Below are 57,671 nucleotides of genomic sequence, written 5' to 3' on the forward strand. Positions count from 1 at the left end.
GGCGCCAGAGATCTTGGCGGTTGCTGCCCAACCGCCAACTCCGGCAAGGAGGAAGAAACTCAACGTGAAGCCCGCTAAAACGTGCGGCCCGATCCGCAGCGGATTAATCGATTTTTCCGTGGTCATGCCCCTGCCCCTTATGCTGTCTCGATCATGACGATCAAGTGTCGGCCGTCGAGAGTGATGCTCGTCTCGTAGAAGCCGTCGCGATTGAAGTCTGCCTCGATTACGGTCTGTTCATAAGCGTCGAATTTTTCGTGCTTATAGCGAATGGCGACGTCATCATCGTCGATCCGGTCATTGTAAAGACCTTCAAACTCGTCTTCCAATTCGTCGAACACCTTCTCGAACAGGTCGTATTTTTTCATACGGACTTTATCCCCGACGCGAAAATCAAGGATCTCGAATGAGACCTGAGTGTTTGGCACTGTCGGTCCGCATTGAAATTCAAAGGTGTCATCGCCGGCCCCGCCGAAAAGCGCCACCCCAAAATCCCCACCCATTGTGAAATGGTCATTTCCTGAACCGCCAACGAATGTCTCGAAACCCGCAAACGTGTCTTCGCCGATTTCTGAGCTGTTGGCAGTCTGCTCGACCAGGTTGATATCGAGGCCCAGGAGAGCGCTCGAATAGTCGAGCGTATCAGATCCCTCACCACCATCGTAGTGATCGTCATCTCCGTCGGCGGCTGCAATCACCAGGTCATTGCCGTCCCCCGCATGGACGATATCCGCTCCCGACCCGTCGCGAATGGTGTCGTCACCTGTCCCTCCATCGAGATGGTCTTCGCCAGCCCGACCGTTTATGTCGTCATCGCCGGCTCCACCTGAAAGGGTGTTTCCGCCGGCATCGCCAGTGAGAACGTCATCTCCTGAACCGCCCGTGACAGACTCAATCGAGACAGCCGTGTCCTCCCCGATCTCTCCGCCGCGCGCATAGCCTTGAAACAGATCGACCTCAACGCCTGCAGTCGTCGCCGAAAGGTCCAGAAGGTCCGATCCCTCGCCGCCATCATGCGTGTCGCTCGCCTGGTCGAGCGCCGCGACGATCCGGTCGTTGCCGGCGCCGCCCTCGTGGCGGTCGCTGCCCTCTCCATCGATCAAGGTATCGTTGCCGTCTCCACCATTGACGATGTCGTTGCCCGCCCCACCTGAAAGGGTGTTTCCAGCGGCATCGCCAGTGAGAACGTCATCTCCCGAACCGCCTGTGACAGACTCAATCGAGACAGCCATGTCCTCCCCGATCTCGGCACCGTGTGCAAAGCCTTGAAACAGATCAACCTCAACGCCTGCAGTCGTCGCCGAAAGGTCCAGAAGGTCCGATCCCTCGCCGCCATCATGCGTGTCGCTCGCCTGGTCGAGCGCCGCGATGATCCGGTCGTTGCCGGCGCCGCCCTCGTGGCGGTCGCTGCCGTCCCCGTCAATCAAGGTATCGTTGCCCGCCCCACCTGAAAGGGTGTTTCCACCGGCATCGCCCGTGAGAACGTCATCTCCCGAACCGCCTGTGACAGACTCAATGGAGATAACGGTGTCCTCCCCGATCTCTCCGCCGCGCGCATAGCCTTGAAACAGATTGACTTCAACGCCTGCAGCCGTCGCCGAAAGGTCCAGAAGGTCCCATCCCTCGCCGCCATCATGGGTGTCGCTCGCCCGGTCGAGCGCTACGATGATCCGGTCGTTGCCGGCGCCGCCCTCGTGGCGGTCGCTGCCCTCTCCATCGATCAAGGTATCGTTGCCCGCCCCGCCATTGACGATGTCGTTGCCCGATCCTCCGTCAAGTATATCGTCTCCGGCGTCGCCAGCAATTATATCGTCGCCTTCCCCGCCGAAGATGATGTCATCTCCGCTGCCGCCAGAAACGAAGTCGTCGCCATCATCCCCGAAAAGGATATCGTCACCCGCTTCGCCGTAAATCCGATCATTGCCAGCGCCCCCCGAAACACGGTCATTGCCAGCGCCAGCCATAACGATGTCATTGCCATTTCCGGCGAAGATCGTGTCATCGCCGTCGCCCGCGATCACATGATCGTTTCCGTCACCCCCGTGAATGACATCGTCGCCGCCGCGTGCGTCGATATTGTCGTCGCCGTCGCGCCCGTCAATATCATCAGCGCACTGTGTTCCGAGTAGCGCGTCGTCACCCTGGGTACCAACGATCGTGCTGCGAACCACGGAGAAATGCGCGGTCTGCCGCACCATCAATTCACCGTCGAATATCCAGTAGGTCAGGGTTACCGGCCCGAGCATCTGAGGCTCGGCAAGATAGGTCCAGTCCCCACCGGTCCGCGTCAGCGTTCCCGATGACGTCGTCATGCCTATGACCGCCAATGGGTCCCCATCCGGATCGGCCGCCCCGTGAAGGAGCGAGTTGAGTCCTATCAGCATGGCCATGCAGCCGGTCACATCCATGAGGTAAACCGGCCCGCGCACCGTCGGTGCCCGATTTGTCGAACGACTGTCTGAATCGTCATTATCCTGGCCGTCACCGGTTCCGTCATTGCCATTTCCGTTACCGCCGTCGCCACTGTTATCCTGATCGCCGCCTGGCGCTGCGCCAGTTGGGGCGGGAGCATGAAACTCAATCTCGGGCCAGACAGCCTCCTCTTGCGGCCACCAGGGGCCTCCGCTGGGGGCCGGTTGCGGTGATGCGACCTGGCTCCCTCCGAAAGACGCCGGCGCCGGATCGAATGAGAGCAGACCATTGTCGTTGGCCGCCCGCCGAAGCGGCGCGACAAATTCCCCTGGACGGGGCCGAGAAAGAAATCTCTGCCAAACAGAGTGCTCTCGCCCAGGTCGATCAAGCTGGCCCTGGGGGAACGGGAGATTTCCACCTCGGCCACTGCGTTGTCTACACTTTCAACGCTGTTGGTTTGGACCGGATCCACCTCTTCGGCAGCCAGAAGCAGAGACTCGGCGTCAGACTCCGAGCCCTCACCTTCTGCATCTTCGGACGGTCGCTTCGCCTCTTCTTCCTCGACAAGCGGTTTGCCTGTCACGAATGCCCGGAGGTAGATCAGGAAGGCCAGAAGCGCGACACCGATGGCGTAAGGCGTGTTGGTGCGGTGGTCCATGCTTTTGAAGATGAACCGCTGGCCCGGATCTTCCGCCTTGTTGTTTTCCTTGGTTGCTTTTGCCTGGATAATCATGCCGACACCCGCGCCGTCATTTTCGGCCGCCCTTTTGCTTCCTGCGGAACATTGTCGTCGGCTGCAACGCGCGGCATCTGCGGCGCCGGATTCCCGAGAATGTCCTCCTTTCGACCGAACGCAGCAAGCTTGCCGTTCTGGATCACGGCCACCATATCAACTGCGGCAAGCGCACTCGGCCGGTGGGCCACGACCACGACAATTCCACCGCGTTCCCGAACCGAGGTAATGGCCGCTGTCAGTGCCGCCTCGCCCTCGCCGTCTAGATTGGAGTTCGGCTCGTCGAGAATCACGATGAACGGATCCTTGTACAGAGCACGTGCCAGGCCCAGACGCTGGCGCTGACCGCCCGAAAGCGACAGGCCAAGAGGGCCAAGCTCGGTGCGATAGCCATCAGGCAGTGACACGATCAACTGGTGAACGCCGGCAGCCCGTGCGGCCAGCACAATCGCTCGGGCATCGGGTTGCGCCTCGAGACGGGACACGTTCTCCTCGATGGTCCCGTCGAGAAGGGCAACCTCCTGAGGCAGGTAACCGATAAAGGCCCCCAGGCGTTGATCGGTCCACTGGGTCAGTTCGGCGTCATCCAGACGCACACTGCCGCGCAAGGTGGGCCAGATCCCGGTCAATGCACGAACCAGGGTCGTCTTGCCGCCGCCGCTTGGACCGATGACGCCGACGGCCTGGCCGGCCTTCAGTTCGAAGCTGACGTCGGAGAGCAATATTCTCCCGGTACCCGGGGCAGCGACGGTGACATTCTGCACTTTCAGCGATTGGGTCGGAGCAGGCAGCTCCATTGGTGGCTGCACCTGCGCCAGCGTGACGACCGTCTCCTTGAGGCGCTCATAGGCGGAACGGGCGGAAACCACGTTCTTCCAGTTGCCAATGGCAAGGTCGATCGGAGCGAGTGCACGCGCAGAGGCGACCGAAGCCGCAATGATCGCGCCGGCCGAAAGTTCCCCCTTGATTGTCAGAAACGCGCCGAGCCCAAGCACCGCGGATTGCAACAACATGCGAAGGACGCGTGAAAGGGCGCCAAACGTGCCGCTGATGTCGTTGGTCCGCGTCTGAAGGTCCAGATGTTCTTCGTTTGCACGACGGAACCGCTCGACTGCGCGATCGACAAAACCCATTGCCTTGAGGATATCGGCATTGCGGGTGTTGGAATCGGCGATGGCGTTGCGCGAAACCACGGCGGAATGGGTGGCGCCGGTCAGTCGCCGCGTCATCAATTCGGTGACGATCGTAATAATCGTCAGCACGACGGCGCCACCGAGCGTCAGAGCTCCAAGAAGCGGATGCAGGATGAAGACGAAGCCCAGGAAAAGCGGCATCCATGGCAGGTCGAACAGCGCCATCGGCCCCTGGCTGCCGAGAAAGTTTCGCACGTTATCGACGTCACGACCCCGTTCCAGCGATTCCGCCGTAGAGAACCCGAATCTCGGCATGTCGATGGCGACCTGGTGTGCGAGCGGTGCTACCCGGCGGTCGAGCCGGGCGCCGACGCGCACCAGGATCTGCGAACGCAGGATGTCGAAGAGACCCTGAAAAGCATAGAGGCCGATCGCCAGGGCCGAGATTAACACCAGGGTTGGGACACTGCCGCTGGTAAGCGCCCGGTCATAAACCTGCAACATGTAGAAGGCGCCGGTCAGCGCCAGGATGTTGATAAGCCCGGAAATCCCGAACAGAAAAATGCAGATCGAGCGGAAACCACGGGTCAGTTGCTCCGCGCTTTTTTGTTTGGCAGCCTTGGCCGGATCTTTCGAACGCATGACACCTTACCTAACCTGAATGGAAGAAGATGGGACCCGGCCGATCCGGGTCCCGCGGTTCGCTGATCTGACTAGAGATTGAAGTCGCTCGTCACGAGGTCGTGAGACCCCTTGATGCTGATCTTGAAGTCGGCTTGCGCGTCTCCGATCGTGTTGCCCTGGACCACGGTATAATCCTCGCCATCGCGGCTCTCATAGGTGACCAGGAGTTCACCCAAAGATCCGGAGAATGCACCGGAAACCAGCGAGAAGCTTTGATTGCCCGCCGTGGTTCCGTTGGCATCGATGCCACCGAGATCCAGCCGGTCCCCGGGCTGGAAGCCCAGGATCGTGTCGCCGTTGGCATCTGCGGCGGACAGGAACCGGAAGGTGTCGTTCCCGGTGCCTCCATCCATGACGTTGACCGCACTGCTGGCCGTGATGGTGTCGTTGCCCGAGCCGGTGACGATGTTCTCCACACCCCAGATCGTGTCGTTGCCCGACATCGAGCTCGAAACCGAGCCGCGCCCCATGAAGCCGGTTCCCAGATCGGCGGTGATATTGGCGGAGATGGCCGACATGTCGAGCGTGTCGATGCCGTTTCCGCCATCCATTGCGTCACCATAGTAGGTGTCGTTGCCGTCATTGGCTTCCGCCACGATCAGGTCATCGCCGCCTTCACCGAAGACGGTGTCGTTGCCGGCGCCGCCCGTGATGAAGTCGTTGCCGGCACCGCCGAAGATCCGGTCGTTTCCGCCATCGCCATAGAGCATGTCGGCGCCTTTGCCGCCCAGGACATTGTCATCGCCGCCTCCGGCGAAGACGATATCCCTGCCGCCGAGAGCCATGATGGTCTCGCCGTCGCCGGTACCCGTCATCACGTCAACGAGTTCGGTTCCAACAATACCCGATGTGCCAGGGGCTGGCTGTCCGGTGCCCACATCATCATCGTCATCGGTATCGGAAGTGTCCTCATCATCATCGTCGGAGTCATCCATGTCCTCGTCATTGTCAGCATCGTCATCCGAATCGTCATCGGAATCTTCATCCGTGTCGTCATCGACCCCGACATTGTCGTCGTCATCGTCGTCATCATCATCGTCGGTCGGCTCGCTCCCCGTGTCCGGCGCAAGGGCATCCGGCATGAAGACGTTCTCCGGCAGGTCTGTGAGACCCGTGTTGCGGGCAATCAACTTGGCGAAGGATATCTCCACGTTCTCGAAGAGCGAGTCGTCGAAGACTTCCAGGTAGTAATGGCTGTCGCCGTGCTGCAGCCGGTCAAGCTGCTCGAGGAAGATGTAACCGAAGGTGGAACCGAGCTGTCCATGCATCGGCTTCTCGGCAAGACCGCCGATCCACAGATCCATGGTCTCGAAGCCATCCGGATAGGCCGCCATCAACTTGGCCATCGTCTGCGCGTCGATGTTGTTGCGGGCCTGGAAGTCTGCCCAGCCGGTATAGGGACGCAGGCTTTCCTTGCCGGTGCTGGCAAAGAGCTCCGCGCGTATCTGGTTGAACGGTGCCACGCCCATGTCCCTGCCGCGGAAGATGTTGAGGGCAGCAAGATCAAGCGGCCGGCCAACGAGCTGATTGCGCAAGGCGTTGACCATGTCGACGTCGATCGCCTGGTGCCGCTCGCCGATAGCGCCGGCCAGCAGGCCGTCGATACCGAGATTGGTAAGCTGACCGGGCTGCAGGAAGGCCTGGACCAGCGAAAGCTGCTGGGTGTTGCCGTCCGCATCGACGTAGCTGACGTGCTCGTTCAGCATCGAGTGGCCGAAGCGGTAGGCCGCCTGGGCAAACTCGATCGAGATCGAGGCGTCGACCGAAGGATCATAGCCCTCGAAACCGTGCTCGTCGTCCGGCCCGTCATCATCGTCGCCAAGGCCGCCGGCCATGGCTTCCGCGAATTCGGTGAAGACGACGCGCTGGTACTCGACGATGTTGAGCTCGCGGGCCGCGTTGAAATATTCGGCCTCGGTCCAGCTGCCGCCGGTCCTCTCCCTGAGCGTATCAACCCAGAAGTTGTGGTTGCGAGCCCAAATCGTGTGGATCGTGGTCAGCATCACATTCTCATTCACGCGCCCGTCGCCGGCAACGAAGTAGTGACCGATGGCGTCGAGGTCGAGCTGCGGCTCGCTCTCGTCGGGAAGCGTGACAAAGGCCGGGATGAAGTCGATCAGCAACGGGTGCCCGGTACCGTCATAGTCGGAGATGTCGGCGGAAGTCAGTTCCTGCCCGCCTGTCATGATCCGGTAGTTTTCACGGACGTGATCAAGCGTCGGCAGCAAGCCGCGGCCGCTTGAGTCAAGGTCACCTTCGAGCAGGTAAGCGGTCTGCACCGCGCTTCCGTCCGAGCCCTCGACCCACTTGCGCAACAGGTCGGTGACCGCGTCGTGTGATCCGTAGGTCTGGTTCTGATCGGCGAAGGGCGAGACTTCATTGCGGTATTCCGCCGGCGTTTCGTCACCGTTGTTGGCAATGCCGTCCGGATCGACACCGGTGCCGTCGACGTAGTTCGAGCGGCCGGCACTGATCGGGAACGTCGCCGAACCGATTGGCATCGAGCCCGGAGTGCCCTTGGCCACGAAGTCGAGGCCATGGTCGAAGTACTGACCGAAGAACGTCAGCAGCGCCGAGCCGCCGAACTGGTTCGGAATGTCCTCTTCCACCCCGTCGCCGTCATTGTCCTGATTGGAGACGAGATCGGAAATTTCGCGCGGGGTGAGCGCCGTCTGGCGCACCCCATTGGCGCCGTCAGTGTAGTCGGCGCCGGTGAGGCGGATGAAGTTCTCGTACGCGGCACCCCATCCCGGATTGGCTTCGTTGTTGCCGTAGCCCGAGGAAGCGCGCGGGGTGTCGTTGACGAGTTCGCGCAGTTCCGCGAGGTCCTCGCCCGAAAGAACAAGTGTTCCGGAGTCGAAGGTTTCGTCGTCATCGAGTTCAGCCGATCCAGGCACGATGGCCGGGGCGCCGCCTGCCGGCGTGGCGAAGCTGACCGAGTCATCACCAAAGGTGATGGTAGTCATCCCGTTCTCGATGTTTGTCAGAAAATCCGTCGTTCCTTCCGGCAGCACAATCACGTCCTGCGGGCGCAATCCGCCGAGTATGGTGTCATTTCCACCATTCGAGCGGAAGACAATGCGGTGCTCAGACAACAGACCCGAGATATCGACGGTATCGTCACCGGAGCCGCCATTGATTGTAATGGTGCTGGTCGAAAGGCTGGTGCCGGCGAAAGTACCGTTGGTGGTGAAGCTATCGCCGCCGCCGTGACCGTCGATCACGATTTCCTCGATATTGTTGAGTTCGGTGATGACCGATGCATTGTCGGTGCCGTTGCGCGTGATAACGATCTCGGTGTTCGCATTGATCTGGCTGGCCAGGTTTCCAGCAATCGAAAGCCACGCTGTGCGGGAATGTACAGTATACTGCTCGGCAGTTCCGTCGCCCGCAATATGGACCGTATCCGTCGTCCCCACAATGTTTCCAGCAGCGGTGTCGCCGTTTATGACGTCGCGTCCGTCGCCGACGCGCCAGAGGATGGTGTCACTCCCGGCATTGCCGTTGAGCGTATCGTTGCCGGCGCCTCCCACAAGAATGTCGTTGCCGGTGCCGCCGTTGGCAGTATCGGAGCCAGCCCATCCAAGGACGATCTGCGACCCGCCTGCGCCATTGGCACCGTTAAGGTTGATATTGCCGGCCCCATTTCCTTGAATGATCGAGAAATTGGCCCCGGCGAAACGAAGCGTCTCGACACTGCTAAGCGTGTCAACGCCTTCGGCTCCGGTGAGATCGGTTACGACGATGTTTGCACCGGACTGGGCGAAGTTGAAGTTACCGACCCCGCCGGCAAAAACTGCCACGTCCGTGCCTCCGCCGCCGTTGAGCGAGATCGTTGCCCACGCCGCCGTTCAACACGTCATTGCCACCATCGCCTGACAGGATGTCGTCGCCGGCGTTGCCGTTAAGAGTGTCATTGCCGCCGAAAATAATGAATGGGCTGACGCCATCAGCTATGTCGTCGCCTGCAGTCCCGTCAAAAGTGTTGTTGAATAACGGAACGCCATCCCAGTTCGCTCCGGTCGGACCGGTGGGAGCGGAGAACAGTGTTTCGACAGTTCCGCCACCGTCTGTGAAGATGACCGCCACCCTGAGCTGAAGGCCAAGTTGAGCCCCTGCCGCAGTCAAGGCTAAATCCTGCGGCGTGAAGGACGGATCCGTTGCACCGGCAATATTTGTCCAATCTGTGCCGTTGGCAGACTGCTGCCACTGGTAAGAGAACGCGCCAAGCCCGTCAGGATCAAGGATCGAGGCAAGATTGGTGACGGAGAGAAGTTGCCCCTCCGTGGGGGTCAAGTCGCTGACACCAGGGGCGCCGGTCGCAGGTGCGTTGACATTTACTTCAACGTCCGAGAACCGAAGCCGCTCGATGTTCGTCAACCGGTCGATGCCGTCCGAAATGCGGTTCTGGCCGCGTTCATCGACCACGCCAGCCGTCTGGGTCACATGGTTGACCGTGACGCTGCCGTCAGGGTTGTTCGTGATCTCGTAATTGGCCATCACGTCCCAGAACACGGCGGTGTCAATGCTGCCATCGTCGCTGCCGACGATTTCACGCACGATCGAGAGTTCGCCCGGATTGAGACCGCGGGCGAGCATGATCTTGTCGAGCGTCCTGCCGCCGAATTGCGCGACCGCATTCGGTGCCACCTCGCCATTTGCATAATCGCTCTCGAGATAGACCTGATGGGTCATGCCGTCGGCCGTATAGACATCTCCGTCATGTTCGATACGGATGCGCACGTTGAGCCAGCGGTCACCGTCGATGACGTCGTTGCCGCCCCTGCCCTCGATCGTGTCGTTGCCGCCGCCGCCAAGCAACATATTGCCGCTATCAAAGGCGATCTGGGCTTCGAGGTCGCCGGCGCCGGGAGCTGCGATCATGTTGCCGAGGAAGTCGCGCATGCCTTCGATGCGGTCGACGCCGGCTTGGGTCAGTTCATGCTTGACCATCGTGTTCTCGGCCCCGGCAAGCGCCGGGTTGCCTTCGGCGTTGTCGGCACCGATGCGGTCGTCGCCGCGAAGCGTGTCGTCGTGCTTCCAGCCCGAGAGCGCCTCGACGGCGTCAAACCGGTCGCGCAGAATATCCTCCTGGTCCGTGGTGAAAATCGGAACCTTGAGATCGTCATTGGCACCCAGATTGTGGAATTTGTGGATGGCCCAGTCGAAGCCCCACATGCCCTCGTTGCGCATCACGCTCTCGCCCTGGACCATGATGTCGTCGCCGGATTCCGCGTCGAAATCATGTTCATTGGCGCCTGCGAACATGACGTCGTGGCCAAGGATTGTGGAGTTGAAGAACAGCTCCGAGTTGTCGCCAGCGGTTGTGTCGAAGCCGTTTCCGGCCTCGATCCAGTCGTCCCCCTCGTTGCCGAGCAGGAAGTCGCCGCCCTCGCCCCCGAGGATAAAGTCATTGCCGGTGCCGCCGAAGGCCTCCTTGCCGTCGGGACCGGTAATGATGAAGTCCTGGCCCTCGTTGCCGAAGATCAACGCCAGGCCGGCCCCCCCGTGGATGACGTCATTGCCGCCTTCCCCGTGCAGCATGTCGGCTTCGCCGATGTCTGTGCCGTTGTTGGTGATGATGTCGTCGCCGTCGCCGCCATGGATCTTGTCCACGCCGTAGCCGGCTTCGATCGTGTCGTCGCCAGCGCCGCCCCACACAGAGTCGTCACCGCCGCCCGACACGATGTGATCGTTGCCGCTCGTGCCCTGGATCAGGACGTGATCGTTGGTGTTGACGCGGATATATTCGGCAATGCCATCATTGTTGGCATCAACGCGCTCGATCATTGGTGAAAGCGCCTGCAGGAACGCATCCTCCTGCATCGGATCCGCATGGCCGAACTTCACCTGCTCGTTGTGGTCGACGTAGAGAACGTGGTCCGGCACCGAGAAGATGTCGCCTGGAACCGCATAGCCACGCTCGCCAAGATCGGTGTTGTTGAGCACCATCTTCGCCAGCGAGTTGTTTTCCAGTTCATTGAGCAGGTTCATGCCCTGGACGCGCGACAGGTAGTAGAAACGGTCGCCGTTCTGCAGGTTCTCGAGCTGGAGTTCGAAGACGAAGGAGAAGGTAGAGCCCAGCATGCCGCCGAACGCCATTTTCTTCTCGGCCAGGCCGCCGACCCAGAGGTCGATGAGCTCGACTCCACCGAGTTCGCCCCCGGCCCATGCGCCGGTGGCATTGAGGAACTCGACACGGTCGGTGGGCGCGCCTTCGCCGCCGAAGACGATCTTCATGGCAGCCGCGCGCTTGCCTTCAATCGTGGTTTCAGCCTCGATCGTGGCATGCGTGCCGTAGGCGGCGATGAAGTTCACGATCGACGCCGGGTTCTTCATGTTGAGCGCGAAGTCGGTCCAGCTGGTGTAGGCCGCGAGCTGCGTATCGCCATTGGCGATGTCCTGGAATTGCCGGCGCGCTTCATTCAGCGGCGGAATGCCGGTATCGCGACCGCGGGCGAGGTTGATCGCGGCAAGGTCGAGCGGGATGCCGAGCAACTGATTGCGCAACACATTGGTGACGAATTCATCGATCTCGTTGCCGACCTGATTGGTCATGCCGCGGATGATTGCCCCAGCCGCCTCGTCGTGGTTGACGGTGACAGTGCCGCTCCCGTCGACTTCGCCGAAGGCAAGCGGATTGAGGAAGGCCTCGAACAGGTCGAGGTCGTCGCGCGTGCCGTCATGATTAATGCGATCAACGGTTTCGGTGAGCATCGAGTGGCCGAAACGGTACACAACATGGGCGAATTCAGAGAAAATCGCCGGATTGATGTCGCTCGACGGGTTGAACACGAAAGCGTCGACGTCAGGCTGTACCTTGCGGGCAAACTCTTCAAAGACCAGGTGCTGGTATTCCATTTCCGTAACGAAGCGACCGGACTGGAACAGGCGCTCACCGTCCCAGATCAAGGCGGCAATCTCCGCCTCCGTGGTCGGGAAGCTTGCGACATCGACAGCCAGCCACTCGTTCAGGAATGCCAGGTCGCCGGTCTCGAGCGCGAGTTCCTTGACCTGGTCAACAACTCGGTTGTGCTCGGAATGGAAGATGTGATGGACAGCGCTGAGTCCGATGTTCTCGTTGCCGCGGCCGTCGCCGGTGACGTAATGGGCGTCGAGAAGCTCGTCGTCATATTGAGTCTGCTGGCCACGCGAATTGAACAGGCCGGTCTGGCCGCCGTCGGCATTGGCGTAGCCTACGTCGTCGTCGGAATCAGCCTGCGCCACCCCGTTGACAACGACGGGCACGGCCGCGTGGGCGATGTCGTCGAGGAAGGCATGGCCGGTGCGCACTGCATTCAACGTGCTGATCGGGGCGTTGGGATCGCCTTCGAGGAAGACGTCAGCGTCCGCGCCGGTGCCGCCGAACATGTTGTCGGCGCCGAGCGAGACGACCAGCTGCGGAAATCCGTTCGCGCCGCGTACAAATTCACCGTAGTCGTCGACGACGAAAAGCGGAATGTTGGTGACGTCCGCGTCGGTGAGTTCGATGCCGAGCATCGTCCGCGCCTGGGTCTTCACCTCGGCCCAGGTAGCCAGGCCGCCGCGCGCGCCTTCCAGGAGATGGCCGGTGGAGACCGGCTGGTCGTTGACCATCACATATTCGCGCATGAACAACTGCTTGGAGGCCGTGGAGCCGTAGGTCTGGTTCTGGTCGACCCAGGGCGTCGTCAGGTTCGGCGCATCGGTGCTGGTGCGGCTGAGCACCATGAAATTGGAATTCGGCGTGTCCGGATTGTAAAGAGGATCGTCAGCGGCCAGCGGAATGTACACCGTGCCGTTGCCGGACTTGGCCACGAGGTCGAGTCCGTGGTCGAAGAACTGGCCGAACAGGGTGAACCAGGAATTGTACGGCGCCGAAAGGCCTTCGTCCGGCGCCAGGTTCGGAATGACGACGGACTCGCCCTGCATTTCGATCGAGTGGGTTTCAAGAAGCGTGTCAAGCGTGGTCTGTGCGGTGGCCAGGTTCGTTTCGGCAATCTGCGCCTCGGCGAGCGTCGCCTGCGCTTCGGCAAGCGCGGCAGAAGTCGCGACTGCGTCACCGGCAGCAATAACAGCGGCCACGGCGGAATCCGAGGCGGTCTGCTGGAGTGCCTCTGACGCGTTCACGGCTTCCTGATAGTCGAATTCGGCGGCGTCATAAGCAGCCAATGCGGCAGCGATTTCCGCAACCTGATCACCATTCGGCGTCGCGTCGGTCAGAAGGGTAAAATATGTCGTCGCCGCCGTATTGCGTGCGGTTTCGGCGCTGGCGGCAGCGGTCACGCTGGCGTCGTAGGCGGCCTGATCGGCTGCGGCCTGTGCGGCGGCTGCGGCCGCGGCGGACTGGGCAGCCGCATCGGCCGCGGCTGCGTCATCCACGATCGCCTGCAGGGCCGCAATCGGACCCGGATCAACATTGGCGGCGGCTTCTTCTGCCGCGTCGAAGGCCATTTTGGCTGCGACGATCGCATTGAGCGCGTCGTTGAGTTCGGCGCCGGAATAACCTGAATAGACCAGGGCCGCGTAAATCGCAGCCGGGTTGGACAGTGTCTGGTCGACGATCAGATTGGAGATGGTCCGCGGATCGGCATCGACGACGGTTCCGCCGCCAAGCCCCATCGACGCGGGTGAAGGCTGCCCCATTTCGCCGTAATTGCCGTCGGTGAACACGACCTCGCCGGGCGAACCTGCACCGAAGGTGATGGAATCGTCGCTTTCATTGCGCCAGACCGGCGTGGTCAGGCGCAGGAACTCTTCATCGGCCGCTCCCCACTGTTCGCGATCGGCAACCAGGTTGTTGTAGCTGCCGTCGACAGTGCGCAGCCCGTAGGGTGCAAGTGGATCACTGATGGCGAGAACGGCGCCCGGCGTGCCCGCGGGAACGACATTGCCCTCCGCATTGACGTAAATCTCGGTTAACTCTGTGCCGGCGGAATGTGCTTCCGCAATCTTGATCTGCTTTAGAATGAATTCCAGGTCGTGTTTGACAAGATTTACCATGACTCTCCCCTTCGCGCAGAGCGCGTCTAACCGTCGCGGCTTTTGGCCACTTGTGGATTTTCTGATCTTTTCGGTTGAACAAAGCCCCCCAGGGAGATGCCCTGCTTCCCCATTTTTTAGGTCAATAGTATCCGATTAGATTTCGGGGTGTACTCCACTTGGTCGGATGAATTTATGGCTAATGGGCTCATTCGATACCAGACCTTTGACTAGGTATCTCACTAGAGGTTGGTCCGGAATGCTACAGACCAACGCTCAGAGAAAAATGTTAACAGAAACATTATACTAGTTGTTTGGGGACTAGTTGGAGAAGCGCGTGGACAGAAACAGCGATCTTTGGGGCGGGTCGATTTGGCACAGCATGCTGAGCGACTGGACGCTGCCTCATCGCTTTGCACTTATCGGCGGCCTGATCACACTTGCGGTTACCGTGCTTGCCGGCATGGTCATCAGTTCCTCGCTGGCTCGAAACCGGATCGAGGCGGAGGCAACATCAACCGCCTTGTTGCTCGACAGCGTTCTTGGCCCGATTGTTCAGGGACTCGTCCTCAACGGCGCAAGCGGCGATGAAACGGAAACGCTCGACAGGTTGCTCAAGAGCGATCAGTTCAGACTGCGGTTTCCGCATGTCGAGATCTGGCTGCATGACGGCCGCATCATCTATTCAACAAGTCCCGGGCTGATCGGCAAATCCTTCCAGCCGCCAGACGGACTGGTCGCTGCCCGTGCCGGGAAGGTGTCCGCACGATACACCGATCTCTCGGCCGACGAACATGTCCTGAGAAGCTTCACCAAGGCCTTCCTTGAAGTTTACGTCCCGATCCGTGGTCACCTCTCCGAGGAGGTGATTGCAATCGCCGAGATTCACGAGATTACCGAGCCGCTCGAACGCGAACTTGAAACATTGCGCATGCACAGCTGGGTTGCAGTCGGTGGCGCCAGTCTCCTGATCATGCTTGCACTCGGGGTGGTGAGCTGGGCAAGCCGGCAGATTGATACCCAGCGTGCGGCCCTGCAGGCTCAGCTCCGTGAAACCAGCCGCATCTCCGACCAGAACAGGCTGTTGCGGGAGCGCGCCCGGCGCGCGACAATCCTCATTTCGGAAATGAACGAGAGCAAACTGCGCGACCTCGGCGCCGAACTTCACGACGGGCCGGCGCAGCTGATCGGCCTTGCTGCGCTGCGCGTGGAACATGTCCGCCGCGCCCGCTCGCAAGTTGCCAGGGATGTGCATCTTACAGAGATCGAAACCCTCTTGGCAGATGCAAACCTGAAGGTGCGCAATCTTTCCAAGGGGCTGGTTCTGCCACCGATCGAAGGCCTGCCCTTGTGCGAGGTCGTCTCGCGGGCCGTCCGGGCGCATGAACAAAGGACACGAACCACGGTGGAAGCTCACTGCTTGGACGACGGACCAAAGGTTCACAGCGCGGTCAATATATGTGTCTACCGGTTCATTCAGGAAGGCCTGAACAACGCGTTTCGGCACGCTGGCGGAATTGGACAGCGGGTGACCTGTGAGTGGCACGAGGCGATGTTGTTCGTGGCAGTCAGCGACTGTGGAGCTTCGGCGTCCGCTCGACCCGAGCAGACCGAGGGAGGACTCGGTCTCGCTTGGATCCGGGCACGGGTTGAAAGTCTCGGCGGCACTATGGATGTGCAGAGCAGACATGACGGGACCACCGTCAGCATTACCCTTTCAACCCTGGAGATGAGATAGTGCAATCCCGGATCACCGTTCTGATTGTTGACGACCACCCGATGTTTCGCAACGGAGTGGTTCAGTCTTTGAGACTTGATCGGAACATCGAGGTCGTCGGCGAGTGTTCTGACGGAAACGAAGCCATAGGCCTTGCAGCCTCGCTGCGACCGGACATCATTCTTCTCGATATCTCCATGCCCGGAAACGGCATCGATGCGGCAGCCAGGATTGCCGAACTGGATCATGCCCCCAAGGTCATCATGCTGACCGTCTCCGAGCAGGACGACGACGTCATACGGGCGCTCGATGCCGGCGCTGTGGGCTATGTGCTGAAAGGCGTGTCCGCCAGCGAGCTGATTTCCGTGCTGCGCTGTGTGGCGGCCGGAGATTCCTTTGTCTCGCCGAACCTGACGCTCCGAATCCTCAACCACGCCCGTAAAACCTCCGAACCCAGCCTTGCTTCATTGCTCTCGGACCGGGAATTGCGCATCGCCAAACTCATTGGCAAGGGCCTCAGCAACCGCGAAATCGCGGATCAGCTCACCGTCAAGGAAAAGACCATCACCTTCCACATGACCAACATCATGAAGAAGCTCAATGTGCGCAACCGGGTCGAGACTGCGCTGTTGGTGAGAAAGGCTATGGACCGCGCCGGGTGAATGAATGGGGTGAACGGATCACCGGGGCCCTCCCGGCAAGACGATCCGGACGCGACAACACCCACGCACCAGCGTCCCTCACCCGGCCTGTCTCTCACCGGGACCATTGGCGCGGATTTGCGCCATCAGCATGGGTCCGAGCGAGAATTCGCCGCGTCCGGCGCGTCGGGTCAGATCCCGCAGATAGCCGCCGGCGGAATTGATATGGCCGCCGCGTTCGAGAATACAGGCCATCACCGTGGCCGCGTTTTCAGGCCCGAGAATTGCGCAGGCCTCCTCATAGGCCGAGGGCGAGACGCCCAGCATCGAGCGCACCACCACAGCGGCCCCCATCAGGTCGCGCCAGCTCGAAACAGCCCCGCCAGGCCCGTAATCGGCGATATCCGGGCACGCCGACAAAACCATGCCGAGCGGAAATGGCTTGAAACCGCCACCCGACGCCCGCTCGCCGGATTTCTGGGCGCGGGGAACCATCCTGACCGGATCCGCCGCCTCCCCTCGGCTCCCCCTGCCCTTCCTCCGGCCGTTCGGATTTGACCTCGATGCCATCAGGCACCCCATCCGATCGATCAGGAGCATTTCGATTTTCGCCCTGTTCTGTTTCCAAGAGCAGTTCAGATTCAGGAATGGAGTCGGTGTTTGAATTCTGTATATGGCGCTCAGTTTGAGCGGGACTGCCGCTCGATTTTCGAGCATTGATCTGTATTTCCAACTGATTGAGGATGTTTTCGCGCAGGAACTCCATTTCCTTGACCGTCGCCGATACGGTTTCCGCTGTCGGGCTGCGCGGGTGGCTCTCGACAATCGATCTGTAATGCTCCTGCACCGCCAGCCAGTCGCCCTCCGCCCCCTCGTCAAGCGCGGTTTCAATCAGCTTGATCACATCACGCCGGCAGATCGTCAGGCGTTCCTTGAGCCGGCGCAGATGCAGGCGTTCCGCTTCGACCTCGGCAGCCAGGCGCCTGATCTCGTCAGCGCGCGCCAGCAATGGCTTGAGCGAAAAACCGAAGGCTTCGTCGATCTCCCCTGCCCGGCTGCGGCGTGCAAAGCGTTTGCCATTGGCGCTGTCCTTGCGCACCAGCAGCCCGGCTGAAACCAGCACCGCGACGTGACGGCGAATGGTCGGCTCGGCCATGCCATTGGCGCGGCGCGACAATTGTGCATTGGAGGGAAACACGATCATGGAGTCGTCTGCCGCAAGCTCCGGCTTGGGATAAAAGCTGATCAGCGCGCTCAACACCGCCAGGGCCCGGTCAGTCACGCCCAGGCGCGGCCGGGCTTCGCACAGCGCGTGATAGATCTTCCACTTGTCGATCCGCGCGTCGGGCTCCACCTCATCGGCCGCGATCTGGTCTGCCAGCATGGCATAGGTCATCGCCCGCCGCCCGAAGGGCGTCGCTATATGGTCCAGTTGCATCGTCTTTCACCTTTCAAAAAGGCAACAGAGATCCAGCCGCCAAAAACTTGACGTCAAACGCTTGACTGTGATTCGGGGAAATGCGATTCTCAGGCTGCTAGACACGAGAAGGGCTTCCACGACGGCAACGTTTGGGGGCCTTTTTCTATTGCGTTACACTAACTCCGTTCAACCTTGGGTTTTGCCTTGATCTCCTTGAGATAGGCGTCGTGAATGGTTTCCATCTGGCCGGCCAGGTAAGTGACAAAGTCCGGCGGAACGGATTTGGCAAAGCTCATCCGCGCACCGGAATTGCCGTAGCTGATCTCGGCCAGCTTCATGCCCTTGGACATGATTGTTTCGCGCGCGACGGCCTTCGGCCGCAGTCCGGAGGGCTTTTCAAACATCGCCGACAGCGCCAGGGCGAAACGCTCCTCGCTCGGCAGGCTGGCATCGGCGTTGTTGAGCAGCTCTTCGACCAGCTCATGGGCGCGGGGAAAGGCGATCCACTTTTCCACCAGCTCCAGCCAGCGCCGGCGGCCTATTTCCGACGCCGGGCCAATGGCCTGCAACAGGGGTTGCGGCAGGGTGGAGGCGATGCGGATCATCTCGGAAACATGCGATTTTCCGGTCGACAGCGATGCGCTGATGGTGGCCCGGTCAAAGCCGGCCTTCTCCTGGGCGAAGGCGAAATTGCACTTCTCGATGAAGGTCAGGTCATTGCGGGCGGAGTTCTCTTCCCCCTGAAAGACAATCGCTTCCTCGTCATCAAGAGCCCGAATGATGGCCTTGAACTTCAGTCCCAGCTTTTGGGCTGCAGCCAGGCGGCGGCGGCCATAGACAATCTGGTAGCGCGTTGCATCGTCCTTGATCGGACGCACCAGACCGGGAACGATCTGTCCCCGCTCGCGCATGGATTCGGCCAGATCAGCTATCGCCGCCTCGTCATAGGCGCCGGGAAACCGGTCCGTGATGCCTGAAGGCAGGATCAGGCCCGGATCGAGTTCGGCGATATAGCCGCCGTCCTTGAGCAGGCGCTCGGCCAGTTCGCCGCGCTCCTGGATCTGCCGGACACCCGCGGCTACCTTCTGCAGATGCGGCGAGGACGAGGCTTTCTCGGCCGGCCTGGCATCAACCGGGCCGTTGTCCAGGTTTCCCAGGACATTGGCAAACATGCCTTTTGAATCCTTGCGGCTCATTCCCGCCCCCATGCATGTGTCAGCAATTGCTCGATCTCGGCATTCACGCCATTGATCGACTCCATGGCCCGGTCATAGGTCTTTGGAGCCGAAAAGCGTGAGCGCTGCACTTCGTACAGGCTCTGCTTCCATGTTAAGGCATCTGCGACAGCTGTGGATTTAATAACTGTATTGAGAAGCAGATCAGTGCCGAAAACCTGCCGCATCAAGGCCATCATATTGGCTTGAGGATGGTCATTTGCCTCGAATTTGGTGATCAGGAATTTGGCAAAATCCCACTCGGCCGTTGTCCCCATATTGCTCAGGATCTGCATGTAGGATCCGGCAAGCTCCAAAAATTTCGCCGTGGAATCGACATCGAGCATATGCGCCGGAACCGGGATCAGAACCCCGGTCGCAGCGGTCAGCGAAGACAAGGTCAGAAAATTCAGCGACGGCGCCGAATCCATCAGGATGACGTCATAGTCCTGTTCAACCTGCTCGATCGCCTGGGCCGCTCGCAGCAGAAATTCCGTACCGCCGGATTTGCGCATTTCCAGCGCCACCGCGGTTTCAAACTCCGTGAGTTCGAGACCGGCGCAGATCACATCCAGGCCTTCGATATGGGTCTTGTGGATCAGCGACCGGGTCGGCACCGGATCATCAAAGCGAATGGCGGAATAGAAGGTATCGCCCTCACGCGGATCAAAATCCGCCAGGGCGCCATGCAGGGCTGTCAGTGAGGCCTGCGGATCGAGATCAATTGCCAGAACGCGATAACCACGCAGCGCCAGATAATGCGCCAGATGTATGGTGGTCGAGGTCTTGGACGATCCGCCCTTGAAATTGGTGACCGCGATCACCTGGCAGGATTCACCCTCGATCCGGCGCGGATTGATCCACTTCTTGCGGCCGTTGTCAGCCAGCAACATTCTGAGCTCGAGAATTTGTTCGACCGTATAAAGCCGCCGGCCATTGTTGCTGACTTCCGGATCAGGGCCCCTCCCCTTCAGGGAAAGCTGGCGAATATAGGCTTCCGTCACATCCAAAAGGCTCGCGACTTCCGAGGACGCAAATGTGCGCATGGTGCGAATCGCGTCTGGCGGATATTGTGCCAGAGACAAATTGCGCAGCGCGTGATCCAGCTTGTTGGAACACGCCTGCATGAAGTCCAGACTGTTTAGATGCCGAGTCAATTGGCTGCTCCGAAATGTTATAAGCGACTATATTGCCCGGGATGGTTAACAAAAGGTTAAGCTCGTGGTGACTACGCAAAACATCGATATTATCGACTTTCAACGTAACTACAGATAGCCCGATTCGGGTTTGGCAGCAATTGGGCAAAATCCGCGCCTCCGGCCTGGGCAAGCGCAAGTTCCCCGCGGGGAACTCCTGGCGATCCATTGTGAGAATGCGTTTGTTCCCCGCGGGGAACTTGGGAACAATTTCTGGTTCTGACCCCCTCCTCTCACCGCGCATGCGCTTGCAGATCTGCGCGGCGAAGCTTCGAAACCCTGCATTGTCCAAAACCCGCGCGGGATGAAAACGAGTGCGCTCCACACGCCGGTGAATTCCGCCAGCAGCCATTCCAGCCTCGAAGCTTTCCCTCCGCCCTGTTCCCGGGCGCGGATCAGTCCGCGCAAACCGGAGATGAACCAGCCCTGTTCCCCGCGGGGAACTAAAGCGTGTTCCGAAAAGTGGGAACCGGTTTTCGGAAGGAACACGCGTCAGGACAAAAACCTGAAGCACATTGCATGAATATGATTGAATGCAACGTGCTTTGGGTCCTCACGCGCCCAGCGGAAATCACAAACCCAGCGTGATTCCCGGCGTCTCCGGGACCGCTGTGGCGACAAGATACGATCACTCCACGCTTGAAAAACCGGTGTCACCTGCGCGGCTTGACGGAAACGGTCATGCCGGTGACGGAATTCGAGCGCTTCACCGGTCCAGGCAATTTTGCGGAAGACGAGAATGGCGGTGAACGCACAAGGCGAGATCTGGCGATCCACAGGGATCTTCCGAATGCCGCAAACCCGGCATGGTACGGATGCTGGATCCAACTCAGCGAAATCACCTCGGTTTCCCGGACGCCGATCGAAGCGATCGTCCAGCCACCCGGCACCGGCGCGCGCGTGGTTCTCGTTTGGGGATATAACTGAAGGCCTTCATCGCCGCGCACGAGACTCTTTGGCAATTCGCGCTGTCAACGTGTGATCCCGGCCGGTACCAATTGCCCAGGGGGTGAAATCAACGCAATGGGCCATCGAAGGGCAGGGGGTTCATTCACAGTCCCGCCGCCTTGCTCAGATTGATTCTGAACCGGTCGCGCCGCCGCTGATATCGGCGGGTCATTTCCGCCGAGCTGTGTCCAAGCTGCCTTTGCACATATCTCTCGTCGACTTCGGCGGAAGAGGCCAGGCCGGCGCGGAGCGAATGGCCGGAAAATTTCAACACCCGCTCGACCTCACCCAGATCGCCGCGAATGCCGGCAGCCTTCACGGTGCGCTTGACCAGGCGAGCAATCTCCTTGTCGTTGAGCCTGTCGGCACCGACCTCCTTGCCCCGGCCATTGACCCGGCGGAACAGCGGGCCATGGGCGAGTTTTGCAAACCTGATCCAGGTCTGGACGGCAATGACCGGGCAGGTGGCATCCGATGAGCCGCGGCCGATCTCAACTTCGCGCCAGCCGGTCTTGCCGCGCAGTGTGACCAGCATGCCCTTGTCGAAAATCTCGATCCATCCCCGGCCATCTTCAGTCTGGTCGGGCTTGAGGTCGAGACCGACAATCTCGGATCGCCGCAAACCGCCGGCATAGCCGGTCAGCAGCATGGCGCGATCCCGCAGGCCGCGCAGCGTGCCCCGATCGATTGTCTCAAGCATGGCAAGGATATCCTCGGCCATGACCGCTTCCTTCTGCACCGGCGGCCTGGCATGGGTGTTGCGGATACCGGCCATCACCGTCGCGATATGCCGGTCCTTGCGGTCGAGGGCCTGTCCGCGCTGCGAATAATTCCACGACAATGACGAGAGGCGCCGCTCAATCGTCGCCACGCTGTTGGGCTTCACGATCCGCCCGGACATTCCAGATCCGGAACCATTGTCACCGGTGACGGCGCCGCTCGTGGCACAGGCGGTGATGTAGAGCCCGACGGTTTGCGGATTGGCGGGGAGGGCAGCCAGACCGGAGCGGCGACACCAGGCGTTAAAATGCTTCCAGTCGGCGGCATAGGCCTTGCGGGTGTTGGCGGAACTGGCGGCCTCGACATAGGCGCGGGCACGAACGGTGAGATCTTTCAGCTGCGCCGGCATTCCGGCCCTGGCCGCGGGAGACGGGGAGGGCAGCCCGGCCGGCGTCTGCACTGCCGACATATCATCAACAGGCGCTGTGCTGTCAGACGGCGCCGGGCTTTCCAGGGCTTCATTCTTGGTGTTTTGGTCGATGATCTGGGTCATTCCTCTATAATGAGCATAATGTCCGATAATGCAAGATTATCGGACATTCAATTTTACCGACATGCTGTGCGGTTAAACGCATTATCGATAGCTCAAACCGCGCAGCTGGTGTAGCGTCGTCCGCATGGATTCGCGCACACCCGGCACATCATCAATCCCGATTTCGGCATTTCGCCTGCCAGGCTGGGCGGCTTCGCGCGGTCGTGACCACAACCAGGCCGACGCAGCGTTTTCCGCCGGCATCGCCCTGAAAACGCTTGACGATCTGGTTCGCTCCGATCCCGTCTGGGCCGGCTGCTGGCGCTCCCGGCAAGCGCTGAAATGTGCCGGCATTGCCGTCCGGGTGACCGGCCGCAACGCGGGCGAACACGCATTGCGTGATGCGGTGTTGCTCACCGCACCAGGGGATGATCCCGGACCGGACGGGAGGTTTTTCCTGGCCACGCAAAGGCTTTCTGCTCGAACCGGCGGGGTCACCACAGAATTCGTGAGCGAACTTGCCGAGCTGCTGGCGCTTCGGTGGGATGATCATCTCGCCGCCATGCCCGGTTTCGTCGATGCCGCCCTCCAGTCCGGACGGGCAGTCCCATTTGCAATGGCAGAGCTGATATCGGCGATCATTGCCGTGCGCCCGGACGCGGAAATGCTGGCGTTTCTGCTGGCCGATATTGTCCTGTCCCAAAAGCTCAACTGGCCAAAACCTGTGCCGCTGCTGTTGTCGGAGCGCTATGGTTCTGCCTTCCGGACGATCGGGGGCAGGGGACGGGTCCGCCCCTCCGAACCCGCCTTCGAGGGGGTGGTCTGCCTGGCTCTGGTTGATGCGATCGAGGCCGGCTTGCGGTCAGCGGCGGAGATTGCCCGGCGATCCGATCAGCTTCTGGCGGTTGCGCCAAAACTGCGCACCAAAGGTGCCGATGCTGTTATCAGCAGACTGTTGAACGAGGATGCGGTTCCGGCGGCAACGCCAGGCGCCAATCTGTCGCGCTGGGCCAGCACCCGGCTGTTTGAACGGCTGATGCATTTTGGCGCGGTGCGCGAGCTCTCCGGACGGTCCTCATTCCGGATTTACGGTCTGTGAAAATGACTGAACCAGCATCCGCCGCATCCAGACAGAAGACCGGCCGCACCAAGTCGGACGCCACAAGCGAAGGCTTGCAACACGAAGTGTTTGAAAGCGAGCTTGAGGGGCTGCCGGCGGAGCTGCGCTGGCGGGAATGGATGATGCGGGTGGAAGCGGTGATCTTTGCCTCGGCCGAGCCGGTTGGCCGCGAGGTACTGGCCCGCGTCGTCGGCAAGGACTGCAGCCTTGATCTGCTGATCGACGATCTGCGCGAGGAACTCCGCTCCCGGCCCTATGAGCTGGTGTCCGTCGCCGGCGGCTGGCAGCATAGAACCCGTTCGCGTTACGGCGCTGCGATACGAGCCTCGAAGGCGCCGACCCGCGGCGCGGCAGCCCTGTTGTCCGAATTCGAGGCGATGGTGCTGATGTCGGTTGCCTATTCCCAGCCGGTAACGCGCGGTGAATTGTCGAAGATCTTCGGCAGGGAAGTGTCCCGCGACACGATCGCCAGCCTGCGCGGGGCGGGCTTCATTGCCTCAGGGCCGCGCAGCCCCACCCCGGGAGCACCCTATACCTATGTGACGACGAAACACTTTTTGTCGGCATTCGGGCTGGAGACCTTGCGAGACTTGCCGGACATCGAGGCGTTAGAGGATGCAGGGCTGCTTAGTCGGCAGGCGGTACAGGAGGAACCGCTTTAGGTGGAACCGGACGATGATGACGCGTTAACTGAATAGCTAAAACATCTGTTGCCGCCGGCGATAATGGAAGTAGTGAAGCATAACTAATAATCGCCTTAGTAAACGACTGAAAAGGTGAAGGTTTTCGGTTGCCTTCAGGCGTACGAAAACTTCTGTCTCATGCAGGGCCTGCGGTCCGCGCGCGTTTGAGCCAGGGGGATTTGTGTTTTGAAGGCTGCCAGTGGCTGCAGCAAATCACGAGGCACTTGTTTCCTGCGATCTTGAAGACCGCCTACGTGTCAGGTCGAGACGCTCAAAGAAACCAATTCGCATTTGCAAGGGCGTTGGTGCGCGGATCAGCCGATGAGCGGAGCTCGTTCTTTGATGGGTCCGCTTATTTGGTTGCTCCCGCCGATGCTTGGCAACGAACGGATTTCGGGCGTCCGCAGGCAAGCATTCGGTTCAAAATCGTGACCCCGATTGCAGCCCCTGTCTGTTGAGCGAGGAATGACCGAGCGCGCAAACGTGGTCCAATAATGCCTTTGCATCGACCCATCGCGGTTTCAACCAGAGCTCGTTTGCCGTAGCCGGTTGATGCCTGCCATTTCAGCCGGCATTCTTTCTGCATGGAGGTTATGTGGTCGTCTCTCTGGCAGCATGCTTGGGCGGTAGGCGGTTCAACCGCGTTCGAGCGCGGTGGAATGATGACCCTTGCGCCTGCGCTGTGATGGAAAACAGCGTCGTAGGTTGGGTAGCCATCATAGGCTCCATCGGCCGTGAACTTGCCGATCTCATCATCGATCTGATCCAGCAACGGCTTCAGCTGCGAGGTATCGCCGGTTTCCTGATCTGTCAGGCTATGGGCAATGATCTCGCCACTGTCAGCATCAACAGCCAGATGCAGTTTTCTCCAGCCACGTCGGGACTTTGTCCCATGCTTTTCTTCCAGCCATTGACCGGTGCCATAAATCTTCAGCCCGGTGCTGTCGACCAGAACGTGAAGCGGTGCATCTGGCGCAGCCCGTCGCTCGACAGTTGGCATCCAGGTTCTTGCCCGCCGACTGAGTGTCGTGTGATCGGGTACAGGCAGATCCAGTCCCATCAGCGCAAGCACCGAACTTAAAAGCCCTTCGCTTTGGCGCAGTCGCAGGCCGAATACCATACCCAGCATCAACGTGGTCTCAATGGCCAGATCATAGTAAAGCGGCTGGCCTCCACGCGTCTTGCGACGCGGGGCAGTCCAGCCCGCCAAAGCTTCCGGCGTCATCCAAAGGGTCAAACTACCGCGGCGGCGAAGGCCCGCCTCATACTCCGCCCAGTTTGTTACCTTGTACATCATCTTGCCGATGTGATGGCGGCGACTGGCGTTATGTTTATACGGCATGCTGGACCAATCAAGTTGGTTTCGATCGCAACCGAATAAGCAGAAATCGTTGAATTCTTATTCATGCACCAAAGCCCCAGTCAATAGCTTTTGTGAAGAACCGCCTGGCTGCAGAGGTCCCGATGTTGGGTAGGCCTGAAATCAACGGTTGCTCCCACGTTGTCGATGGCCCGATAGAGATACATCCATTGAGCCCGGAGCTTCGTGTAAGTTTTGTCCTCATGCCATTTGCCGGTCACAGACCGTTTTCTGCGGTTATAGCGGTCCAAGATCAAAGGCGAGAAGTGTACCACCCAACGATGTATCGTCGAATGATCCATGCTTATGCCTCGTTCTGACATCACTTCCTTCAAGTTGCGAAGGCTCAGGCCGCAGGCCAGATACCAATGAACACACAGCAAGATGATCGACTGGTCGAAATGGCGGCCTTTGAACGTTGTCATCTCCCAGAACCTGAAGAGGTGATTGTCGGCCGCCGGTCAGCGAAGAGTTTGCGATAGAATCGGGCGATGAGGCTCTAGCAGAAAAGCACGACCGGTTATGATGTGACCGATTTTTGGCCGAAAACTCGCCTCAGCCGTTCGAATGGCTCTGCAAGGTCTGGCCACCATCAATCAACCAGAGTGCGCCGTTCACATGCCGGGCCGCATCAGAGGCTAGAAACAAGACGACTTCGGCAACATCCTCGGGTTGACCTATGCGGCGTAACGGGATTCGTGCGGCAAAGCGGTCGACGGCTGAGGCACCACCGCCTCCCTCAAGGCCCGGAACGCCCAATGTGGTTTCGATAACACCCGGGCACACCGCGTTGACGCGGATTCCATGCGGGCCAAGATCAAGAGCGGCGCTCTTCGTAAGTCCGGCAACAGCGTGTTTCGTCGAGACGTAACCGCATCCACCTGAGAGCACGTCCCAGTCCGCCATCGACGAAGCCATCGTCACCACTGCCCCACCACGGCCATCCTTGACCATGCGAGCGGTTGCTGCGCGGACCATCAAAAACATGCTACGCAGGTTCGCCGCAACAATTCTGTCGAAATCCGCGACGGCCAATTCGTGGATGGGTGCCACGGTCCCCGAAATCCCGGCATTGGAAAAGAGCACATCGATCGCGCCATAGGCATCGCAGCATGCCGTGACCGCGCGGGCAGCCGCCGTTTCATCAGAGAGGTCACCGGCCACCGTCAGAACCGGACCGTCCAGGGTTGCGGCCACGGCGGCAAGCCGGTCCGCATCGAGGTCCGCCAGCATCACGCGCGCGCCGGCCGCCAGAAAAAGGCGTGCGGTAACAGAGCCGATTACGCCGGCGCCGCCGGTGACGAGGACAGATTTCCCCTGCAGACCCTTGCTCATGATTTTTCTCCTGTAATGCTGTTGGGATAATCAGACCAATTGTAAGCTGGCACGAAGCCGATCATCTCGCGCGCTCTGGAAGCATCAATCAGACTCTTTCCGCCGCTTAGATCACCTGTCACGGGAACCTCGGGCCAGCTTTCGGCGACAAGGTCTGCGCTCGGCCGCGTCGCAAAGCTGTTGTCTGCGGAGACGAACAGGCGGAGGTGACCTTCGATGTCGGCTTCCGCCGCGGCGACGAATGCCCGGCCCGCGTCGCGAGCATCGATCCATGCCCACAGATGAATATGGGAATCGGGATCGTCGCGGATCGGAACGACCTCTTTGGCAAAACTTTCGGGCGTATGGATCCAGGGCAGACGCAGACTTACGCCCGTGTTGCCGGTGCGGCGCACATAGGCATCAAGCATCTCTTCGCCGAGCCATTTCGTCGTCGCATAGACGTCTTGCGGTGCAGCTTTCTCGTCTTCCGTGATCGGCAATGCGGTCAGTTTTGGGCGATTCGGCGCAAAAGGCAGGCCGATTATGCTGTAGGACGAGGCATAGATGATCCGGGTCGCGCAGCCATCTTCCGCAGCTGCGATCGCGGCATACATCAGCGCCATGTTGGTGCTGAAGACGTCGCTCGCCTCATAGCCAACAGGACGTGGCAACGCGGCGCAATGGGCGACGACCGATGCATTTGCAAGATGGCGGCGAGCAACGTCAAGATCACGCAGATCAACGGCTTCCACCCCTAAATCAGCGTCGCCAACGATGTCCAGGCCCTGTGCATTCCAGCCGGCCTCGATGAATGCCGCCAGGACGTTTCGGCCCAAATGGCCGGCGGCACCGGTGACGACGACATTTCGCTGGTCTTTGGTGGTCTCGGATTCTGACATAGTCGCCTCCTTTCGGAACGGAAATCACGGGCCGATGCGCAAGTGGCTTGACAGAACGGAACGTCCTCGGCCTAATTAGTTCGTACACGAACGTTACCGTCAGTCAAGAAGATGGTCCAATCCGACGGTTCACGAAAAAAGAGTCACCAAGAGCTCCTAGGCAAAGCACCAACCTTACAGAGGTACCAGAAATGAAACTCAGCACTGCACGTTCGCTTTCACTCGTGGCCCTCATGGCCGCGCTCCCGGCAACGACGGCCCTTTCACAGGACAAGGAGCCGCTGAAGGTCGCTGCGATTTCGGGCTATTTCAGCCAGGGATTCGGCATCTCGATTGTAGAGGGCCTCAATCGGGCCGTCGATGAACTTGGTGTCGAACTCAAGATCGTCGACACAGGAAACCGCGCGCTCGACTACGAAGAGCAGTTCAACAACCTTGCCGAAGACGGTGAATATGACCTGATTTTCGTAATGGGTTGGGAGCTCGTCGATGCACTGACCAAAACTTCCGATAGCCATCCTGACCAGCGTTTCATCTTCATCGACGGAGTGCTGGAGAGCGAGAACATGACCTATATCGATTTTCTTGAGGAAGAGGGATCGTTCCTTGTAGGTGCGCTTGCAGCCGAACTTGCCGGAGGCAAGGTTGACGGTTTTGACAGCTCGACGGAGGTCGGCTTCATTGGCGGTCGAGATATCCCCGTGATCCAGAATTTCAGGATGGGGATGCAGCAAGGCATCGAGTATGTCGACAATGGCACAGAGCTGGCGGCGGTGTTTGCCGGCACCTTCGACGACCCGGCCAAGGGCGCCGAACTGGCCATGACGCTGTTTGATCAGGGAATGCCGATTGTCTATCAGGCTGCAGGCCCGACCGGCGAAGGTGTGCTTCAGGCAGCCGCCCAATCTGACGGCTTTGCTGTCGGTGTCGATATCGACCAGTGTCCGTCTGCACCTGGCCACATGCTGGCCTCGATGCTCAAGCGGGCCGACATCGCGGTCTATGATCTGATAGAAGGCCAGCTCGCTGGAAATCCGGTTGTGCCAGGCACGGTTCGGGTTGGTGTCGCTACCGGCGGCGTTGAACTGAAGATCTGTGACGATATCGCGGACAAGATCCCGGCCAGCGTCATTGACGCGATGGAAAAGGTCCGGTCCGGTATTGCCGACGGATCGATCAAGGTCGAACTGGGTCAGTAACCCTTTGCCGGTGCGGATCTGTGTCCGCACCGGCGTTTCCGCTACACTTCCTACAGAAGCGATGACGCGATGACCCTTGCGATCGAATTGCGCAACATTTCCAAACGGTTCGGCTCTGTTCGTGCCAATCGGCGAATTTCCTTTGGTGTCAAAACCGGGTCCATCCATGCGCTGGTTGGCGAAAACGGAGCAGGCAAGACGACGCTGATGAATGTGCTTTTCGGGTTGTATCAACCTGACGAGGGCGAAATATTGATCAATGGAGAGTCTGTGGTGATGGCGACCCCGCGCACAGCAATCTCCTGCGGAATCGGCATGGTGCATCAGCATTTCAAGCTGGTCCCGTCGCTGACGGTGGCAGAAAACATTTTCCTCGGAATGGAAAAGATTCGCAACGGTCTGATTGATACCCGCGCCCAGGAAGCTGAAGTCGCAGAATTGTCGCAACGCTTCGGCCTGGCTGTCGATCCGGCCAAGAAAGTCGCTGACCTGTCGGTCGGCGCAGAACAAAGGGTCGAAATTCTCAAGGTACTGGCGCGCGGTGCCAAAACTGTCATCCTGGACGAACCCACGGCGGTTCTGACACCGCAAGAGGCACGGGAACTGTTCACCATCCTGCGTGGCTTCACAGCTCAAGGCATGACAATCATCTTCATTTCTCACCATCTCGACGAGGTGATGGAAGTCTCCAACACCGTCACTGTCATCCGGGATGGCGCGGTCATTGATACAGTTTCACGCGAGGGGCTGACCGAGGACGATCTGGTCCGCATGATGGTCGGTCGAGAAGTCAATTTCTCCCGTCGTCCGCGAACACCGAATGAAGGCAAGTCAGCCCTTCGCGTGTCGAGGGTCTGCGCCCGTGACGGACGAGGAGTGCCTACCCTGCGCGATGTCAGTCTCGATGTCGGGGCCGGCGAAATCGTTGGTGTGATCGGTGTTGACGGCAACGGGCAGACCGAACTGGCGGAGATCGTCGCCGGCCTGCGCGAACCCAGCCACGGCATGGTTGAGATCGCAGGCACGGCTGCACCTTCCGGCGATCCGGGCGCTGCCCGTGATCTGGGACTGGTGCACGTCCCGGCCGACCGGGTGCGCCGTGGTGTTGATGGCAGCAGCACAATAGCCTCCAATATCTTGATGGGGCGGCAGTATGATCCGGAGTACACCTCGGCGGGAATCGTCTTGTGGTCCCGGGTGCGCGCCGCCGCAGCCGCGCTGATTGAGCGTTTCGATATCCGCTCCTCCGGTCCGGATCAGGTGGTGGGCAAATTGTCTGGCGGCAATATGCAGAAAGTCGTGCTGGCCCGCGAATTCTCCCATGGCGCTCCGGTTCTGCTGGTTGACCAGCCCACGCGCGGTGTTGATATCGGAGCCATGGAACGCATCCACGATGAAATCATGGAACAGCGTGACCGAGGCGCCGCGATCCTGCTGATATCGGCCCAGATCGACGAAGTCATAACTCTTGCCGACCGGATTCTCGTGCTGTTTGCGGGACGTATCGCCGGTGAGGTTTCAGGTGATACCGCGAACGAAGACGAAATCGGCCGACTGATGGCTGGCGGCAGCCTGATCGCGGAGGTGGCAGCATGACTGACCGTTCTCCCGAAATTTCCGACCGGCGCCCCCTATATGAACGGTACGAACACCTGATCGGTCAGGCCCTTGCTATTCTGATCGCCTTGATTGGCGGCACCGTTCTTGTGCTGCTGATCGGCGAGAACCCGCTTCTGGTGTTTGCGACACTGGTTGACGGCGCATTGGGCAGCCCTGAGCGAATTGCATCATCTCTGCTTCAATCAACACCGATTATCCTGTCGGGCGTCGCCGCCTGCATCGCGTTTCGTGGCGGGCTGTTCAATATTGGTGTCGAGGGACAGCTCTATATGGGCGGCTTTGCGGCGGCCTGGATCGGGTTCGCCTTTCAGATGCCGCCGGTTATCCATGTTATCGCCGGTTTGCTTGCCGCTGTGGCTGCGGGTGGTTTGTGGATCGCCATTCCCGCCTTTTTTCGGGCGCGCTACGGCACCAATGAGGTTGTCTCGACCATTCTGTCAAACTATGTGGCGATACTGCTCACATCCTACCTGACCATCGTGGTGTTCAAACGCCCGGGCGGCTGGTCCGAAACGCCGGGCATCGCCGAAACCGCCTATCTGCCGCAGCTTATGACCTATTCGCGGCTGAATCTCGGAATTGTCATTGCGATCGTGGCCGCCATTTTGCTGCATCTGTTCCTGACCAGAACTCCGGCGGGTTATGGCATGAACGCCATGGGCAGGAACCGAAGTTTTGCCGAATATGGCGGCGTTCCAATCCGGCGCAATACGTTCTTCATTCTGCTGGCCTCCGGTGCCGTCGGCGGTCTTGCCGGCGGAGTCGAGACACTGGGTGTGCACCACAGGTTCATGGAGGGCTTTGCGCCTGGCTTCGGGTTTGACGGTGTGATTGCGGCGCTGCTCGCCAACGGCAATCCCATAGGTACCATCGGCACGGCGCTATTCTTCGGTGCCTTGCGCTCCGGCAGCCTGCTGATCGAAGTCGACACCAATGCAAGCCGCGAAATTATCACTGTGTTTCAGGCGATTATCATCCTGTGCGTTTCGGCCCAAATCCTGATCCGCAATCGCCGCGATTCAACCCAAGGAGAGCGTCGTTGGAAGATCTAGACCGCATCTTCAATATTGCGCTGCTGGCAGCAACACTGCGCACCACTGCCCCGATTCTGCTGGTAGCGCTGGGCGGCACCTTCACCACGAAAGCCGGCATTTTCAACATCGGTCTTGAAGGGCAGATGCTGATGGGTGCCTTCTTCGGCGTTCTCGGATCTATCTGGACCGGCTCCGCCTGGGGTGGCCTGCTCTGCGGGGTAGCGGCGGCGATGACTTTCGCAGCAACATTTTCGCTGTTTGTCGTCACCTTTCGCGCCAATGAAGTGGTGGTGGGTCTTGCCCTCAACATCCTTGCCGGCGGACTGACGATATCCTTGACCAAGGCCATCTTCGGGGTGCGCGGATCCATCGTCAACAACGGCATCGTCGGATTGCCGCGGATCGACCTGCCAGGAGAGGATCTGCTCGGACCGCTTGAGCGTGTGCTGTCGAATCACACACCGTTGATCTATGTGTCCTTCATCCTTGTCTTCGTGGTCTGGCTGATCCTTTTCCGCACAAAGTTCGGTCTGCATGTCCGCGTCACCGGGGAGAAGCCCGAAGCCGCGGAGGCTCTCGGCATTTCGACCGCCAGGATGCAGCATCTGGCATCGCTGTGCTGCGGCCTGCTTGCCGGTCTTGCAGGCGTGCACCTGTCACTCGGATACATCACCATGTTTGCCGAAAACATGTCCGCAGGCCGTGGTTTCATGGCGGTTGCCGTGCTGATCTTCTCGGCAGGAGACCCTGGCAAGGTCCTGGCCGGATGCTTGCTGTTTGGCCTCTCCGATGCAATTTCGTTGCGTCTTCAGAGCTTCGGCCTGTCCTCCTATCTTGTGCTGATGGTCCCCTATCTCATCACGCTCGGCGCCTTGTTCGCTCTGACCGTCCACCAGCGTCCCCGTATCTTCCGCGAAACACTGCAAAGCCTCAACGTGATGAAAGAAGGCGCCTTCGCTTCCACAAAGAGAAAGACCAGCAAATGACCCTCTCACATTCTTCCGCGGGCCTGCGTCATGACTGAAAAAATTATCCTCGACATCGACGGCGCCGGCGATGATATCCTCGCCGTGCTTTACGCCGCCGGCAATCCGGCCATCGACCTGCTGGGCGTGACCTCCGTGACCGGGGCAGCCGGCGCTGTCGAACAGGTGACCAAGGTGGCGCTCAACGCGCTGTCGCTGGCCAGGCGTGAGGACATTCCGGTCGCAGCCGGAGCATGGCGGCCAATTGTCGGCAATTCAAAGGCCGACACCGATGCACCGGTAAACGTCGAAAAGAAGTTGCAGACGCTGCTTGGAGACCGGCTCAAAGGCTTCAATCCGCCCGCGCCGGAGCCTACGCACAAGGCCATTGACCAGCATGCTGTGGACTTCATCATCGCTCAGGTGCGGAAATATCCGGGCCAGGTGTCGGTTGTCGCGACCGGCCCGCAAACCAATGTGGCACTGGCTCTGCGCATGGCCCCCGACATCGCGCAACTGGCCAAACGCTTCGTGGTTCTGGGCGGGTGTTTCACAACGCCGGGCAACATCACGCCGGTGTCTGAATACAATATCTGGGCCGATCCGGAAGCCGCGCGGGTGGTCTTGGGTTGCGGCGCACCGGTAACACTGGTGCCACTTGATGTATGCGAAGACAACCGGGTGGCCGCATCCATGCTGACGCGCGACGATCTTGCCGATCTGACCTTTGCCGCACCTGACAACCGGGTCACCACCTGGGTATGCGAAACCTTCCCTGTCTATGTGGATATCTGGCGCAACTTCTTTGAACTGGTAGGCTTTCCGCTCGACGACGCCATTGCCGTGGCAACCGTCGTTCATCCCGAACTGTTCGATTTCGCGCCGCCCTGTTTCGTTGATGTTGCCCTGTCCGAACGGCTTGTCCGTGGACAGACGGTTGCGCATCGCGGCGTGCAGATCCTCGACTTTGACGGACCGAAGACGACGTCTGTGGCTCGCAACATTGACGGCCGGTCGTTTATGGCTGGCTTCAAATCCGCTCTCGTTGCACTGGGATAATTGATATGACAACACCGATCCTTATGGACTGCGATCCCGGCCACGACGACGCCATTGCGCTTGTCATGGCCCACAGGTCCCCCGCAATCGACCTGCGTGCTGTAACCACTGTCTGCGGCAATGCGACAATCGAGCGGACAACCGCCAATACCCTGCGGATTCTCAACTTGATCGGCTGCGATGCGCCGGTTTATCAGGGCTGCGCAAATCCGCTCGTCCGCGATCTCGTGCTGGGCACGGCTGACGGGCCGTCAGGGCTTGACGGGTCACCCTACCTGCCGGAACCCGGCACTCTGCAAACGGACATTCATGCCGTCGATTTCCTGGCGCAAACGCTGATGAGCGCTCCGGAACCCATGGTGATCGTTGCAACGGGCCCGCTGACAAACCTGGGAATGCTGTTTCTGAAACATCCCGAAACTATTCCGAAGATCGCCAGGATCATTTCCATGGGCGGGGCTTTCTGGCGCCGTGACGAAACCATCACGCCGACCGAGTTCAATATTTTCTGCGATCCGGAGGCAGCCCAGATCGTGTTTGACAGCGGTGTCGACGTGTTGATGGTCGGTCTCGATGTAACCATGAAGGTGCTTGTCGAAGCGCCGCAGTTTGAGACTCTGGCCAAAATCGACACCGATCTCGGGCGTGTGGTGCACGACTGGCTGCGCTATTATGAGAAGCTCCATCGCGGCCAGATGGGCATCGGCGGTGCAATGCATGATCCCTTGGCGTTGGCTCTTGTTATCGATCCGACGCTGGTCCGTTCGCGGCCGGCTCATGTCGCTGTCGACTTGACAGGAACGTATATGTTCGGTGCCACGGTCGCTGACTTCTGGAACGAACGCGGCATTCCCGCCAATGTGCAGGTGGCGTCAGAAGTCGACGCTGACCGGTTTTTCGAATTGCTCTGGTCGCTGATACGCGATTGACAGGAGGTCTTTATGGACGACGTTTTCTCGGCACACCGGCACGAGGCCGGCACCACATTGCGGCCTGCCTCCGCGGCGCTGGTCATAGTTGACATGATCAACGAGTTCTGCAAGCCGGGCGGAAAAATGGTGCTGCCAGGCTATGAGACACTCATTCCCCGACAGCAGGAATTGATCACGGCTGCCAAGGCCGCCGGAATGCCGGTGATCTTCGTGATCGACAGCCATCGCAAGGGCATGCGCCGCGACCGGGAGTTTTTGAAGCGGACAGCACATGGCGAAGAAAACAGCTGGGCCACGCAGGTTGTGGATGAAATCGCGCCCGGTCCCGACGATATCGTGGTGATAAAGCATCGCTACTCGGCGTTCTTCCAGACCGATCTCGATCTCGTCCTTAAAGACATGCTGATCGATCAGATCCTCGTTTGCGGGGTGGTTACCAATATCTGCGTGCGCTCGACCGTCCATGACGGGTTCTTTCTTGGCTACGATGTCGTGGTGCCTTTCGATGCTTGTGCGGCCACCGGCCCGCGCGAACAGGATTCGTCCCTGTATGACATTGCGACCCATTTCGGAACCGTTGCCCCGACAAGCGAGGTGACAACAGCCATTGCCGAGAAGGGTGAACTGATCAACAGGGTGTTTGAATCGTGACAGATGACACCGGAACTACCGAGGCGCTGAAAACTGTTGATTTCAGTCTGGAAGTTCACAACGCCCACTTGATCCGGCGCGCGCATCAGCGCGCAACGGTCATGTTCCAGCAGATGCTTGGCAGCCACAAACTGACCCCAACCCAGCTCGCAGTGCTTGGCACACTCGACCGTTCTCCGGATCTGCCGCAGAACGAACTCAGCCGGCGAACCGCTATAGATACAGCCACTCTGAGTTCGATGTTGCGTCGGCTCGAGGCCGCTGGGCTGATCGAACGCGTGCCTTCGTCCCCGGATCAGCGGGTCCAGCTCGTCCGGCTGAGCGATCAAGGCCGAGAGGTGACGCGACCGATGATCCCGATCTCGATGCAGCTCAGTGCCGCTTTGCTGGACCCTGTTCCCGCTGCCGAGCGTGCCCGTTTTGTTGAACTCCTGACCCTCGTCGGGGCAGATCCCGACAGCGCACCTCAAACGAAAGACAAAACCAAATGACCATTACCCCTGACGATTTTCCGATCCGCAAGATTGCCACCATCGTCGAAGAAATCCGCCACGATGGCGGCCCGCCGGCCACCGTGCCGCGCCGTCGAGCCGCCGCTCTGGTTCTTGTCAAGAACCCGTTTGCCGGCGCCTATCATGCGGAACTGCAACCGGCCATGGATGCGCTCAAACCGCTGGGTCTCGAGATGACCAAACGGCTTATCGCCGCGCTGGGAGGGATTGACGGTGTGGACGGATACGGCAAAGGCTCGCTTGTTGGTTCGGCGGGAGAACTGGAGCATGGCGCGCTTTGGCATGTGCCTGGCGGCTATGCCATGCGCGATGCCCTGGGAGAGGCCTTGGCCATCGTGCCCTCGTCGAAAAAAGTCGGTGGTATGGGGGCCAGCCTCGACATCCCGATTGGCCACAAGGACGCAGCCTATGTGCGCAGCCACTTCGATTCGATGGAAGTCAGCTTTCCCGATGGCCCCAAGCCCGACGAGATCCTGTTCGCCTTGGTGATGACCTGTGGTCCCCGTGTGCAGAACCGGATGGGCGGGCTCGAGGCCGAAAATATCTCGGTGCGGGACGGCCAGCGCTAGCTGTGAGCCTTCCATTTTTGACAGGAAAACATCCTCGCGCGGAGCGGTGCATCGCGCGAGGTATTCAAGGACGCTGGTGTGGCAAGATATCCCGGCGAGATCCGGTCCGGGCGCGTGGGCTGCCATCGTAGCACCAGCCCGAGAGGCCATCGTTAAGGCCTGAACTTTCAATACGACAGTGCCTCACGCGACGCTGCAGCCTTCTGCTCCGGTCATAAAAACCCGGCGCTCGCTCGCGATCGCTTCAGGATGAACCATTCCCGCCATAACCACGTTCTTATGCACTCTGGCCGGGCGCCTGTTTATTGCGGAGGTCAGCTGTTGCCTGACTATCGACCGCGTTGTCCCTACCGACCACGACACCAAAGAGCTTTGCAGCCTCTGCGACGGAATAATAGCCCATCGCCACGTCATCGGCGACTTTTGACGGGTCGCGCTGGAGCGGGTCACCATAACCACCGCCACCAGGCGTGGTGATCTCGACAAAGTCACCGGCTTTCATCGCCAATCCTTGCTCCTTAGAGAGATGTGGCGGTGTGTGAACCGCACGACCCTGTCGGTGCACCCGGATGGCACCGGGCGTCCCGTCGCCACCACCACGCACACCGGGCGGACCAAAGCGGTTATGGTCCATCACGAACGACGCGGTGCTGTCGCCGCGAAGGATCTCGACCGTATAGTGCAGACCAAAGCCGCCGCGATGTTCGCCGGCGCCCCCCGACCCTTCCGCCAGTGCATACGCGCGGAACAGCACCGGAAAGGTTTGTTCGGTGATTTCAACCGGCGGTGACTTGGAGATTCCGATGGTGGAACAGCCATTGCTGATGCCGTCCCCATCCACATAGCCGCCGTAACCGCCACCGGTTATCTGGTACATGACGAAATCGCGCCCCCGGTCGGGGTCGCTGCCGCCCAGAACGAAATTTCCACTGGTGCCGGCCGGAGCTGCCGTCACACGGTGCGGCACCGCCTCGACGAGAGCCAGAAACACCACCTCCGCAATTCGCTGAGATACCTCTGCGGCGCAACCGGATACGGGCCGCGGATATCGGGCGTCCAGAAACGTACCGTCAGTGCCGATGATCTCCACCGGTTCAAACGCGCCCGCATTCAGCGGAACATCGGGAAAAATGTGGCGCAAGGCGAGATAGACAGAGCTGTGTGTTGTTGCCAGAACGCAGTTCATCGGTCCTCGGCAGGGGGGCTGGAGCCCGCGAAATCAAAGACAAGGCGATTGTCCGGGGTCCGTGTCACGCTCAGTCTGATGTCAAGCGGGTCGGGATCAATTCCATCGCTGTCGATATGCGCGATCGCTGAATAACGGCCTTCCGGCAAGGTGTCGACCATTGCCGTCATCTGCCGTGCGGCGCGGCTGCGGACTTCTGCGATCGCCCCGGCAACCGTGCCATCACCGTAACGGTCGAGAAGTTCGGCCAGTCGTTCCGCACCGACGCGCAGTGCTGCCGCCTGAGCGGTGATATCGCCGATGCGTTGCTCGGCAACCCGAATGTTGGACTTGATGATTGACAGTATCTCACGATCCAGGACGTCTTTTTTGAACAGTTTAACCGGCGGCAGGCGTAGGCCCTCCTGTTCGATCTCGGTTGCTGAAGCAGAAAAGCCGCCTGGCACGGCACCACCCACATCGGGCCAATGGCCGACATTGGAGAGCCAGCAGAATATCTGACCGTCGCGCCAGAAAGGCGTGGCGAAGCGGACGTCCATCAGATGGGTTCCGCCCAGATACGGGTCGTTGACCGCGTAGACGTCGCCCGGCTCGGGCGGGGCCACGGCGCCTTCACGGATGAGGCGGATGATATGGGCGGTCGATGCCTGCATGGTGCCGGTGAACACAGGCAGCCCGCGCGCGCCCTGAGCAATCAATGCACCATCAACGGCTGAATAGATCCCGTCCGAGCGATCATCGGCCTCGGATATGATGGGCGAAAATGCAGCCCTGCTGAACACCAGATCCATTTCATCGCAGACCTGCTCCAGCCCGGCCTGTATGACTGTCAGTGTGATTGGATCGATTGTGGGATCAGACATCACCGCGGTCTCCGTGCTTGGAAATGACAAGGGTGTCGGTGTCATCGGTCACGGCAATATCTCCGGGCTCCAGAACAGTCGTGGTGTCCAACTGCGTCAGGATTGCAGGTCCCGCAATCCGTGCGCCTTTTGGCAATCGCGCCCGGTCGATGACCGGTGTATCGTGGGTCTGGCCATCAAAGCGGACAGGTCGCCGTCCTGTTGTCGCATCCGCCACAGACGAGGCTCGCCCTTCCTGAGGTAACAGGCCATCCAGTTCAACCCGTTGACGAACGCCGATAACCGAGGTTCTGACGGTAAAGAGCGTTGCGCGGACTTCGGGCAAGCGGACACGGAAGCGGTCATAATAGGCTTCGGCAAACTCGTCGTTCAGTCGCTCGAGGTCGATGCGGCCTTCCGCAAGCGGGACTCGGATAAGATGCGTCTGTCCGGTGAATTTCATGTCGACGCTGCGCTCGATTTCGATACGCTGAGACACGACAGCTTCACGTGCCAATGCCGCGCGTCCTGCGTCCAGCTGGTCCGCAAGAAGCCGGTCGATCGCCCCCGCGTCACAAGTATCGAGCGGCGTATTGACCGTTTGGACCGCTTCGTGCCGCAAGTCAGCTATGAGACAGCCAATCGCGTTGGTGATGCCGGGCCTTGGCGGGACAATAATCCGAGGCACCCGCAACTCGCCAGCCACCGCCGAGGCGTGCAGCGGTCCTCCGCCGCCAAAGGCAAACAATGCGAAATCCCGCGGATCATGACCCCGATCGATCGAAATCAGCCGGATGGCACCGGCCATACGCAGGTTGGCGACCTTTAACGCGGCTTCTGCCGCCGCGTAGGCATCGAGACCCAAAGGGCCGCAAAGATCGCGCTCGAACGCTGCAGCGATCTCGTCCCGTGACGCAGGGTTTTCCACTCCAAGGAGGCCTGACGGCTCAAGCCGCCCCAGCAACACATTCGCATCGGTGATCGTTGGCCGTGTTCCACCTCGGCCGAAGGCAATCGGACCGGGCACTGAACCCGCACTGTCGGGGCCGACCCGCAACAATCCGGCCGGATCGATCCACAGGATTGATCCGCCGCCAGCGCCGATGGTCCGAACATCCACCATCGGCACGTGGATAGGCAGGGCATAATCGATCTCGATTTCGGAGGAGACCAATGGTCGCCCGTCGGCGATAAGGGCGACATCCGTCGAAGTGCCGCCCATATCATAGGTCATCAAACGCCCTAGACCCGCATCCACTGCCGCACGCGCGGCTGCGATCACCCCCGAGGCTGGCCCGGACATCACGGTCCGCGCCGCTTCTTCCGGTGCTCGGCTGGCTGAAACCGTACCGCCGTTTCCGTTCATCAGCAAAAATTCCCGGTCATAGCCCGACTGGGCCAGCCCCGAACTCAACCGCCGGACATAACGTTCCAGAATAGGCCGAACAGAGGCATTGACCGCCGCAGTTACCCCCCGTTCATACTCGCGCACCTCGGGAACCAGCCGGTGTCCGAGCGTGATGTTGTCGTTCGGCCATACCTCGCGCAAGATGCGTTCGGCCAACAGTTCGTGATCGGAATTGGTGCTGGCATGGAGGAAATGCACCACCACGGATTCGCACCCCTTGGCCAGCAGGCTCCTGGCAGCTTCCCTGACTTCGTCCAGATCGAGCGGAATGCGGATCGTTCCCTTGGCATCGATCTCGCTCCGTGACCTCAAGACGCAGATCACGAGGGATGATCGGGGTAAACTTGCCCATCAGTCCGTAGGCATTGGGCCGCGTCCGGCGCCCCAACTCGATCACATCCCGAAAGCCGCGGGTTGTGATCATTCCGGTCCGCGCCATGCGGCGCTGCAACAGGGCATTCGTGGTAATCGTCGTCCCATGAACGATCAGCGAGACTGCCGAGAGCGGCCAGTCAAGTGCGCTCAAGGCGTTGATCACCCCGACTGAGGGGTCGTCTGACGTGGTGGGATGCTTGGCCACGCTGATCTCGCCGGTTTCCCGATTCAGGGTGACGACGTCGGTGAACGTGCCACCAACATCGACTCCGATGATAATTCCGGTTTCGATTTCGTTCTTTTCCTTCACGCGGATGTCCTGCCTGATTTGTCCTTCGGCAGATTAGGCAAAAAATAGTTCGTACACAAACAAATATTTGAACGGCAATTCAACCTTCTATTTTTCAATGATAAATTCATGTTGCGCCGATGCTGAAGCCCTTTGTGAGCACGATGATCGGCGTCCGGTGCTTGATGCGAGATCGGCCTGACGTCGCTGTGCAGCTTGTCTGCTATGGCGAGCTGGGGGTGGCCAAAATGAATGATCGGCCGTGCCATGAAGCGCTTGGCGGCCTTTGTATGGCGCTGGGCCTGGACAAGGATATCGAGCACATCGATATTCGTATCTGCTGCGCGCCACAGCCCATGCTTCACGCTGTTGAACGGGATAAAACTTTATCAAGATGCCATTTGTCGTCCGGCCTCGGCCACAGCGGAAGCTGATCGCAATTGCGGGACCCTTGCGGACCGGGCGATGTTTTTTCGAAGTCGGATCCTTGGCGGGACAGCGGCCGTGGAACAAACGGGCGGCTTGTCTGTTTACCTCATGACGCTGTGTTCCGGGGAAACAAGATGAAGCCGCAAAGTCAGCCAGAGCCATGGGTCGTGTTGCGGTGACCGAGTGGCTGGTTTCCACCGTTCCGATCTTCAAGGCATTGCACCTTTTGGCACTCGGCATCTGGTGCGGAGGGCTGATTGCGCTGCCGCTGATGCTGGCGCGCCACGATTTCATCGTTTCGCGTGATGAATACCGGATCATCCGTCACCGCACCCACCAGGCCTATACCACCATCGTCACGCCGGCGGCGGTGATCGCGGTGATCGCAGGCACCTGGCTTGTCTTCCTGCGCCAGGCATTCGTGCCTTGGTTGTTCGCCAAACTGGTTTTTGTCGCTGTGCTTCTGGTTGTGCATGTGTGGATAGGCCACAATATCGTGCGGATCGCGGAGGAGCCGGGGGATCACAAGCCGCCAAACCCCTATCTGCCTGTGACCGGTGTGCTGGCCTGCTCGACCGCGATCCTGCTCATGGTGTTGGGCAAGCCCGACCTCGACTGGATCCTCATGCCCGAATGGCTGCGTGTGCCGCGGGGCGGTCATTTGCCTTTCGACGTTCCAAGCCGGTAATCGAAAACGAGTTTGCCACCATGCCACCCAGTGAAGCTCACCACCAGAACGCCAAGCATCGAGAGCAGGATGCCATAGGGAAGCACGGCGCTTTCATAGCCAAACAGCCGAAACCCCCAATTGGCGCCGAGAAGCGACAGCAGCGTGACCGCGATGATGAAATGGGTCCAGGCCGCGGCCCGCACACGGATGCCCGAAACCAGCAGCAATTCGGCGGTTCCCGACAGCCCCGCCAACATGCCGAACAGGAATGCGGCGCCAACCGCCCACAGCGCGCCGCGCGCCCAGAACGGATCGCCTGTCCACCAGTAGAGAGCGTCGGCGAAAAACGTGCAGAAGGTCAGGGCGATGGGGAACGAAACGCTCATGGCGTGGATCGGGTGGCCGAGTATGGCAATCCGGGACTGGGTATTGTCAAAGCCGGGCTGTTCAGCCACGGGATCTGCGAACTGCTCGTCCTGGCCTTCGATCTTTTGCGTCGGCATGGCGCCCGCCTCCTGAAGCTGTGTGTTTTGTGCATAACGCTCGAAACCCTTTCGGGTTGCACCGGAGACCTGTCGACGCTCGACCCGGCGGGTCCGGCGGCGCGTTCGATCGCCACGCTCTGGTGGGGCATGCTGATCGGGTTCACCGCAATCTTCGTGTTTGTGATGATGCTGCTGGCGCTTGCCTTCCGGCCCGCCGGAGCCGGCCCCGCCCGGGCTGCCGGCGAGAGGCTGTGGATCATCGGCCTGGGCCTGGTGTTCCCGGCCGTCATCCTGCTCTGCCTGCTCGGTTACGGCCTGTGGATCGGGGAGCGGCTTGTCCCGCGCAGCGGCGCAGATGTGACACGGATAGAGGCGGAAGCGCGCAAATGGTCGTGGCGCTTTTCCTACGAGCACGATCCCGGGCGCAGCACGGAGAATGTCCTGCACATACCCGCCGGGCGCCCTGTCGACATAGCCATCACCACGGCGGATGTGATCCACAGCTTCTGGGTGCCGCGGCTGGCCGGCAAGCTCGACGCGATCCCCGGCCATGTCAATGTGCTCAGGATCGAAGCCGACGCGCCGGGCAGCTATGACGGACTGAGCGCCGAGTTCAGCGGCCGCGGATATGACAATCATCGGTTTGCCGTCATCGCGCATGGACCCGAAGACTGGCAGAAATTCCTGGAGGGTGAGCAATGAATGCACTGGCGCGCCATCGCAGGCTGACGGCGATCTGGTCTTCCGAACCGGGCTGGAAAGGCTGGTTGTCGACCGTCAATCACAGCGATGTCGGACGCATGTTCATCGTCACCGCATCCTTCTATTTCCTGGTTGGCGGCATTCTTGCCATGCTGATACGGGCGCAGCTGGCGACTCCGCATTCGGCGTTTGCCGGGCCGGAAATCTACAGCCAGCTCTTCACCATGCACGGGACCATCATGATGTTCCTGTTCGCCATCCCGATGATCGAGGGCCTGGCGATCTACCTGCTGCCCAAGATTCTGGGCACGCGCGACCTGGCCTATCCCCGGCTCACCGCCTATGGCTACTGGTGCTATTTCTTCGGCGGCGCAATGCTGCTGGTCTCGCTTGTGTTCGGCATCGCACCCGACGGCGGCTGGTTCATGTATCCGCCGCTGACCGGCCGGATCCATTCGCCCGGCATCAACACGGATTTCTGGCTGATCGGCATCACCTTCGTCGAAATATCGGCAATCTGCGCGGCGGTGGAGTTCACCGTCTCGATCCTGAAATACCGCGCTCCCGGCATGACGCTGGCCAGGATGCCGGTGTTTGCCTGGTACATGCTGGTGGTCTCGCTGATGATCCTGACCGGGTTTCCGCCGTTGATCCTTGGATCGATCCTGCTGGAGCTGGAACGGGCCTTTGCACTGCCGTTCTTTCAGGTGGAACTCGGCGGCGACAGCCTGTTGTGGCAACATCTTTTCTGGCTGTTCGGCCATCCCGAGGTCTACATCATCTTCCTGCCCGCGGCGGGAATGGTCTCCACCATTTTGCCGGTGATGTCGTCGACCACGCTGCTCGGATACCGCTGGGTGGTGGCCGCCGCAGTCGCCCTGGCGATCCTGAGCTTCGGGTTGTGGGTGCACCACATGTTCACGACCGGCATCCCGCATATGGGGCTCGCCTTCTTCTCCGCCGCCTCGACGCTGGTTGCGGTGCCCACGGCAATCCAGGTCTTTGCCTGGATCGGGACGATGTGGAAAGGCACACCGCGGCTGCGGCTGCCGATGCTGCACATCCTCGGCTTCTTCGTCACCTTCGTCATCGGCGGGCTGACCGGCGTCATGGTGGCGGTGGTGCCTTTCGACTGGCAGGTGCACGACACCGCCTTTGTCACCGCGCATCTGCACTATGTGCTGTTCGGCGGCTTCGTGTTTCCTGTGCTGGCCGGAATTTACTACTGGTTGCCGCTGGTGACAGGCAACAGGCGGTTTTTCCGTCTCGGCGAAGTGGCCTTCGCGCTGATCTTCACGGGCTTTCATGTCACCTTCCTCGCCATGCACTGGGTCGGCCTGATGGGGCAGCGGCGGCGGATATCGACCTATGCGCCGGAGGACGGCTGGACGGCGATCAACCTGATCTCCTCGGTCGGCGGTTTCGTGATGGCATTCGGGCTGGCCGTCGTGCTGATCGAGGTGGTGCTCAGCTTTGTCGTGCGCCATCCCGCCCCCGTAACCCCTGGAACTCGGGCATGCTGGAATGGGCGATCCCGAGACCGTCCGCGGCCTATAATTTTGCGAGCCTGCCGCGGGTGAATTCGCGCGAACCGCTGTGGGATGACCCTGGTCTGCCGGCGCGGCTCGCACGCGGGGAGGGCTATCTGGGCGATGCGGCAAGCGGGCGGCGCGAGACCCTGATGATCGACAGCGCAACGGCGGAACCTGAACAGCTGGTGATCTATCCCGCCAACACGCGCCTGCCGATCGCACTGGCTGCGGTCACCGGCGTCTTTTTCCTCTCGCTTCTCGTCAAGCTCTACCTGATCACGCCGGTCGCCATCGCTGCCGTGGCTGCGCTTGGCTGGCGCTGGGTCTGGCAGCTGGGATCAAGGCAGGATGAGGGAGACCAGCTCGTCGGTCGCGGCGTGGCCGTTCCCACCCTCGCAGAGGTCAGCCGGCCGCCGGGCTGGTGGGGGTCGATGTTCCTGCTGGTGGCGAATGCGACGCTCTTCGGCTCGCTGCTGTTCGGCTACGCGTTTCTCTGGACCATCGCCCCGGGCTGGCCGCCGCCGGCCTTCATCGCGCCATCGCTGCTGACCATGCTCGTCGCGGCGGGCGGTGCAGTGCTTGCCGTTGCCGGCGTGACGTTTTCAGGCCGCAGCAATCAGAAGGGCGGCACGCCGGTTCCGGGGCTGCTTGCGGCGGTTGCCGGCGCTCTGGGCCTGGTCGCTGCATTTTCGATGATGCTGTGGAGCGCGCCGCCGGCGACGGGCCACGCCTACAACGCCACGATCCTGGTGCTGGGGTGCTACGGGCTGGCCCATGCGGCGCTGGCCAGCCTGATGCTGATCTTTGTGCTGGCCAGGCACCGGGCCGGCTACATGTCGCAGCGGCGGCGGGGAGAATTGTCGATCGTCAGGGTATGGATCATGTATCTGTTCGCTGTGACAGGTCTTGTCGTGCCGGCCGTCTATCTTCCGGGGCTGGTGACATGAAGGACCTGTTGCGGATACTCGTCTCGCCGTTGGTCTGGCTTGCCTCGTTCAGCGCCGTCTATGCGCTGCACGGGCTTGTCTGCCAGCTTGATCCGGGCCCATCGGGCCTCTTCGGCGTGTCCTGGGGCCGCATCACGCTGGGTGTGGCTTTCGTGCTGGCCGTACTGGTCCAGGCCGGGCTTCTGGCGCTGCTGTATTCGCCGCGATTTGGCGCAGCGCCCGGCTTTGCCCGCAGCGTCAGCCGCATGAGCGGCTGGGTGGGGCTGGCCGCCGCGCTCTGGACGCTGTTTCCCACGCTGGTCATCTCCTCATGCGGATGGTGAGGCTGTGGCCGCTTGCAGCGGGCCTGTTGCTGCTTGCCGGTCTGTGGCTGGGGCCTTTGCCCGGCATGGCGCGCCGGGCGTTTTCGCCGCACATGATCCTGCATCTGGGTGTCATGGTGGTGGCCGCGCCGTTGATCGTCATCGGCCTCATGCGGCTGTCACCGCCGGACCTTGCGCCGCGGTTTTGGTATTGTGGTGCCTTGGCTGCCTCGGTTTTCGATTTTGCCGTGGTCTGGGGCTGGCATGTGCCGGCGCTGCATGAGGCGGCGGCACGGCTCGACCCGGCCTTCGCGCTCCAGCAATTGAGCTTTCTTGCGGCCGGGCTGTGGTTGTGGTGGATCTGCCTTGCGGGCCGTGATGCCGGGTCCGGTGCTGCGGGAGCCTTTGCGATGCTGTTTGCATCCATGCACATGGCCATGCTCGGCGTGCTTCTCGTCCTCGCGCCGGCGCTCGTCTACGCGCCACAATTCTGCCTCGGCGCCTTCGGCCTCGATCCGCTGCAGGATCAGCAGCTCGGCGGCGGCCTGATGGCCTTGCTCGGTGCGCTGCCCTATGTGGCGGGCGGCGCCTATCTTGCCTCACGCCTTGCGGTGCAGGAAGCCTGAGGAGAGCGTCCGGACCGTTCCCGGACCAGTCGAGCCCGCGACGAGGCCTGGCCTGATGTGCCGTGCCGCTCCACTGTGCGCCGGAACCTTGTTTCGTGCTTTTCTTCCGGCCATTGGCCAGCGCCACGGATCTTCAGCCCGCCCTTCGCTTTGGCGCAACTGCTGCCCGAACGCCGCGCCCGACGTTGACGCAGTTTTGATCGGCAGATCAGAGCAACGCGGCTGGTCTCCGCTCGTCTTGCGGCGTGGGGACGCCCCGGCCGCTGAGCGCTGCCGGCGCTCTCCAGCGGGCCAGACTGCCGCGGCGGCGAAGACCCGCCTCATGCTCCACCCCCAAGAGCCGGCAGCGGATCGAAGACAAAAAACGAGGTTCTGATTAAAATCGTTGACAAATTTTGGCAGAGGCTTTTTATTGGCGTCAATTAAACCAAAAATGTTATTTACGGAGGCGAAATTGACTGTAGATCCAGAAATCGTCGACAATTCGGATGAGGCGCCGCGCGCCCCATTGGGTGCAGCGGAGGTGGCAGCGAGGCTGGAATACCTCATCAACGCAGGCGAGCTTGTTGGCGGAGACAGGATCAACGAAAGCGGCCTGGCTCAGCAGCTCGGGACAAGCCGGGGGCCTGTGCGCGAGGCCTGTCGCGCACTCGAGCAGGCTGGATTGGTGCGATCGGCGCTCAATCGGGGCTTCTTCGTCCAGGAAATCGGTCTGAAGACAGCCGTGGACATCTATGAAGTGCGGGCCGCATTGTTCCGGACTGCGGGCCGGCTGCTTGTCGAACGCATCAGTGTCGCCCAGTTGCGGGAACTGGTCGCGACGGTGGAGCAGATGGACGAGGCAGCGGAGAGCAACGACTTCCACCGCTTCTATCTGCTCAATGAAGATTTCCACAATCTGATTATCGAGCACTGCGGGAACGAGTCTGTGGCCGAGCTCTGGCCCCGGCTGCAGACCCAGCTCAATTTGTTCCGCCGCCGCGGTCTCGTGGTCCGTGGTGCGTTGAAGGCGGCCAATGCCGAGCACCGCTCGATCGTCGAGGCTTTCGAAAAGGGTGACGTCACGGCTGCGGCGCTGCTGTGCGAACGGCACGTGCTTTCAGGCAAGGCACGACTGATGGCGACGATGTCGGACGCACCCCTTGGCACCCGCCGTGGCCGGGAGCCTGCAAGTCTTTCTCACATACGCATCGAAGGCGAAGGAAGTGAACACAATGATTGAACCCGCTTCACTGCCCACTATAGCCCTGGTCCCGGGAGATCCGACAGGGATCGGGCCCGAACTGACCGCCCGTATCATCGCCTCCGAGGACATGGGGCAGGTGGCCCGGTTTGTTGTCGTGGGTGACAGCCGGATCATGGATCTGGGGTGCAGCCAGGCTGGCCTGTCTCCAAATCTCGAAATCGTAAGTGACGGTCAGGCAGCACAGGACGTACTCCGGCGGTCTGACCGCATTCCACTCGTCGACTTGCGCAACCTTGATCCTTCAACCTTCGCCTTGGGTGAGGCCAATCCCGAGGTCGGTGCCGTTGTTGGCGCCACGCTTGAGGCGGCGATCGGTCTTGCGAAAGGCGGGTTTGTGGACGCGATAACCTTTGCGCCTCTCAACAAGCAAGCCATGTTCCAGGGAGGCTGGAAGTTTCCCGACGAGCACAAATTGTTCGCACATCTGATGGAGTTTAACGGCCTGTTCAGTGAAATGAACGTGCTGGACGGGCGCTGGATGACCCGTGTCACCAGCCATGTCTCGCTCCGCGAAGCCATCGATCAGATCACACCGGACCGCATACGGGATGCTCTGATCCTCGCCGACCGGACGATGCGGAACGCCGGGATCGACAATCCGAGGATCGCCGTGGCTGCCCTGAACCCGCATGGCGGTGAAGGGGGGTTGTTCGGGCGAGAAGAAATAGATGTGATCAAGCCAACCGTGGAGGAAATGGCGCTCAAGGGCATCAACTGCCACGGACCCTTTCCCAGCGATACCGTCTATCTCAAGGCCTTCGATGGGCAGTTCGACAGCGTCCTGGCGATGTATCATGACCAGGGGCAGATCGCTACCAAGCTCAAAGGGTTCAACCGCGGTGTGACTGTCACCGCCGGATTGCCGATCGTGTTTACAACCCCGGCGCATGGCACTGCCTACGATATCGTGGGCAAGGGCATCGCCGATCCGGGAGCCACAGCGAGCGCCGTGCGCCTCGCGGCACAACTTTCACGCAGATCACGTACCCAGTCAGGCTCGCGGCCAGTGCAGGAGGCACTGACAGCGACGCGTTGACGGGTGCTGCGTGGGACAGGCGGCGAAGGAGAGCCGTTACAGCCACCAACTGCAAAACGGGAGGAACTATCATGCAATTTTACAAACGACTTGCCCTGATTTCAACAGCGGCAATGGCCGCTGCCATTCTGGCACCATCGGCCATGGCACAGGATGCTTTTCCGAGTGGTCCGATCGAGATTATTTCGCACGCTTCGGCGGGCGGCGGCACAGACACAACCCTGCGCACGATGCAGCCCGCGCTCGAGAAGGCACTGGGCGTGCCGGTCAGTATCGCGGTCAAAACCGGCGGCTCCGGCCGTGTGGCCATGAGCTATGCCAAGGGCCGGCCGGCTGACGGCTATACACTCATGCTGGTTACCCCGACCCATCTTTACACCATGGCGCAAGGAAATTCGCCGGTGGGTATCGACGAGATCGTCGGAATTGCCCGCGCTTCGGACGACCCCATCCTGATCGTCACCCGGGCAGATGGTGATCTCACAACGGCCAAGAGCATGCTTGAGCATGACGGAAGCCCGTTGCGCTGGGGCACGACTCATGTGGGCTCAGTCGATCACGCCTCGGCCGAGGTCTTTGCCCGCGAAGCCGATATCGACATTTCCGTGGTGCCCTTTGAAGGGGGCGGTGAACTGGTCATAAACCTGATGGGTGGATCACTTGACGTTGCCAGCCTCAACCTCACTGAAGCTATGGATGCGATCAGCCGGGGCGACCTGACCGCTGTCGCGATCATGGCGCCCGCGCGTGTGGACACTCTGCCTGATACCCCCACCACCGCGGAACTGGGCCTTGATGCCGACTTCTCCACAGTCCGGGGACTCGTGGCCATGAAAGGCGTCCCGCAGGAGCGGCTGGATATTCTCGAAAAGGCCTTGCTCGAAGCCATGGCAGGCGAGCGTTACCAGGATCTTCTGATCAATTCCGGCATGCCAATGAACAGCCCGGCACCTGGCGCGACATGGGATCCGCAGCTTCGCAAGATCCACGTGAACGCCGTGGAAGTCCTGACTGAACTCGGCATGGTCAAATAAGGGCGGTCATCATGGAAAAGCACCCTGACAAGGGGATTCGCGAATTCCATGGGAGGGCAAAAGGAGAGGAGGGAGCTGCGGCTTCCTCCGAACCCCGCCCTGATCACGGAAGCTCGTCCGCGCCGCACAGCGCCAGGCACCGGGATCTGGGTGTCGGCCTTACAGCCATAGCCATCTGCGGCCTGCTCTGGTGGGAGACCACGCGCTTCGCAAAGGTCCCCGCCGCGCTCTCCCAGGGCATTCCCGCATCATTCTTTCCCAGGGTGCTGCTTGCGACCGTCGCAATACTGTCCTGCGTTATCATCCTGCGCGGCTGGCGCGCTCAACGATCGAGCATCAAGACACCGACCACCCGCACACTCGTGACAGGCGCCCTGATTGTCGTGGGCGTGGCGCTCTTGCCGGTCCTGGGCATGCTGCTGACACTTGCCGTCATTGCTCTGGTTCTTCCGGTCAGCTGGGGGGAGCGGCGACCTCTCCCGCTGGCGATTTACACGGTTGGACTGCCTTTGGCGATCTGGTGTGTTTTTTCCCAGCTTCTACAGCTTCGTTTTCCTACCGGCATTTTCGGCTTTTGAGGTGATGCGATGAATGATTTTCTGCTCGCGCTCGGATCTGCCTTCGAGCCCTACACTCTGTTCCTGATTGTGGCTGCGACAATCGTGGGCGTTCTGGTCGGGGCACTGCCGGGTCTTTCTTCCACGATGGCCGCGGCCCTGCTTCTCCCCTTCACCATCTTTCTCGAGCCGATCCCGGCAATTGCATCCCTTGCAGCACTTTATTGCGGAGGCACTTTCGGCGGCTCGATCACGGCCATTCTGATCAACACACCCGGCGCCCCGCCGGCGGCGGCGACCGCATTTGACGGCTATCCCATGGCGCAGCGCGGCGAAGCGGGCAGAGCTCTGGGGATCGCCACCATAAGCTCTGCCATCGGCGGCATATTCAGCCTGATCGTGCTTCTGGTTGCTGCACCCTTTCTGGCAGGGCTTGCCTATCGGTTCGGTCCTCCCGAGTATTTCGCGCTTACCGTCTTCGGGCTTTCAATGCTGGCTTCGATCAGCGGCAAGAACGCAACGAAAAACCTGATTGGCGGGTGTCTTGGCGTGTTTCTCGCAACAGTCGGCGTGTCGCTGACCACAGGAGTGGAACGGTTCACCTTCGGCATCCCCGAGCTGTACGAAGGCATCGACTTTGTACCGGTCCTCATCGGCATGTTCGCGATTACCGAACTTCTCACCCAAGCGGGCATCACCGCCCGCCCCAAGAAAAGCATGGTCGACGCGCTCCGCTTGCCCAAGCTCCAGGATTTCAAGGATTCCTTTGCGACGATCCTGCGGTCGTGCGGCATCGGAACCTTCATCGGCATCCTGCCGGCCGAGGGTGGCACGATCGCGTCGATGATCGGCTACAATGAAGCGCGCCGGTGGTCAAAGCGTCCTGACGAGTTCGGGACCGGCATTCCTGAAGGCATCGCCGGGCCCGAGACCGCCAACAACGCGGCGACCGGCGGAGCGATGGTGCCAACCCTCGCTTTGGGCATCCCTGGTTCGGGGACCACGGCGGTGATCCTGGGTGGGCTTATCATGCACGGGTTGCGGCCCGGTCCCTACCTGTTCCAGGAACAGCCAACGCTGCTTTACGGCATCTTCATTTCCATGCTGATTGCCAATGTCGTGCTCGTGGTGTTCGGCCTGCTCGGCATCAAGCTGTTCGCTCGCGTGACGCTCATTCCGCCGCAATTCCTGTGGCCTGCTGTTTTCGCCTTGTGCGTCGTAGGCTCATTTGGGGTCAATCAGTCGGTCATCGACGTCTATATCATGCTGCTGGCGGGGTGTGCCGGCTACATGCTCAAGACCTTCGGATTTGCCCCGGCGCCTATCATCATGGGCCTGGTGCTCGGAACCATGGTCGACAATACCTTCGCGCAGTCGATGATCATCTTCGACATGAACTGGATGCTGTTCTTCACACGTCCGATAGCCCTGGTGTTCTTCCTGCTGGCATTGTTCGGCATCGCTGGCGTCCCAATCATCAATACCATTCGCAGAACGTGGAACGGGCGAATGCCTCAAACCGCGGTCGAGGACTAATCCCAAAATCAAACATGGAGTACAGCAGTCGTGTCACAATCAGCACACAAGAATTACACGCCGGACATCTCAACCAATACGGGTGAAGGGCTCACCGCCTACACGGTTTCTTTCGTTCTCGATGCGGACTTCTCAAGCTTGCCGGCCGACGTCCTCGAGGAAGGACGCAAGTCGATGCTGGACGGTTTCGGGCTTGCGCTTTCCGGATCGGTCGCCCGCAGCGGCGAACTGGCGCGTGCTCACCTCCAGGCGGTTGCCGCCGCGGGAGACTGCACGGTCATCGGCTCTGACATGAAACTGCCGCCGCGCTTCGCCGCCTTTGTGAATGGCGTGGGGGTTCATGCCGATGATTATGATGACACTCAGCTCGCCGTCGCGGCCGACCGGGTCTACGGACTTCTGACGCATCCCACGGCGACTGCACTGCCAGCAGCATTCGCGGTCGCCGAAGAGGTGGGTGGGTCGGGCAAGGACCTGATGTTGGCCTACCAGCTCGGTGTCGAGGTCGAATGCAAGGTGGCAGAGGCAATTTCGCCGCGGCACTACCAGCACGGGTTTCACGCAACCGGCACCTGCGGCACCATGGCTGCAGCGGCAGCAGCCATGAAGCTTCGGGGGCTGGATCTGGACACGGCTCTCCAGGCGTTTTCCATTGCCGCGAGCCAGTCGGCCGGACTGCGTGAAAACTTCGGCACCATGACAAAGCCCTTCCATGCCGGTCGTTCCAGCGAAAGTGGTGTTCTGGCAGCAGATCTGGCTGCGGCGGGATGGAGTGCAGCCAAGGAGATTCTGGAGTCCCACCGCGGCTTCTTCCAGGCTGCAGGCGGCGGATATGACGAGGCCGCCATTCGCGGCAAGCTTGGCGCCCCTTGGACCTTCGGTTCGCCGGGCGTCTCGATCAAGCCGCATCCATCCGGGTCGCTCACCCACCCCGGGATGACCGAAATGCTGCGGCTGATTCTGGAAAACGATCTGCGTCCGGAGCAGGTGGAAAAGGTCCGCGTCGGCACCAATCACAACATGCCCAATGCGCTGATACACCACCGTCCAACCAACGAGCTGCAGGCCAAGTTCTCGATGGAGTTCTGCATGGCCATCCTTCTTCTCGAGCGCCGGGCCGGATTGCCCGAGTTTACCGACGAAGTGGTCATGCGAGACGATGTGCGGGAAATGATCAAGAAGGTGGATTTCTACGTCAATGACGAGGCGGAAGCCGCGGGCTATTCGAAAATGACGACCATCATCGACATCGCTCTCAAGGATGGCCGCGTCGTTTCCGGACGGGCTGACTTCGGCAAGGGCAGTCCCGCGAACCCGATGACCTATGAGGAAGTGGCCGACAAGTTCCGTGGCTGCGCCGAGTTCGCGAAGTGGGACAACGGCAAGACCGAGGACATCATCGCCATTGTTCGCGAAATCGAGCGGATGGACAACCTGTCGACTTTGAGCCGGGCTCTGTCGGCCTAAGGTGCAGTGACCTGGCCAGCCAGCCATCAAGACCATGGTTGCCTGGCCAGGAATGCAATTCGGAGATGAATATGAACAACTACAAAATCGCCGCCATACCGGGCGACGGGATTGGCAAGGAAGTGGTGGCGGCGGGGGTGCAGGTCCTGGACGCGGTGGCACGCCAAAGCGGCACGTTCGAGGCTGATGTCACGACATTTGACTGGGGCTCAGATCGCTACAAGGCGACCGGCAGTTTCATGGACGAGGGCGGCGCCGAGATGCTTCGGCCGTTTGACGCCATTTTGTTCGGTGCGGTGGGTGCGCCGGATGTGCCTGATCACGTGTCGCTGTGGGGCCTTCGCCTTGCCATCTGCCAGCCGCTCGATCAATACGCCAATGTCCGGCCGACGCGTGTCTTGCCCGGCATTCGGAGTCCGCTTTCCAATGTTGGTCCAGACGATCTCGACTGGGTGATCGTGCGCGAGAACTCCGAGGGTGAATATGCGGGCCAGGGTGGACGCTCGCACAGAGGCTTGCCCCAGGAAATTGCCACCGAGGTGGCAATCTTTACCCGCGCAGGCGTGGAGCGCATCATGCGTTTTGCCTTTGCATTGGCCGATTCCAGGCCGCGCAAGCTGCTCACCGTGGTGACAAAATCGAATGCGCAGCGCTACGGGATGGTGATGTGGGACGAGATCGCCGCTGAGGTGGCCAAGGATTTCCCGGACGTCACCTGGGACAAGATGCTGGTCGACGCGATGACCGTGCGCATGACGCTCAATCCCCGTTCGCTTGATACCATCGTGGCGTCAAATCTGCACGCGGACATACTTTCAGATTTGGCCGCGGCGCTGTCGGGTTCCATCGGAGTGGCTCCGACGGCCAATATCAACCCTGAAAAGACCGCGCCATCCATGTTCGAACCGATACATGGTTCGGCTTTCGACATCACCGGCAAAGGCGTTGCCAATCCGGTGGCAACCTTCTGGACGGTCGCCATGATGCTCGAGCATCTCGGCGAGGCCGCGGCGGCCGATCGATTGATGAAGGCTGTCGAGCGTGTGACTGCGGAGTCGCGGTTCCATACACCGGATCTTGGCGGCACCGCGCGAACACAGGACGTGACCCGAGCCGTGATTGCCGTGCTTGAAGGTCGCAATGCATTGGAAACCGAGGTCGCTTGAAACCATGAACACAAATGAACGCAATACATACAAGATCGCTGTAATCGCCGGCGACGGCATCGGGCAAGAGACTGTGCCGGAGGGCCTGAAGGTCCTGAGTGCGGCGGCCCGGCTGTTTGACATCGGGCTCGACTTCGAAGAGCACGACTTCGCTTCCTGTGATTACTATGCCAGGCATGGTGAAATGATGCCGGGCGACTGGAAGTCCCGCATCATTGACAGCGATGCCATCTTCTTCGGTGCTGTGGGTTGGCCGGACACGGTGCCGGATCACGTCTCGCTCTGGGGATCGCTGCTCAAGTTCAGGCGCGAGTTTGACCAGTACGCCAATCTTCGGCCGGTCCGGCTGATGCCGGGAGTGCCTTGCCCGCTGGCCGGCAAATCGCCGGGCGATATCGACTTCTGGGTCGTGCGCGAAAACACGGAAGGCGAATATTCCTCAATAGGCGGAAAGATATTCGAAGGCACGGATCGGGAAACCGTCATGCAGGAAACGGTCATGACGCGCCAGGGCGTGGATCGCATTCTGCGTTATGCTTTCGAGATTGCCGAGCGGACCGAACGCAAGACCCTTACTTCGGCCACCAAGTCCAATGGCATTTCCATTACCATGCCCTATTGGGACGAGCGGGTGCTGGAGATGGCCAAGTCGTTCCCGGACATTGCCGTCGACAAATATCACATAGACATCCTCACGGCGCTGTTCGTGCTCAAGCCGGAACGCTTCAACGTGGTGGTGGCGTCGAACCTGTTCGGGGACATCCTCTCCGACCTCGGTCCGGCCTGCACCGGAACAATCGGCATCGCGCCATCAGGCAACATCAATCCGACCCGGACCTTCCCCTCCCTGTTCGAACCTGTGCATGGCTCGGCTCCGGACATTGCCGGGCAGGGGATCGCCAATCCGGTTGGGCAGATCTGGTGTGGCGCCATGATGCTCGACCATCTCGGCCATCCCGAGGCTGCGTCCGCCGTCGTTGCAGCCATCGAATCGGTGCTCTCGGACCCGGAGCGCCGCACCAGTGATCTAGGCGGGGAAGCCGATACCAGAGGCTGCGGCGACGCTGTGCTCGAGGCACTGGAAAAGCACGTTTCCCAAAACCCCCGCAATGCAGCCTGAGCGGTTGCAATCGGCCGAAGCTGATGCGTCGACCCGGCGACTTCGCAAGGAAGCCAGGAGCTTGTTTGACATCGGAGTCGCTGCGGCCGATCCCGGCAATGCGGTGCGGCAGTGCCTTGCCAGGGACTTTGCAGAACGGCCGCACCCGTTTTCATGCATCATCGCCGTCGGGAAGGCGGCGCGGTCCATGGCTGCTGCGGCTATGGAAGCCAAGGCAGCGAGGTTCGGCGCACCGGTCATCGTGATAACCAATGCCGGGAACACGTCTGCCTTGCCCGGAGCACGTGTCTTCGCCGCGGGCCATCCGGTTCCCGATGAGAATGGACTCGCGGCGACCCGAACTCTTCTGAAACTGCTCACGAAGCTGGGCGCCAGGGACCATGTTCTGGTGCTGATCTCGGGAGGTGCATCGGCAATGCTGCCGGCGCCGGCAGGCGCACTGAGCTTTTCTGACGAGGTCGAGACGGGAAAGCTGCTGCTCGCCTCCGGCGCCGACATCACGGCCATGAATATCGTCAGGCAACAGATTTCCAGAACCAAGGGCGGTGGACTGGCAAGGGCAGCCGCGCCGGCCAGGGTTACCGGAATGATCCTGTCTGACGTGGTGGGTGATGATCTGCGTATCATCGGATCGGGCCCCACGTCCGAACCCGCGGGGACCCCCGGCGACGCACTGGAAATCCTCTCCACCTTCGGAATCCTGCACAGGGTTTCTCCGCAGGTGCTCCATCATTTGCAGACCGCCACGACCTCTTTGGCGGTCCCTGAGTGTGACAACAGGCTGATCGGCTCGAATGCACTCAGTCTGGCAGCCATCAAGGCAGCGCGACCACACGGTACACTGATCGTTACCCCGTTGACCGGTGACGTTTCCGAGGCTGCGCGGCGCATTGCTGGTGATCATGCCGCCTCGAATGCGTCACTTATGATCTGGGGCGGGGAAACCACGGTAACAGTTCGAGGTGCCGGAAAAGGAGGCCGCAACCAGGAACTTTGTTTGCGGCTCGCCATGAAAGCGGAGCGGGCGGCGTGGAAACACGCATGGTGCTTTCTCTCGGGGGGCACAGATGGGCGGGATGGGCCCACGGACGCGGCTGGCGGCCTTGTTGACGGGTGCACTCTGAGGCGCATCCGCGACGCAGGGATGTCGCCGCAAGGCCTGCTCATGGCGAACGACAGTTATCATGCGCTCCAGGCGTCGGGCGACCTGCTCAAGACAGGGGCAACCGGAACCAATGTCGCCGATATTCAGATGCTTCTGATACACAGAGATCAGACCGGTAACGCCTAGAGCATTTCCCGGTCATTGCGGATCCTGTCCGCAGGCGGTGAGGACGTTACGTGCTTGACCAGCCATCAACATGCCATATATGACAGGTTAATTCGCGCAATCTGCCATATGAGGCTTCCATGTCCAGTTTGAAGGCTAGTCGATCCCTGACCGATCTGGGGCAGAACCTGCGCCGGGCACGGCTTGCGCGGCGCTTTTCGATAGTGGAACTGGCAACCCGCGCCGGTGTTTCGGATCGCACGCTGACGCGTCTGGAAAAAGGCGATCCCGGTGTTGGCATCGGCAACCTGGCCTCGGTGCTTGCCGCCCTAGGCAGTCCGGGGGTGCTGGCTGATCTGATGTCTCCGGAAAATGATGCCGTGGGGCTCTCTCGCGCGCTGGAAGCGGTGCCAAAGCGCGGACGCTCCTTCAAATCGGGCAAGCCCGTTCAAAGCCGGGACGACACCAGCGCGCAACAGGACACCCCTGACAGCAATCGGGGCGCGCGCAAGGGGATCGCCTTTTGATGATGCCGTCTGATCAATCCCGGACCTTGCGCAGGCGCTCCGCTCCCGGGCCGCAGGAAGCTGAAGTTCACCTCGGCCGCAGCCTGTTGCATGTGGGCAAGCTCCGATTCTCGTTCGACCGTAACAGGCAGTTTTCCGAGTTCAGCTATGACCAGGGCTGGATCGGGGATTCCCGCGGCTTCGCCATCGCCCCGGATCTGCCACTCGGTCCCGCGCCCTTCTTCGCGTCCTCCGGCCGGGGAGGCGATCAGCGTGAGAGCCTGCCCGGCGTGTTGCAGGATGCCGCCCCTGACGCCTGGGGCCGCATGCTGATGCAGCGCCTCTATGGGTCCGGTCTCAGCGAGTTCGACATGCTGACCCTGACCGACGACACCACGCGTCAAGGCGCGCTGCGGTTCTGTGATGGCGAGCAGCGGATCATCACGGGGGAGGGCGCTGTTCCGGTTCCGCAACTGATCGACCTGGAAGAGTTGCAGGCCATCTCTGCCAGCATTGAACGCGGTGGCGACGTTTCAAACCAGGCTTTGCGCCAGATGGCCGGGGCCGGTGGTTCGATCGGGGGCGCAAGGCCCAAGGCCAATGTGCTGGACGCAGACCAGCTCTGGATCGCGAAATTCTCATCCTCGGGCGACGCCAGCCCGGTCGAGCGCATTGAAGTTGCAACCTTGAAACTCGCCCGCGCGGTGGG

The 57,671-nt window shown here is 60.6% G+C and carries 46 protein-coding genes and 4 pseudogenes (1 of these 50 running past the window's edge); 31 read left to right on the forward strand and 19 right to left on the reverse strand.

Annotated elements, in window-relative coordinates; genetic code table 11:
- Positions 1 to 137 precede the first annotated feature (137 nt).
- The 5 genes from OEG82_RS23565 to OEG82_RS23585 form a co-directional block, all read right to left on the reverse strand.
- Complete coding sequence (locus tag OEG82_RS23565) at positions 138 to 2,408, reverse strand: cadherin-like domain-containing protein (protein ID WP_324288997.1); 2,271 nt, start codon at positions 2,406 to 2,408, stop codon at positions 138 to 140.
- Positions 2,399 to 3,145 carry a hypothetical protein gene (locus tag OEG82_RS23570; RefSeq protein ID WP_267615062.1) on the reverse strand — a complete coding sequence of 249 codons (747 nt, stop codon included), beginning with the start codon at positions 3,143 to 3,145 and terminating at the stop codon, positions 2,399 to 2,401. Before OEG82_RS23570 ends, OEG82_RS23565 begins: the two co-directional genes overlap by 10 nt.
- Positions 3,142 to 4,920, reverse strand: coding sequence for a type I secretion system permease/ATPase (locus tag OEG82_RS23575; protein WP_267615063.1), 1,779 nt, complete (start codon positions 4,918 to 4,920; stop codon positions 3,142 to 3,144). Before OEG82_RS23575 ends, OEG82_RS23570 begins: the two co-directional genes overlap by 4 nt.
- Before the next feature lie 71 nt (positions 4,921 to 4,991).
- Complete coding sequence (locus OEG82_RS23580) at positions 4,992 to 8,765, reverse strand: peroxidase family protein (protein WP_267615064.1); 3,774 nt, start codon at positions 8,763 to 8,765, stop codon at positions 4,992 to 4,994.
- The gene (locus tag OEG82_RS23585) at positions 8,737 to 13,944 is read right to left on the reverse strand and encodes a peroxidase family protein (protein ID WP_267615065.1); all 5,208 of its coding nucleotides are present in this window, start codon (positions 13,942 to 13,944) and stop codon (positions 8,737 to 8,739) included. The genes OEG82_RS23580 and OEG82_RS23585 overlap by 29 nt, the downstream gene beginning before the upstream one ends.
- Before the next feature lie 316 nt (positions 13,945 to 14,260).
- Between OEG82_RS23585 and OEG82_RS23590 the strand changes: the two genes are divergently transcribed.
- Together OEG82_RS23590 and OEG82_RS23595 are read left to right on the forward strand one after the other, a co-directional pair.
- Positions 14,261 to 15,661 carry a sensor histidine kinase gene (locus OEG82_RS23590; RefSeq protein WP_267615066.1) on the forward strand — a complete coding sequence of 467 codons (1,401 nt, stop codon included), beginning with the start codon at positions 14,261 to 14,263 and terminating at the stop codon, positions 15,659 to 15,661.
- Entirely contained in the window at positions 15,661 to 16,302 is a 642-nt protein-coding gene (locus OEG82_RS23595; protein WP_267615067.1) for a response regulator, read from the forward strand. Before OEG82_RS23590 ends, OEG82_RS23595 begins: the two co-directional genes overlap by 1 nt.
- A 78-nt stretch (positions 16,303 to 16,380) precedes the next feature.
- Here the strand turns inward: OEG82_RS23595 and repC (OEG82_RS24340) are convergent, their stop codons facing one another.
- The 4 genes and pseudogenes from repC (OEG82_RS24340) to repA all read right to left on the reverse strand — a co-directional run bounded on the left by repC (OEG82_RS24340) (position 16,381) and on the right by repA (position 20,072).
- Entirely contained in the window at positions 16,381 to 16,998 is a 618-nt protein-coding gene (repC, locus tag OEG82_RS24340; protein WP_425497668.1) for a plasmid replication protein RepC, read from the reverse strand.
- Positions 16,913 to 17,719: pseudogene (gene repC / locus OEG82_RS24345) on the reverse strand (plasmid replication protein RepC); the annotation flags it as partial. The pseudogene repC (OEG82_RS24345) and the gene repC (OEG82_RS24340), both read right to left, overlap by 86 nt.
- 158 nt (positions 17,720 to 17,877) lie before the next feature.
- Positions 17,878 to 18,897 carry a plasmid partitioning protein RepB gene (gene repB, locus OEG82_RS23605; RefSeq protein ID WP_267615068.1) on the reverse strand — a complete coding sequence of 340 codons (1,020 nt, stop codon included), beginning with the start codon at positions 18,895 to 18,897 and terminating at the stop codon, positions 17,878 to 17,880.
- The gene (gene repA, locus OEG82_RS23610) at positions 18,894 to 20,072 is read right to left on the reverse strand and encodes a plasmid partitioning protein RepA (RefSeq protein ID WP_267615069.1); all 1,179 of its coding nucleotides are present in this window, start codon (positions 20,070 to 20,072) and stop codon (positions 18,894 to 18,896) included. The genes repB and repA overlap by 4 nt, the downstream gene beginning before the upstream one ends.
- A gap of 720 nt (positions 20,073 to 20,792) precedes the next feature.
- On the opposite strand from repA, the gene OEG82_RS23615 reads away from it, so the two are divergent.
- Positions 20,793 to 21,038: a hypothetical protein gene (locus OEG82_RS23615; protein WP_267615070.1), complete on the forward strand. Its 246-nt coding sequence runs from the start codon at positions 20,793 to 20,795 to the stop codon at positions 21,036 to 21,038.
- Between the two features lie 124 nt (positions 21,039 to 21,162).
- Here the strand turns inward: OEG82_RS23615 and OEG82_RS23620 are convergent, their stop codons facing one another.
- Positions 21,163 to 22,332: a tyrosine-type recombinase/integrase gene (locus OEG82_RS23620; protein ID WP_267615071.1), complete on the reverse strand. Its 1,170-nt coding sequence runs from the start codon at positions 22,330 to 22,332 to the stop codon at positions 21,163 to 21,165.
- A 124-nt stretch (positions 22,333 to 22,456) separates the two neighbouring features.
- Between OEG82_RS23620 and OEG82_RS23625 the strand changes: the two genes are divergently transcribed.
- Both OEG82_RS23625 and scpB read left to right on the forward strand, forming a co-directional pair.
- On the forward strand, positions 22,457 to 23,410 hold the full coding sequence (locus tag OEG82_RS23625; RefSeq protein ID WP_267615072.1) for a DUF1403 family protein: 954 nt from the start codon (positions 22,457 to 22,459) through the stop codon (positions 23,408 to 23,410).
- 140 nt (positions 23,411 to 23,550) lie between these two features.
- Positions 23,551 to 24,093, forward strand: a complete 543-nt coding sequence (gene scpB / locus OEG82_RS23630; protein WP_425497669.1) for an SMC-Scp complex subunit ScpB — start codon at positions 23,551 to 23,553, stop codon at positions 24,091 to 24,093.
- Between the two features lie 373 nt (positions 24,094 to 24,466).
- Here scpB and OEG82_RS23635 read toward each other — a convergent pair whose 3' ends face one another.
- From OEG82_RS23635 to OEG82_RS23650, 4 genes and pseudogenes are all read right to left on the reverse strand, one after another.
- Entirely contained in the window at positions 24,467 to 25,456 is a 990-nt protein-coding gene (locus OEG82_RS23635) for an IS5 family transposase (protein ID WP_267615074.1), read from the reverse strand.
- Between the two features lie 79 nt (positions 25,457 to 25,535).
- A pseudogene (locus OEG82_RS23640) lies at positions 25,536 to 25,899 on the reverse strand (IS6 family transposase); the annotation flags it as partial.
- A gap of 130 nt (positions 25,900 to 26,029) precedes the next feature.
- Positions 26,030 to 26,809, reverse strand: a complete 780-nt coding sequence (locus OEG82_RS23645; protein ID WP_267615075.1) for an SDR family NAD(P)-dependent oxidoreductase — start codon at positions 26,807 to 26,809, stop codon at positions 26,030 to 26,032.
- Positions 26,806 to 27,690 (reverse strand): NAD-dependent epimerase/dehydratase family protein, encoded by an 885-nt coding sequence (locus OEG82_RS23650; RefSeq protein WP_267615076.1) that lies wholly within the window; start codon positions 27,688 to 27,690, stop codon positions 26,806 to 26,808. Before OEG82_RS23650 ends, OEG82_RS23645 begins: the two co-directional genes overlap by 4 nt.
- Positions 27,691 to 27,881: 191 nt before the next feature.
- Between OEG82_RS23650 and OEG82_RS23655 the strand changes: the two genes are divergently transcribed.
- From OEG82_RS23655 to OEG82_RS23695, 9 genes are all read left to right on the forward strand, one after another.
- Complete coding sequence (locus tag OEG82_RS23655) at positions 27,882 to 28,889, forward strand: BMP family lipoprotein (protein ID WP_267615077.1); 1,008 nt, start codon at positions 27,882 to 27,884, stop codon at positions 28,887 to 28,889.
- 87 nt (positions 28,890 to 28,976) lie between these two features.
- A complete protein-coding gene (locus tag OEG82_RS23660; RefSeq protein WP_324288999.1) occupies positions 28,977 to 30,485 on the forward strand; it encodes an ABC transporter ATP-binding protein in 1,509 nt (502 codons plus the stop codon).
- Positions 30,482 to 31,561: an ABC transporter permease gene (locus OEG82_RS23665; protein ID WP_267615079.1), complete on the forward strand. Its 1,080-nt coding sequence runs from the start codon at positions 30,482 to 30,484 to the stop codon at positions 31,559 to 31,561. The genes OEG82_RS23660 and OEG82_RS23665 overlap by 4 nt, the downstream gene beginning before the upstream one ends.
- Positions 31,549 to 32,529 (forward strand): ABC transporter permease, encoded by a 981-nt coding sequence (locus OEG82_RS23670; RefSeq protein ID WP_267615080.1) that lies wholly within the window; start codon positions 31,549 to 31,551, stop codon positions 32,527 to 32,529. The genes OEG82_RS23665 and OEG82_RS23670 overlap by 13 nt, the downstream gene beginning before the upstream one ends.
- A gap of 30 nt (positions 32,530 to 32,559) precedes the next feature.
- A complete protein-coding gene (locus OEG82_RS23675) occupies positions 32,560 to 33,567 on the forward strand; it encodes a nucleoside hydrolase (RefSeq protein WP_267615081.1) in 1,008 nt (335 codons plus the stop codon).
- Between the two features lie 5 nt (positions 33,568 to 33,572).
- A complete protein-coding gene (locus OEG82_RS23680) occupies positions 33,573 to 34,496 on the forward strand; it encodes a nucleoside hydrolase (protein ID WP_267615082.1) in 924 nt (307 codons plus the stop codon).
- 12 nt (positions 34,497 to 34,508) lie between these two features.
- Positions 34,509 to 35,150 (forward strand): cysteine hydrolase family protein, encoded by a 642-nt coding sequence (locus OEG82_RS23685; RefSeq protein ID WP_267615083.1) that lies wholly within the window; start codon positions 34,509 to 34,511, stop codon positions 35,148 to 35,150.
- Entirely contained in the window at positions 35,147 to 35,641 is a 495-nt protein-coding gene (locus tag OEG82_RS23690) for a MarR family winged helix-turn-helix transcriptional regulator (protein ID WP_267615084.1), read from the forward strand. The genes OEG82_RS23685 and OEG82_RS23690 overlap by 4 nt, the downstream gene beginning before the upstream one ends.
- Positions 35,638 to 36,231 carry an amino acid synthesis family protein gene (locus tag OEG82_RS23695; RefSeq protein ID WP_267615085.1) on the forward strand — a complete coding sequence of 198 codons (594 nt, stop codon included), beginning with the start codon at positions 35,638 to 35,640 and terminating at the stop codon, positions 36,229 to 36,231. The genes OEG82_RS23690 and OEG82_RS23695 overlap by 4 nt, the downstream gene beginning before the upstream one ends.
- 277 nt (positions 36,232 to 36,508) lie before the next feature.
- Here the strand turns inward: OEG82_RS23695 and OEG82_RS23700 are convergent.
- From OEG82_RS23700 to OEG82_RS24350, 4 genes and pseudogenes are all read right to left on the reverse strand, one after another.
- Positions 36,509 to 38,280 (reverse strand): annotated as a pseudogene (locus OEG82_RS23700) (hydantoinase B/oxoprolinase family protein).
- On the reverse strand, positions 38,273 to 39,979 hold the full coding sequence (locus OEG82_RS23705) for a hydantoinase/oxoprolinase family protein (RefSeq protein WP_324289001.1): 1,707 nt from the start codon (positions 39,977 to 39,979) through the stop codon (positions 38,273 to 38,275). The pseudogene OEG82_RS23700 and the gene OEG82_RS23705 overlap by 8 nt, the downstream one beginning before the upstream one ends.
- Before the next feature lie 25 nt (positions 39,980 to 40,004).
- Positions 40,005 to 40,352 (reverse strand): annotated as a pseudogene (locus OEG82_RS24265) (hydantoinase/oxoprolinase N-terminal domain-containing protein); the annotation flags it as partial.
- Positions 40,349 to 40,711, reverse strand: coding sequence for a DDE-type integrase/transposase/recombinase (locus OEG82_RS24350; protein ID WP_425497670.1), 363 nt, complete (start codon positions 40,709 to 40,711; stop codon positions 40,349 to 40,351). The gene OEG82_RS24350 and the pseudogene OEG82_RS24265, both read right to left, overlap by 4 nt.
- A gap of 209 nt (positions 40,712 to 40,920) precedes the next feature.
- On the opposite strand from OEG82_RS24350, the gene OEG82_RS23715 reads away from it, so the two are divergent.
- Positions 40,921 to 41,448, forward strand: a complete 528-nt coding sequence (locus tag OEG82_RS23715; protein ID WP_267615086.1) for a CopD family protein — start codon at positions 40,921 to 40,923, stop codon at positions 41,446 to 41,448.
- Here the strand turns inward: OEG82_RS23715 and OEG82_RS23720 are convergent.
- Positions 41,418 to 41,933, reverse strand: a complete 516-nt coding sequence (locus tag OEG82_RS23720; RefSeq protein ID WP_267615087.1) for a DUF2231 domain-containing protein — start codon at positions 41,931 to 41,933, stop codon at positions 41,418 to 41,420. The two genes, OEG82_RS23715 and OEG82_RS23720, sit on opposite strands and share 31 nt — an antisense overlap.
- A 27-nt stretch (positions 41,934 to 41,960) precedes the next feature.
- Here OEG82_RS23720 and OEG82_RS23725 point away from each other — a divergent pair, with 27 nt between their 5' ends.
- From OEG82_RS23725 to OEG82_RS23805, 16 genes are all read left to right on the forward strand, one after another.
- A complete protein-coding gene (locus OEG82_RS23725; protein ID WP_267615088.1) occupies positions 41,961 to 42,617 on the forward strand; it encodes a cytochrome c oxidase subunit II in 657 nt (218 codons plus the stop codon).
- Entirely contained in the window at positions 42,614 to 44,197 is a 1,584-nt protein-coding gene (locus OEG82_RS23730; RefSeq protein ID WP_267615089.1) for a cbb3-type cytochrome c oxidase subunit I, read from the forward strand. Before OEG82_RS23725 ends, OEG82_RS23730 begins: the two co-directional genes overlap by 4 nt.
- Positions 44,134 to 45,096 carry a cytochrome c oxidase subunit 3 family protein gene (locus tag OEG82_RS23735; protein WP_267615090.1) on the forward strand — a complete coding sequence of 321 codons (963 nt, stop codon included), beginning with the start codon at positions 44,134 to 44,136 and terminating at the stop codon, positions 45,094 to 45,096. The genes OEG82_RS23730 and OEG82_RS23735 overlap by 64 nt, the downstream gene beginning before the upstream one ends.
- Positions 45,093 to 45,419: a hypothetical protein gene (locus OEG82_RS23740; RefSeq protein ID WP_267615091.1), complete on the forward strand. Its 327-nt coding sequence runs from the start codon at positions 45,093 to 45,095 to the stop codon at positions 45,417 to 45,419. Before OEG82_RS23735 ends, OEG82_RS23740 begins: the two co-directional genes overlap by 4 nt.
- A complete protein-coding gene (locus tag OEG82_RS23745; protein ID WP_267615092.1) occupies positions 45,407 to 46,024 on the forward strand; it encodes a cytochrome c oxidase assembly protein in 618 nt (205 codons plus the stop codon). Before OEG82_RS23740 ends, OEG82_RS23745 begins: the two co-directional genes overlap by 13 nt.
- 385 nt (positions 46,025 to 46,409) lie before the next feature.
- Positions 46,410 to 47,246 (forward strand): GntR family transcriptional regulator, encoded by an 837-nt coding sequence (locus OEG82_RS23755; protein WP_267615093.1) that lies wholly within the window; start codon positions 46,410 to 46,412, stop codon positions 47,244 to 47,246.
- Entirely contained in the window at positions 47,239 to 48,306 is a 1,068-nt protein-coding gene (locus OEG82_RS23760; RefSeq protein WP_267615094.1) for a PdxA family dehydrogenase, read from the forward strand. Before OEG82_RS23755 ends, OEG82_RS23760 begins: the two co-directional genes overlap by 8 nt.
- 71 nt (positions 48,307 to 48,377) lie before the next feature.
- Positions 48,378 to 49,340, forward strand: coding sequence for a Bug family tripartite tricarboxylate transporter substrate binding protein (locus tag OEG82_RS23765; RefSeq protein WP_267615095.1), 963 nt, complete (start codon positions 48,378 to 48,380; stop codon positions 49,338 to 49,340).
- An 11-nt stretch (positions 49,341 to 49,351) separates the two neighbouring features.
- A complete protein-coding gene (locus tag OEG82_RS23770; protein WP_267615096.1) occupies positions 49,352 to 49,918 on the forward strand; it encodes a tripartite tricarboxylate transporter TctB family protein in 567 nt (188 codons plus the stop codon).
- 9 nt (positions 49,919 to 49,927) lie between these two features.
- A complete protein-coding gene (locus tag OEG82_RS23775; protein WP_267615097.1) occupies positions 49,928 to 51,433 on the forward strand; it encodes a tripartite tricarboxylate transporter permease in 1,506 nt (501 codons plus the stop codon).
- A 30-nt stretch (positions 51,434 to 51,463) separates the two neighbouring features.
- The gene (locus tag OEG82_RS23780) at positions 51,464 to 52,900 is read left to right on the forward strand and encodes an MmgE/PrpD family protein (RefSeq protein WP_267615098.1); all 1,437 of its coding nucleotides are present in this window, start codon (positions 51,464 to 51,466) and stop codon (positions 52,898 to 52,900) included.
- 71 nt (positions 52,901 to 52,971) lie between these two features.
- Positions 52,972 to 54,066: a tartrate dehydrogenase gene (locus OEG82_RS23785; protein WP_267615170.1), complete on the forward strand. Its 1,095-nt coding sequence runs from the start codon at positions 52,972 to 52,974 to the stop codon at positions 54,064 to 54,066.
- Between the two features lie 4 nt (positions 54,067 to 54,070).
- Entirely contained in the window at positions 54,071 to 55,186 is a 1,116-nt protein-coding gene (locus OEG82_RS23790) for a tartrate dehydrogenase (protein WP_267615099.1), read from the forward strand.
- Between the two features lie 61 nt (positions 55,187 to 55,247).
- On the forward strand, positions 55,248 to 56,477 hold the full coding sequence (locus OEG82_RS23795; RefSeq protein WP_267615100.1) for a glycerate kinase type-2 family protein: 1,230 nt from the start codon (positions 55,248 to 55,250) through the stop codon (positions 56,475 to 56,477).
- A gap of 119 nt (positions 56,478 to 56,596) precedes the next feature.
- Positions 56,597 to 56,983, forward strand: coding sequence for a helix-turn-helix domain-containing protein (locus tag OEG82_RS23800; RefSeq protein ID WP_267615101.1), 387 nt, complete (start codon positions 56,597 to 56,599; stop codon positions 56,981 to 56,983).
- Positions 56,983 to 57,671, forward strand: the 5' portion of a protein-coding gene (locus tag OEG82_RS23805) for a type II toxin-antitoxin system HipA family toxin (protein ID WP_267615102.1). The gene runs 595 nt beyond the window's last position; the window shows 689 of its 1,284 coding nt (coding positions 1–689); it begins with the start codon at positions 56,983 to 56,985; the stop codon falls past the right edge of the window. Before OEG82_RS23800 ends, OEG82_RS23805 begins: the two co-directional genes overlap by 1 nt.

Origin of the sequence: Hoeflea ulvae (assembly GCF_026619435.1) — a bacterium.
Classification (GTDB): Bacteria; Pseudomonadota; Alphaproteobacteria; order Rhizobiales; family Rhizobiaceae; genus Hoeflea; species Hoeflea ulvae.

Excerpts from the sequence above, each read along its gene's own strand:
- OEG82_RS23565 (WP_324288997.1), bottom strand. The coding sequence starts at position 2,408 with ATGGATGTGACCGGCTGCATGGCCATGCTGATAGGACTCAACTCGCTC.
- OEG82_RS23570 (WP_267615062.1), bottom strand. The coding sequence starts at position 3,145 with ATGATTATCCAGGCAAAAGCAACCAAGGAAAACAACAAGGCGGAAGAT.
- OEG82_RS23575 (WP_267615063.1), bottom strand. The coding sequence starts at position 4,920 with ATGCGTTCGAAAGATCCGGCCAAGGCTGCCAAACAAAAAAGCGCGGAG.
- OEG82_RS23585 (WP_267615065.1), bottom strand. The coding sequence starts at position 13,944 with ATGGTAAATCTTGTCAAACACGACCTGGAATTCATTCTAAAGCAGATC.
- repC (WP_425497668.1), bottom strand. The coding sequence starts at position 16,998 with ATGCTCGAAAATCGAGCGGCAGTCCCGCTCAAACTGAGCGCCATATAC.
- repB (WP_267615068.1), bottom strand. The coding sequence starts at position 18,897 with ATGAGCCGCAAGGATTCAAAAGGCATGTTTGCCAATGTCCTGGGAAAC.
- OEG82_RS23615 (WP_267615070.1), top strand. The coding sequence starts at position 20,793 with ATGCCGGTGACGGAATTCGAGCGCTTCACCGGTCCAGGCAATTTTGCG.
- OEG82_RS23620 (WP_267615071.1), bottom strand. The coding sequence starts at position 22,332 with ATGACCCAGATCATCGACCAAAACACCAAGAATGAAGCCCTGGAAAGC.
- OEG82_RS23625 (WP_267615072.1), top strand. The coding sequence starts at position 22,457 with ATGGATTCGCGCACACCCGGCACATCATCAATCCCGATTTCGGCATTT.
- scpB (WP_425497669.1), top strand. The coding sequence starts at position 23,551 with ATGATGCGGGTGGAAGCGGTGATCTTTGCCTCGGCCGAGCCGGTTGGC.
- OEG82_RS23635 (WP_267615074.1), bottom strand. The coding sequence starts at position 25,456 with ATGCCGTATAAACATAACGCCAGTCGCCGCCATCACATCGGCAAGATG.
- OEG82_RS23645 (WP_267615075.1), bottom strand. The coding sequence starts at position 26,809 with ATGAGCAAGGGTCTGCAGGGGAAATCTGTCCTCGTCACCGGCGGCGCC.
- OEG82_RS23650 (WP_267615076.1), bottom strand. The coding sequence starts at position 27,690 with ATGTCAGAATCCGAGACCACCAAAGACCAGCGAAATGTCGTCGTCACC.
- OEG82_RS23655 (WP_267615077.1), top strand. The coding sequence starts at position 27,882 with ATGAAACTCAGCACTGCACGTTCGCTTTCACTCGTGGCCCTCATGGCC.
- OEG82_RS23665 (WP_267615079.1), top strand. The coding sequence starts at position 30,482 with ATGACTGACCGTTCTCCCGAAATTTCCGACCGGCGCCCCCTATATGAA.
- OEG82_RS23675 (WP_267615081.1), top strand. The coding sequence starts at position 32,560 with ATGACTGAAAAAATTATCCTCGACATCGACGGCGCCGGCGATGATATC.
- OEG82_RS23680 (WP_267615082.1), top strand. The coding sequence starts at position 33,573 with ATGACAACACCGATCCTTATGGACTGCGATCCCGGCCACGACGACGCC.
- OEG82_RS23685 (WP_267615083.1), top strand. The coding sequence starts at position 34,509 with ATGGACGACGTTTTCTCGGCACACCGGCACGAGGCCGGCACCACATTG.
- OEG82_RS23695 (WP_267615085.1), top strand. The coding sequence starts at position 35,638 with ATGACCATTACCCCTGACGATTTTCCGATCCGCAAGATTGCCACCATC.
- OEG82_RS23715 (WP_267615086.1), top strand. The coding sequence starts at position 40,921 with ATGGGTCGTGTTGCGGTGACCGAGTGGCTGGTTTCCACCGTTCCGATC.
- OEG82_RS23720 (WP_267615087.1), bottom strand. The coding sequence starts at position 41,933 with ATGCCGACGCAAAAGATCGAAGGCCAGGACGAGCAGTTCGCAGATCCC.
- OEG82_RS23730 (WP_267615089.1), top strand. The coding sequence starts at position 42,614 with ATGAATGCACTGGCGCGCCATCGCAGGCTGACGGCGATCTGGTCTTCC.
- OEG82_RS23735 (WP_267615090.1), top strand. The coding sequence starts at position 44,134 with ATGCTGGAATGGGCGATCCCGAGACCGTCCGCGGCCTATAATTTTGCG.
- OEG82_RS23740 (WP_267615091.1), top strand. The coding sequence starts at position 45,093 with ATGAAGGACCTGTTGCGGATACTCGTCTCGCCGTTGGTCTGGCTTGCC.
- OEG82_RS23745 (WP_267615092.1), top strand. The coding sequence starts at position 45,407 with ATGCGGATGGTGAGGCTGTGGCCGCTTGCAGCGGGCCTGTTGCTGCTT.
- OEG82_RS23760 (WP_267615094.1), top strand. The coding sequence starts at position 47,239 with ATGATTGAACCCGCTTCACTGCCCACTATAGCCCTGGTCCCGGGAGAT.
- OEG82_RS23765 (WP_267615095.1), top strand. The coding sequence starts at position 48,378 with ATGCAATTTTACAAACGACTTGCCCTGATTTCAACAGCGGCAATGGCC.
- OEG82_RS23770 (WP_267615096.1), top strand. The coding sequence starts at position 49,352 with ATGGAAAAGCACCCTGACAAGGGGATTCGCGAATTCCATGGGAGGGCA.
- OEG82_RS23775 (WP_267615097.1), top strand. The coding sequence starts at position 49,928 with ATGAATGATTTTCTGCTCGCGCTCGGATCTGCCTTCGAGCCCTACACT.
- OEG82_RS23785 (WP_267615170.1), top strand. The coding sequence starts at position 52,972 with ATGAACAACTACAAAATCGCCGCCATACCGGGCGACGGGATTGGCAAG.
- OEG82_RS23790 (WP_267615099.1), top strand. The coding sequence starts at position 54,071 with ATGAACACAAATGAACGCAATACATACAAGATCGCTGTAATCGCCGGC.
- OEG82_RS23800 (WP_267615101.1), top strand. The coding sequence starts at position 56,597 with ATGTCCAGTTTGAAGGCTAGTCGATCCCTGACCGATCTGGGGCAGAAC.